Source organism: Brevibacillus nigriterrae, from assembly GCF_049846925.1.
In the GTDB taxonomy this organism is placed as follows: Bacteria; Bacillota; Bacilli; order Brevibacillales; family Brevibacillaceae; genus Brevibacillus_H.
On record NZ_JBNCMT010000029.1, the window covers coordinates 1 to 57,671 of the forward strand.

Annotated in this window: 60 protein-coding genes, 1 pseudogene and 1 riboswitch (1 of these 62 running past the window's edge); of the genes and pseudogenes, 42 read left to right on the forward strand and 19 right to left on the reverse strand. The window is 43.7% G+C overall.

The window, feature by feature from the left end; translation table 11 throughout:
- Positions 1-197 (forward strand): immunoglobulin-like domain-containing protein (locus ACPW7N_RS19395; protein ID WP_425652794.1); only part of this gene is annotated, 197 nt, incomplete at its 5' end.
- A 70-nt stretch (positions 198-267) separates the two neighbouring features.
- On the opposite strand, the gene thiW is transcribed toward ACPW7N_RS19395, so the two are convergent.
- From thiW to ACPW7N_RS19415, 4 genes are all read right to left on the reverse strand, one after another.
- Positions 268-792 (reverse strand): energy coupling factor transporter S component ThiW, encoded by a 525-nt coding sequence (gene thiW / locus ACPW7N_RS19400; protein ID WP_425652795.1) that lies wholly within the window; start codon positions 790-792, stop codon positions 268-270.
- Between the two features lie 125 nt (positions 793-917).
- Positions 918-1,026: riboswitch (TPP riboswitch) on the reverse strand.
- 64 nt (positions 1,027-1,090) lie between these two features.
- The gene (locus tag ACPW7N_RS19405; protein WP_425652796.1) at positions 1,091-1,780 is read right to left on the reverse strand and encodes a DUF3298 and DUF4163 domain-containing protein; all 690 of its coding nucleotides are present in this window, start codon (positions 1,778-1,780) and stop codon (positions 1,091-1,093) included.
- Positions 1,781-1,832: 52 nt separating this feature from the next.
- On the reverse strand, positions 1,833-2,369 hold the full coding sequence (locus tag ACPW7N_RS19410; protein WP_425652797.1) for an MFS transporter: 537 nt from the start codon (positions 2,367-2,369) through the stop codon (positions 1,833-1,835).
- A gap of 124 nt (positions 2,370-2,493) precedes the next feature.
- On the reverse strand, positions 2,494-3,000 hold the full coding sequence (locus ACPW7N_RS19415; protein WP_425652798.1) for an MFS transporter: 507 nt from the start codon (positions 2,998-3,000) through the stop codon (positions 2,494-2,496).
- Between the two features lie 106 nt (positions 3,001-3,106).
- Here ACPW7N_RS19415 and ACPW7N_RS19420 point away from each other — a divergent pair, with 106 nt between their 5' ends.
- The 3 genes from ACPW7N_RS19420 to ACPW7N_RS19430 all read left to right on the forward strand — a co-directional run bounded on the left by ACPW7N_RS19420 (position 3,107) and on the right by ACPW7N_RS19430 (position 6,474).
- Positions 3,107-4,927 (forward strand): SgrR family transcriptional regulator, encoded by a 1,821-nt coding sequence (locus ACPW7N_RS19420; protein ID WP_425652799.1) that lies wholly within the window; start codon positions 3,107-3,109, stop codon positions 4,925-4,927.
- Positions 4,928-4,932: 5 nt separating this feature from the next.
- A complete protein-coding gene (locus tag ACPW7N_RS19425; RefSeq protein ID WP_425652800.1) occupies positions 4,933-5,412 on the forward strand; it encodes a CBO0543 family protein in 480 nt (159 codons plus the stop codon).
- 384 nt (positions 5,413-5,796) lie between these two features.
- Positions 5,797-6,474: an SOS response-associated peptidase gene (locus ACPW7N_RS19430; RefSeq protein ID WP_425652801.1), complete on the forward strand. Its 678-nt coding sequence runs from the start codon at positions 5,797-5,799 to the stop codon at positions 6,472-6,474.
- 45 nt (positions 6,475-6,519) lie between these two features.
- Here the strand turns inward: ACPW7N_RS19430 and ACPW7N_RS19435 are convergent, their stop codons facing one another.
- The gene (locus ACPW7N_RS19435; protein WP_425652802.1) at positions 6,520-6,954 is read right to left on the reverse strand and encodes a DMT family transporter; all 435 of its coding nucleotides are present in this window, start codon (positions 6,952-6,954) and stop codon (positions 6,520-6,522) included.
- Positions 6,955-7,011: 57 nt separating this feature from the next.
- Positions 7,012-8,193 (reverse strand): hypothetical protein, encoded by a 1,182-nt coding sequence (locus tag ACPW7N_RS19440; protein WP_425652803.1) that lies wholly within the window; start codon positions 8,191-8,193, stop codon positions 7,012-7,014.
- Between the two features lie 165 nt (positions 8,194-8,358).
- Here ACPW7N_RS19440 and ACPW7N_RS19445 point away from each other — a divergent pair, with 165 nt between their 5' ends.
- The 17 genes from ACPW7N_RS19445 (at position 8,359) to ACPW7N_RS19525 (ending at position 24,138) form a co-directional block, all read left to right on the forward strand.
- On the forward strand, positions 8,359-8,601 hold the full coding sequence (locus tag ACPW7N_RS19445; protein ID WP_425652804.1) for a YozQ family protein: 243 nt from the start codon (positions 8,359-8,361) through the stop codon (positions 8,599-8,601).
- A gap of 89 nt (positions 8,602-8,690) precedes the next feature.
- A complete protein-coding gene (locus ACPW7N_RS19450; RefSeq protein WP_425652805.1) occupies positions 8,691-9,545 on the forward strand; it encodes a hypothetical protein in 855 nt (284 codons plus the stop codon).
- A 187-nt stretch (positions 9,546-9,732) separates the two neighbouring features.
- A complete protein-coding gene (locus tag ACPW7N_RS19455; RefSeq protein WP_425652806.1) occupies positions 9,733-10,125 on the forward strand; it encodes a CidA/LrgA family protein in 393 nt (130 codons plus the stop codon).
- Positions 10,100-10,786 carry an LrgB family protein gene (locus tag ACPW7N_RS19460; protein ID WP_425652808.1) on the forward strand — a complete coding sequence of 229 codons (687 nt, stop codon included), beginning with the start codon at positions 10,100-10,102 and terminating at the stop codon, positions 10,784-10,786. Before ACPW7N_RS19455 ends, ACPW7N_RS19460 begins: the two co-directional genes overlap by 26 nt.
- Before the next feature lie 298 nt (positions 10,787-11,084).
- On the forward strand, positions 11,085-12,173 hold the full coding sequence (locus ACPW7N_RS19465) for a hydrogenase small subunit (protein WP_425652810.1): 1,089 nt from the start codon (positions 11,085-11,087) through the stop codon (positions 12,171-12,173).
- 25 nt (positions 12,174-12,198) lie between these two features.
- Positions 12,199-13,905, forward strand: a complete 1,707-nt coding sequence (locus ACPW7N_RS19470; protein WP_425652812.1) for a nickel-dependent hydrogenase large subunit — start codon at positions 12,199-12,201, stop codon at positions 13,903-13,905.
- A gap of 11 nt (positions 13,906-13,916) precedes the next feature.
- Entirely contained in the window at positions 13,917-14,630 is a 714-nt protein-coding gene (cybH, locus tag ACPW7N_RS19475) for a Ni/Fe-hydrogenase, b-type cytochrome subunit (RefSeq protein ID WP_425652814.1), read from the forward strand.
- Entirely contained in the window at positions 14,627-15,118 is a 492-nt protein-coding gene (locus tag ACPW7N_RS19480; protein WP_425652816.1) for a HyaD/HybD family hydrogenase maturation endopeptidase, read from the forward strand. Before cybH ends, ACPW7N_RS19480 begins: the two co-directional genes overlap by 4 nt.
- Positions 15,115-15,540: a hypothetical protein gene (locus ACPW7N_RS19485; RefSeq protein ID WP_425652818.1), complete on the forward strand. Its 426-nt coding sequence runs from the start codon at positions 15,115-15,117 to the stop codon at positions 15,538-15,540. The genes ACPW7N_RS19480 and ACPW7N_RS19485 overlap by 4 nt, the downstream gene beginning before the upstream one ends.
- Positions 15,533-15,883 carry a hydrogenase maturation nickel metallochaperone HypA/HybF gene (locus ACPW7N_RS19490; protein WP_425652819.1) on the forward strand — a complete coding sequence of 117 codons (351 nt, stop codon included), beginning with the start codon at positions 15,533-15,535 and terminating at the stop codon, positions 15,881-15,883. The genes ACPW7N_RS19485 and ACPW7N_RS19490 overlap by 8 nt, the downstream gene beginning before the upstream one ends.
- A 6-nt stretch (positions 15,884-15,889) precedes the next feature.
- Positions 15,890-16,546 (forward strand): hydrogenase nickel incorporation protein HypB, encoded by a 657-nt coding sequence (gene hypB / locus ACPW7N_RS19495; protein WP_425652821.1) that lies wholly within the window; start codon positions 15,890-15,892, stop codon positions 16,544-16,546.
- Complete coding sequence (hypF, locus tag ACPW7N_RS19500; RefSeq protein ID WP_425652822.1) at positions 16,534-18,951, forward strand: carbamoyltransferase HypF; 2,418 nt, start codon at positions 16,534-16,536, stop codon at positions 18,949-18,951. The genes hypB and hypF overlap by 13 nt, the downstream gene beginning before the upstream one ends.
- 43 nt (positions 18,952-18,994) lie before the next feature.
- Positions 18,995-19,210, forward strand: coding sequence for a HypC/HybG/HupF family hydrogenase formation chaperone (locus tag ACPW7N_RS19505; RefSeq protein ID WP_425652823.1), 216 nt, complete (start codon positions 18,995-18,997; stop codon positions 19,208-19,210).
- On the forward strand, positions 19,203-20,324 hold the full coding sequence (gene hypD, locus ACPW7N_RS19510; RefSeq protein WP_425652824.1) for a hydrogenase formation protein HypD: 1,122 nt from the start codon (positions 19,203-19,205) through the stop codon (positions 20,322-20,324). The genes ACPW7N_RS19505 and hypD overlap by 8 nt, the downstream gene beginning before the upstream one ends.
- On the forward strand, positions 20,321-21,337 hold the full coding sequence (gene hypE, locus ACPW7N_RS19515; RefSeq protein ID WP_425652825.1) for a hydrogenase expression/formation protein HypE: 1,017 nt from the start codon (positions 20,321-20,323) through the stop codon (positions 21,335-21,337). Before hypD ends, hypE begins: the two co-directional genes overlap by 4 nt.
- A gap of 180 nt (positions 21,338-21,517) precedes the next feature.
- Positions 21,518-21,982, forward strand: a complete 465-nt coding sequence (locus ACPW7N_RS19520) for a hypothetical protein (RefSeq protein WP_425652826.1) — start codon at positions 21,518-21,520, stop codon at positions 21,980-21,982.
- Positions 21,983-22,089: 107 nt separating this feature from the next.
- Positions 22,090-24,138, forward strand: coding sequence for a methyl-accepting chemotaxis protein (locus ACPW7N_RS19525; RefSeq protein WP_425652827.1), 2,049 nt, complete (start codon positions 22,090-22,092; stop codon positions 24,136-24,138).
- Positions 24,139-24,256: 118 nt separating this feature from the next.
- Here the strand turns inward: ACPW7N_RS19525 and ACPW7N_RS19530 are convergent, their stop codons facing one another.
- The 5 genes from ACPW7N_RS19530 to ACPW7N_RS19550 are packed head-to-tail and all read right to left on the reverse strand — an operon-like array spanning position 24,257 to position 25,476.
- Complete coding sequence (locus tag ACPW7N_RS19530; RefSeq protein WP_425652828.1) at positions 24,257-24,550, reverse strand: hypothetical protein; 294 nt, start codon at positions 24,548-24,550, stop codon at positions 24,257-24,259.
- A gap of 23 nt (positions 24,551-24,573) precedes the next feature.
- The gene (locus ACPW7N_RS19535) at positions 24,574-24,702 is read right to left on the reverse strand and encodes a hypothetical protein (protein WP_425652829.1); all 129 of its coding nucleotides are present in this window, start codon (positions 24,700-24,702) and stop codon (positions 24,574-24,576) included.
- Between the two features lie 53 nt (positions 24,703-24,755).
- Positions 24,756-25,175, reverse strand: a complete 420-nt coding sequence (locus tag ACPW7N_RS19540) for a hypothetical protein (protein WP_425652830.1) — start codon at positions 25,173-25,175, stop codon at positions 24,756-24,758.
- 2 nt (positions 25,176-25,177) lie between these two features.
- Positions 25,178-25,333: a hypothetical protein gene (locus ACPW7N_RS19545; RefSeq protein ID WP_425652831.1), complete on the reverse strand. Its 156-nt coding sequence runs from the start codon at positions 25,331-25,333 to the stop codon at positions 25,178-25,180.
- Positions 25,334-25,338: 5 nt separating this feature from the next.
- Positions 25,339-25,476 (reverse strand): hypothetical protein, encoded by a 138-nt coding sequence (locus ACPW7N_RS19550; protein WP_425652833.1) that lies wholly within the window; start codon positions 25,474-25,476, stop codon positions 25,339-25,341.
- Positions 25,477-25,718: 242 nt separating this feature from the next.
- Here ACPW7N_RS19550 and ACPW7N_RS19555 point away from each other — a divergent pair, with 242 nt between their 5' ends.
- Positions 25,719-26,360 carry an S-layer homology domain-containing protein gene (locus ACPW7N_RS19555; protein ID WP_425652834.1) on the forward strand — a complete coding sequence of 214 codons (642 nt, stop codon included), beginning with the start codon at positions 25,719-25,721 and terminating at the stop codon, positions 26,358-26,360.
- Positions 26,361-26,432: 72 nt separating this feature from the next.
- On the opposite strand, the gene ACPW7N_RS19560 is transcribed toward ACPW7N_RS19555, so the two are convergent.
- Complete coding sequence (locus tag ACPW7N_RS19560; RefSeq protein WP_425652835.1) at positions 26,433-27,821, reverse strand: glycine--tRNA ligase; 1,389 nt, start codon at positions 27,819-27,821, stop codon at positions 26,433-26,435.
- A gap of 378 nt (positions 27,822-28,199) precedes the next feature.
- On the opposite strand from ACPW7N_RS19560, the gene ACPW7N_RS19565 reads away from it, so the two are divergent.
- The 4 genes from ACPW7N_RS19565 to ACPW7N_RS19580 all read left to right on the forward strand — a co-directional run bounded on the left by ACPW7N_RS19565 (position 28,200) and on the right by ACPW7N_RS19580 (position 29,860).
- Entirely contained in the window at positions 28,200-28,652 is a 453-nt protein-coding gene (locus ACPW7N_RS19565) for a GNAT family N-acetyltransferase (protein ID WP_425652836.1), read from the forward strand.
- Between the two features lie 18 nt (positions 28,653-28,670).
- Entirely contained in the window at positions 28,671-28,847 is a 177-nt protein-coding gene (locus ACPW7N_RS19570; RefSeq protein WP_425652837.1) for a hypothetical protein, read from the forward strand.
- 6 nt (positions 28,848-28,853) lie between these two features.
- Positions 28,854-29,363 carry a GNAT family N-acetyltransferase gene (locus ACPW7N_RS19575; RefSeq protein WP_425652838.1) on the forward strand — a complete coding sequence of 170 codons (510 nt, stop codon included), beginning with the start codon at positions 28,854-28,856 and terminating at the stop codon, positions 29,361-29,363.
- 122 nt (positions 29,364-29,485) lie between these two features.
- Positions 29,486-29,860, forward strand: coding sequence for a DUF2512 family protein (locus ACPW7N_RS19580; RefSeq protein WP_425652839.1), 375 nt, complete (start codon positions 29,486-29,488; stop codon positions 29,858-29,860).
- A gap of 60 nt (positions 29,861-29,920) precedes the next feature.
- Here ACPW7N_RS19580 and ACPW7N_RS19585 read toward each other — a convergent pair whose 3' ends face one another.
- Positions 29,921-30,274 (reverse strand): DUF3139 domain-containing protein, encoded by a 354-nt coding sequence (locus ACPW7N_RS19585; RefSeq protein ID WP_425652840.1) that lies wholly within the window; start codon positions 30,272-30,274, stop codon positions 29,921-29,923.
- Between the two features lie 34 nt (positions 30,275-30,308).
- Positions 30,309-30,857, reverse strand: a complete 549-nt coding sequence (locus ACPW7N_RS19590; protein WP_425652841.1) for a dihydrofolate reductase family protein — start codon at positions 30,855-30,857, stop codon at positions 30,309-30,311.
- A gap of 192 nt (positions 30,858-31,049) precedes the next feature.
- Here ACPW7N_RS19590 and ACPW7N_RS19595 point away from each other — a divergent pair, with 192 nt between their 5' ends.
- The 8 genes from ACPW7N_RS19595 (at position 31,050) to ACPW7N_RS19630 (ending at position 44,981) form a co-directional block, all read left to right on the forward strand.
- A complete protein-coding gene (locus ACPW7N_RS19595; protein ID WP_425652842.1) occupies positions 31,050-32,162 on the forward strand; it encodes a WG repeat-containing protein in 1,113 nt (370 codons plus the stop codon).
- Positions 32,163-32,183: 21 nt separating this feature from the next.
- Entirely contained in the window at positions 32,184-33,299 is a 1,116-nt protein-coding gene (locus tag ACPW7N_RS19600; protein ID WP_425652843.1) for an S-layer homology domain-containing protein, read from the forward strand.
- 106 nt (positions 33,300-33,405) lie between these two features.
- Entirely contained in the window at positions 33,406-34,176 is a 771-nt protein-coding gene (locus ACPW7N_RS19605; protein WP_425652844.1) for a spore coat protein, read from the forward strand.
- A 356-nt stretch (positions 34,177-34,532) separates the two neighbouring features.
- Positions 34,533-36,590, forward strand: a complete 2,058-nt coding sequence (locus tag ACPW7N_RS19610) for a putative bifunctional diguanylate cyclase/phosphodiesterase (RefSeq protein WP_425652845.1) — start codon at positions 34,533-34,535, stop codon at positions 36,588-36,590.
- A 38-nt stretch (positions 36,591-36,628) separates the two neighbouring features.
- Entirely contained in the window at positions 36,629-40,936 is a 4,308-nt protein-coding gene (locus ACPW7N_RS19615) for a S8 family peptidase (RefSeq protein ID WP_425652847.1), read from the forward strand.
- Positions 40,937-41,112: 176 nt separating this feature from the next.
- On the forward strand, positions 41,113-42,534 hold the full coding sequence (locus tag ACPW7N_RS19620) for an FAD-linked oxidase C-terminal domain-containing protein (protein WP_425652848.1): 1,422 nt from the start codon (positions 41,113-41,115) through the stop codon (positions 42,532-42,534).
- The gene (locus ACPW7N_RS19625) at positions 42,521-43,831 is read left to right on the forward strand and encodes a (Fe-S)-binding protein (protein ID WP_425652850.1); all 1,311 of its coding nucleotides are present in this window, start codon (positions 42,521-42,523) and stop codon (positions 43,829-43,831) included. The genes ACPW7N_RS19620 and ACPW7N_RS19625 overlap by 14 nt, the downstream gene beginning before the upstream one ends.
- A gap of 136 nt (positions 43,832-43,967) precedes the next feature.
- A complete protein-coding gene (locus ACPW7N_RS19630; protein ID WP_425652852.1) occupies positions 43,968-44,981 on the forward strand; it encodes an SMI1/KNR4 family protein in 1,014 nt (337 codons plus the stop codon).
- 54 nt (positions 44,982-45,035) lie between these two features.
- Here ACPW7N_RS19630 and ACPW7N_RS19635 read toward each other — a convergent pair whose 3' ends face one another.
- Positions 45,036-45,482: a hypothetical protein gene (locus tag ACPW7N_RS19635; RefSeq protein WP_425652853.1), complete on the reverse strand. Its 447-nt coding sequence runs from the start codon at positions 45,480-45,482 to the stop codon at positions 45,036-45,038.
- A 342-nt stretch (positions 45,483-45,824) separates the two neighbouring features.
- On the opposite strand from ACPW7N_RS19635, the gene hcp reads away from it, so the two are divergent.
- A complete protein-coding gene (gene hcp, locus ACPW7N_RS19640; RefSeq protein WP_425652855.1) occupies positions 45,825-47,123 on the forward strand; it encodes a hydroxylamine reductase in 1,299 nt (432 codons plus the stop codon).
- Between the two features lie 192 nt (positions 47,124-47,315).
- Positions 47,316-48,668, forward strand: a complete 1,353-nt coding sequence (locus tag ACPW7N_RS19645) for an aspartate kinase (protein ID WP_425652856.1) — start codon at positions 47,316-47,318, stop codon at positions 48,666-48,668.
- 75 nt (positions 48,669-48,743) lie between these two features.
- On the opposite strand, the gene ACPW7N_RS19650 is transcribed toward ACPW7N_RS19645, so the two are convergent.
- A complete protein-coding gene (locus ACPW7N_RS19650; protein ID WP_425652858.1) occupies positions 48,744-50,369 on the reverse strand; it encodes a DUF4179 domain-containing protein in 1,626 nt (541 codons plus the stop codon).
- Complete coding sequence (locus ACPW7N_RS19655) at positions 50,366-50,923, reverse strand: RNA polymerase sigma factor (RefSeq protein ID WP_425652859.1); 558 nt, start codon at positions 50,921-50,923, stop codon at positions 50,366-50,368. The genes ACPW7N_RS19650 and ACPW7N_RS19655 overlap by 4 nt, the downstream gene beginning before the upstream one ends.
- Before the next feature lie 172 nt (positions 50,924-51,095).
- On the opposite strand from ACPW7N_RS19655, the gene ACPW7N_RS19660 reads away from it, so the two are divergent.
- The 5 genes and pseudogenes from ACPW7N_RS19660 to ACPW7N_RS19680 all read left to right on the forward strand — a co-directional run bounded on the left by ACPW7N_RS19660 (position 51,096) and on the right by ACPW7N_RS19680 (position 56,389).
- Positions 51,096-52,235, forward strand: coding sequence for a glycerate kinase (locus ACPW7N_RS19660; protein WP_425652861.1), 1,140 nt, complete (start codon positions 51,096-51,098; stop codon positions 52,233-52,235).
- A gap of 37 nt (positions 52,236-52,272) precedes the next feature.
- Positions 52,273-53,250 carry a 2-hydroxyacid dehydrogenase gene (locus ACPW7N_RS19665; protein ID WP_425652862.1) on the forward strand — a complete coding sequence of 326 codons (978 nt, stop codon included), beginning with the start codon at positions 52,273-52,275 and terminating at the stop codon, positions 53,248-53,250.
- Between the two features lie 70 nt (positions 53,251-53,320).
- Positions 53,321-54,037, forward strand: a complete 717-nt coding sequence (gene ric, locus ACPW7N_RS19670; protein WP_425652863.1) for an iron-sulfur cluster repair di-iron protein — start codon at positions 53,321-53,323, stop codon at positions 54,035-54,037.
- A gap of 224 nt (positions 54,038-54,261) precedes the next feature.
- Complete coding sequence (locus tag ACPW7N_RS19675) at positions 54,262-55,428, forward strand: TIGR04053 family radical SAM/SPASM domain-containing protein (RefSeq protein ID WP_425652864.1); 1,167 nt, start codon at positions 54,262-54,264, stop codon at positions 55,426-55,428.
- Between the two features lie 434 nt (positions 55,429-55,862).
- Positions 55,863-56,389, forward strand: a pseudogene (locus ACPW7N_RS19680) (GNAT family N-acetyltransferase).
- Between the two features lie 38 nt (positions 56,390-56,427).
- Here ACPW7N_RS19680 and ACPW7N_RS19685 read toward each other — a convergent pair.
- Entirely contained in the window at positions 56,428-56,826 is a 399-nt protein-coding gene (locus tag ACPW7N_RS19685) for a hypothetical protein (protein ID WP_425652865.1), read from the reverse strand.
- A gap of 84 nt (positions 56,827-56,910) precedes the next feature.
- Entirely contained in the window at positions 56,911-57,450 is a 540-nt protein-coding gene (locus ACPW7N_RS19690) for a hypothetical protein (RefSeq protein ID WP_425652866.1), read from the reverse strand.
- Positions 57,451-57,634: 184 nt separating this feature from the next.
- On the opposite strand from ACPW7N_RS19690, the gene ACPW7N_RS19695 reads away from it, so the two are divergent.
- On the forward strand, positions 57,635-57,671 hold the beginning of the coding sequence (locus tag ACPW7N_RS19695; protein ID WP_425652867.1) for a RidA family protein. 377 nt of this gene lie beyond the right edge of the window; 37 of the gene's 414 nt are visible here — the first part of the coding sequence; it begins with the start codon at positions 57,635-57,637; the stop codon falls past the right edge of the window.

Consider the following 57,671-nt stretch of genomic DNA (forward strand, 5'->3'; position numbering starts at 1 on the left):
TAACCTTGCCGACGACAGGAATCAATGGAACAACGGTAGGCTGGGGATCCGACAATGCAGCAGTAGGAACGGATGGAACAGTCACACGTCCAGCGAATGGATCAGGTGACGCAACGGTAACCTTGACAGCAACCATTAGTAAAAATGGAACCCAAGAAACCAAAACATTCACAGTAACAGTAAAAGAGCAACCTTAAAAAACGAGATTACCCTCTAGAATTTCATCTAGAGGGTAATCTCTATTTTGATCAATCACTTAATCTTCCTCTAATGCTTGTCATCACCCGAAATATATGGGTTTGTTTCTAATGAAGGCAGGCTCATTCTTTTCCCAACCACCCCAACAACAACCAAACCAATCACAGCCCCAATCACACTACTAACCACAAAAGCAGGCATAAAAGCAAAAGCCCCAACCGCCTTACCCATTACCAGACTGGCATAAGGTACAGCAACCAAAGAAGCAATGACTCCCGTCCCAATAACTTCACCTGTCACTGCACTCCACTTAGTTCTGAACCGTTGATAAAGCAATCCAGCGAGCAATGCCCCAATCATCCCACCAGGAAAAGCAAGCAGTGTACCGACCCCCAATAGATTACGCAGTAACGCAATCGCAAAGGCAACCACCACTGCAGGGATTGGTCCCAGTAACACAGCCGCAATGACGTTGATCGCATGCTGGATCGGAAAAGCCTTTGCCAGACCAGTAGGAATATACAGAAGGTGTGAGCTAATTGTGCCAATTGCTACAAGTACAGCCATTTTGGTTAAATCTTTCGTTGATTTCATAAAGTGACACCCCATTTGATTTAGTGGAAATATTCCATCTGCATATCACAAAAAAGCCGCCCCCCAATGATGGGAAGCGGCGACCATTTCTCTGCGAGATCGAACCTTCACGAAAACTTGTTAAGGTAGCAATCCGTCCGCTTCCCTACGCTGGCATGATCCAGATCAGGTGGTAAGGGTCCAGAACTTGAGTTGTTCTGTCTCAGCCCCAAAGGGGCACCCCTAGCGATAATGTGTTATTCACATGGAAATTCTTGCTCATTATAAATCATATATGTCCAATTTGTGAAGGGTTTTTTTAGGGAAGCGAAACCCGCAGCACATCCTGCAACCCTGCGTAAGGCAGGGCAACCACCAAGGGGCCGTAAGCATGAGGCGTATACTCGCCTTCCTGTACATAGATGACGAGCGCATCTTTGGTTAGATAGAATTCCTGATTCGGTGAAACCCCCTCAAAAGGCTTGAGCAGGTTGATCCCCATTTTGTTGATTTCTTGTCGGGTAAGCTGGTTCACTTTTTCAATATAAGGTGTATTGGGTTTGAACAAATCGGCAAACTTCAATTCTTTCCCCGTTTTTTTGTCCAGCGTGATCGAAGCGATATAGTTTGCTGGATGTGCCGCATGAGGTACATTGATGGATTGGTTCAAACGGATGCTTACTAGTGAGTTGTTATAGGGAATCTCATACCTGGTCCAGTAATAACGTTGTTTCTCACCCGCGAATACATCCCGTTTCGTCAACTCATATACTCTTACTTTTATCTGGTCGTTCAACTGCTTTTGTAGTACTGGATTCGCCATGCCACGAATTTGCGGATAGATAAAATCGATATAAGTTGTATGATCTTTTTGCTCAACAATGGAAACCGTTGTTGGCCCTCTGGAATCCGGCATGCTCATCGTATCAATCGTGGGGACCTGTCCGTGTACGTGGGCAAAGGCAAAGAGGCTAATAACCATAACACCAACCAGTCTCAGCAATTTCATGAGAAAGCTCCACTCCTTTTAGAAAAGTGTATTCCTTTTCCCATAGAATCACCTATTGAAGCGGAACCATGCGTTTTATCCAGATAAATTGTGCAAGGCAACCAGTGAGCAGCAGTACAGATGCAAGGATAAACAAACTCATTCCCCCATGCTGCATCAGGATGAAGCTGCCCAATACAGGACCAACTGTTCTGGAAATGTCCCAGTGTATTCCGTACAAAGAGAAATAGAGGCCTCTTTTATCGGGGGGTGCTATCGTGGAGACGAGTTGCAGGAGGCGGGTAAGTCCAACACTTTCTCCAACCACTAAAAACAACTGTGCCACGAGCAAAAACCAAAATAGATGAGAAAGGCCATAGATTAGCCCAGTAACAACAAAACAAGCGTAAGAAAGCAGGATTGTGTGATGAGTGGGCAGCCGCTCAGTTATTTTGACTAGCCAGAATTGCAAGCAAATCGCAAGTACAGCTTTTACCGAAGTCATGGAGGCGACGATAGACAAATAATCAGAAAAGCTGCTTTTCAGATGGAGGGGAAAATTAGTCTCCACTTGTGCATAAAAGAAGCTGATTGGCAATGAAAACAGCATGAGCCCGAGAACATTCCGGTGTTCTAAAATGAATGATTTTGCCCGTTTTTTTGAAGGGGATTGTAATTGCAAAGAATCCTGTGGATACGTTACAGGCAGTGAGGCAGATCCCCCTCCTGTCAACTTACATCGCTGGATTCGACTTGTAGGCTAGCATCCCGAAGAATGGCCCTACGGAAACACTGATGTACCCAATGGAAGACAGTAAGGCAAACACTTCGGCCCGTTGCTGTTCGGGGACAGCATCTGCGATTTGGGCTCGTTGGGCAGGGATAAACAGTGATCTTCCTACTCCATTTAGTGCGTACAAGCAGGCAAATATCCAGGCGGACTCAGCCCAGATGAATCCAGCCATCGCTAGTGACTGCAATACCAGGGCAATCAGGATGATCGGCTTTCGACCGAATCGATCAGCTAGATTACCTCCCAATACCGTTACACAGATATCTGCCAATGGTTGCAAGCCAACGATCATCATGGGGATAACAATGGAGCCGCCAAGCTTGTCTTGCAGATAAAAAATAAGAAAAGGGGTCAACATAGAGCCCGTAAAACCGGTTAGAAATTCTCCCAGTGCACGGATCCAGACTAACTTTGGATAACGCATGGTTCCTGACAACAAGTTTTTCATCTCCTACACACTCTTTATCGTTTGCGTTACACTGTAAACTAGAATGCGAGATGGAAAAAGGGTAGGAAATTTCCCCTCTTTTTTCATGTTTTTGGAGAGATTGCATATGGTATTGATTGATCATTATGTTCGTCTGGCTCAACACCTTTTTAATGAGGAAACAGCAGCACCCATTCGTATTTCATTGGAGGAAGTATCGCAAATCCTTCACTGTACGCCCCGCAATGCCAAGCTTATATTGAAGAAACTCGTAGACGAGAATCTGATTGTCTGGAGTTCGGGCAAGGGCAGAGGGAATCGTTCTACGGTTGTTTTACTGATACAACCACAGGAGCTCGTACTGGGAAAAGCCAAAGAATTGGTTTTTCACGGAGAGATTTCCGAAGCGAGAGGGCTGATTGATCACTATTTGCATGCCTTCCCGCAATTGCAGGAGCAATTTCTTGTATGGATACGGAATCATTTTGGTTTTCATATAGAGCAGAGGGAATTAGAGGCAATCGATACGTTGCGAATTCCCCTTGATCATCCACTGCCGAAATTGGACCCCGCGAATATCTCGTTGCGTTCCGAAAATCATCTCATCAAACAGATCTGTGATACGCTTGTCCGACTGAATGTGGAGAAAGATTTGATTGAGCCTCATCTGGCATTTGCCTGGGAAAGTAACCAGGAGCATACCGTGTGGACATTTCTATTGCGAAAAGGGGTCTATTTTCATCACGGGCAAAAGCTGACTGCACATGATGTCAAATACACGTTTGACCGGATTGCAGATAAAAAAGTGAAATCTCCCTATCGGTGGATGGTACGGGACATTAAAGAAGTCCGAGTGTTGGATGAACGGGTGGTTGAAGTTACATTACATCGTCCGAATCATTTGTTTTTGCATTTTGTAGGGAATGAGCGACTCTCTATTTTGCCAAACGGGTTGATGGAGCATAAAAAAGCCTCGGAGAATCACCTGCTAATCGGTACGGGCCCATTTAAGCTGGTTCGCAATGATCAGTCGATGGTCGTCCTGGAGGCCTTTGAAACTTATTTTCGAGAAAGAGCTTATCTAGATCGGATCGAATTCTGGATTATGCCATCAACCAGTCAACATTTTGACCTCCACTATCAGACAAATCCCGATTACCAGGATAAAACCCAAGCAGGCGATAAGCGTAAGTGGCAGCTTACCAAAAGGCTGGACAAGAGCGTCCAGTATCTCAGTTTGAACGTGGTAAAAGAAGGGCCACTTCGGGATAGTCAGTTCAGAAATGCCCTTTCAATGATCATTGATCGCTCCTTGCTGATACAGGAGGTAGGTGGCATTCGCAAAAAAATGGCTACTGGATTGATTACTCAGGATGAAGAAGTAAGTCATTCTGATCACTCATCAGATGAAATTCAGCATTTGCTTAGCCAAAGCGGTCACGGAGAAATTTTGCATTTATACACATTTGATGACGAAGATCATGTGGAAGATGCTAACTGGATTCAAAAGCAGTGCGAGAAGTTTGGTATCATGCTTGAGCTGCACTTTTGCGAACCGGATGTGTTACTCCAGGCTGAAACCATCGAAAAAGCAGATATCATTCATGACAGCGCAACGGTGGATGACTGGTGGGAGTTTTCATTTCTGGACTTGCTCCTGAGTAAAAACAGCTTCGTCCATAACCATCTGGATGATGAGGGTATCGAGTATATTCAAGAGCAGACATATCTGCGGGTGTTTCCATGTGAGGATAAAGAAGAAAGGCACAAACAACTGAGGCTACTTGAGCAATACGTATTGGAGAAGAAGCAGTTGATCCCTCTTTATCAAAACGAGATACGTATACTCTCACACGCTGATTTTCAGGAGATTTCATTAACTGCACTAGGGTGGGTTGATTTTCGATATATGTGGAAAGCATATATGCTGACGAACCTTCAAGGGTGATACTAGTGTCTTTTGAGCTCAAAATACTGATAGCTACCTGGGTGGTTATGGTCATCCTGCTGATTTTGTTTGTCCCACGCAAGAAGCTGTTGGAAGCCCAACTCAGCTTTTTATTTATGCAGGTACTGACCTGGCCGTTTGGTGCGATTGTCGTTGAAAATCGATTGATCGAGTATCCGGAACGGCTGATGGAATACGCTTATCGAATCAGTTTTACGTTTGAATTCTTTCTCTTTCCTTCCATCAGTGCTTTATTCAATATCCACTTTCCCAAGGAAAAAAGTTGGATGGTCAAACTTCTTTACATAGTGTCATTTCCTACTGTAATGACGATTATCGAGGTGATCCTTGAAAAGTATACTGACCTGGTGAAATACAGACACTGGACATGGTACTGGAGTTGGATTACGATCACAATCACTTTGCTGATTTCCTACTGGTACTTTTGCTGGTTTTTTAAAAAAATAAAACAAAAATACCAGTGACTTCAATCAATAAAGAAACCACCCGCTCAGCTAATTTCGTTGAGTCAGGTGGTTTCGCAGTTTGTTGGCAGTAATGGAATGGGTTGATTATTCATGTGTCAAAGTCGGTTTCTCAACCTTTGGAATACTTCTGCCCAGGAATTTAAGCACACGTTTCGCAAAGAGAGCATTTTTATGTTGTTGAGTTGGTTGATGCTTCATATTTGCTCACCTCAGTGTATTTGAGTTTTATTTGGAGTTAAATTATAATTATTACAATATAGTTTATATTATAAACACTATTCGCACGTTGTCAATGAATAATTTTGCTATAATTATTTGATTCAACATAAAAATAGATAATCGTTATTTATGATTTTTCCATAGAACAGTGGAGGGAAAAGAATGTGTGGACGATTCTCATTATTTGCCGAACCTGCAGAATTAATCAAACGATTTGGTATTCATACATTTACATTTGATTTTCTGCCAAGTTACAATATCGCACCTGGTCAAAATATCCCGGCCATTCTTTCTGATCAGGGGGAGCGCAGAATGGGGCAATTGCATTGGGGATTAATTCCTTCTTGGGCGAAGGATGAATCGATTGGTTACAAGTTGATTAATGCCAAAGCCGAAACCATCCAGGAGAAGCCGTCATTTCGCACATTATTTGTACGCAAACGATGTTTGATTCCCGTTGATGGATTTTATGAATGGAAAAAAACTTCGGATGGAAAGCAGCCCATGAGAATTGTCATGAAAAATCGTGAACCCTTTGGTTTGGCTGGATTGTTCGATACGTGGGTCAAACCGAACGGACAGAAGGTGCATAGTTGTACGATTATTACAACGGAACCAAATGGAATTATGGATGACATCCATGAACGCATGCCGGTTATTATCGGGAAGGAGCATGAAGAGCTGTGGCTGAACCGGGACTTTAGCGATACACAGGTTCTCCAATCGCTGCTGCAGCCGTACGACGAACAGCAGATGGAGGCCTACCCCGTTTCTACTATCGTGGGCAATGTAAGAAATAATCATTCTGAATGCATAGCAGATATAACAAAGACACTTTAACTGCTTAATCGATAAAGCGGTTAAAGTGTCTTTTGATTTAATTCATTATGAAGATTTGACTAACCAGAATACTCCTGCAAGAATGACGAGCAAGCTTCCGATTTTATGCAGATTCAGTGGTTGTTTTGGTGTGCCTAAAGCCCCGAAATGATCAATAAAGGAGGAAGCAAATATTTGACCAAGGATGAGAAGAACAAAGACAAGCAGCGTACCGATATTCCCGACTGATGCGGAGATGCTATACATGATGCCCACGCCCATCGCCCCTGCAATCGCCAACCAGGGAATTATGTTTATAGGAAGTGACCCACCTGCACGCAGGAGAAAAAATGAGGCAAAGATGACTTGAAAAATGGATACACCAATGATCATGACGTATTGTCCAGTTGTTTTTCCAATAAACGAATTAATCGCTCCCTGTACAGACAAAAACAACCCCGCCCCAAATGCCAGCAGTAAACTAACCACATAGCTGTTCATCTTCTCTTCACCCCAATTATCCGCCTATCATTCTACTCTCGCGTGAAAATTTAGTAGCTATTCATTGGTGATCGTGTCATTGGAGCTGGTGTAATGTTCTTCGTTATCTTTCGGAGTTGTATGGAACCAATGCTGTGTCTCGAATGAAACAGTAGGTTTGGACGAAGAAAAGACAGATGAGAAGAGCAATGGGAATTGATTAGGCAAGGACTTGAATTCATTTTTTTGTTTTACGGTTAACGTATACGATCCCAGTTGCCCTTTCTTCTCACTCGCATCCAATAGTGCTGAGAATCCTGTTGCAGGCCATTCAAATGATTTCATTCCTTTGTTACCATCAAGCAAAAGACTAGTTGCAAGTGGAGATGCTGATACCAATTCATCTGCCGCATCCTTCAATTGAATTCCTGTTTTATAGCTATCTATTTGATAGACGCTACTGTTATATATTCGGCTGCTGAAGGTGAAATCAGAATGGATGGTATATTGTGTTTTACTTTCTAAAGCCGGGCTACTTTCTTTATTAATCAACCAATACCCTTCTACTGTACCGATAATAGGTGCAATACTTCCTGATTCTAAATGGAACGACTTCACTACACCGACTCGATCAAATGCAGGTTTGTCATAGGCCAGTTGTCGCCTTTCTTCATACTTGGTGAGATACCAGCTTATTTCTTTCTCGATCTGATCGTCCAACTCTTTTCGCAAGACATTGTTTTCATTTTGCAATTTACGAGTGAGATTTTCCGCTGTTACGGTCCTTGCAGTAATAATTTTGGTTCCGTAAGTTGTCTGTACGGTACCATTCACGTTAGCCAATGATAAGAAGGCGGGAAGTACGATTATATTTTTATTGCTGTTTCCACCCTGATCCTTGGAAGTCATAGAGGTTAAGTCGAGGCGAAATCTGCCCTCGGTTGGGGTGTAGAGTTTTTGCAACAGCGGTAGTTGTTCTTTCATTGCCAGTCCGTAGATAACCAGGTGGTTACCAGGAGTTCCAAGAAACTTTTTATAGTGTTCCAGATTCATTTCGGTCAGTTTCTTTGCTTCGAGTTGTTCAACATTCCATTGAATTGTTTGAGCTTGTGCCTGTACGGAAGGTTCAGTAGATGATGTAGGTATTGTAGATGCTGGGGAAATCAAGGCAGGTGTGTTCTCGGTGGCATGGCTTACTGGAAGAAATAATGTACTAGCGATAACTGATGTAGCAAGAAGTGCATAAAATGATTTTTTCATAACAATCCACCTTTTCCAATAATTAGGTAGAGTATACCTCTCAGCGTCGAATTACGTCAAATCATGGATAAATTCATTCTGGGGATCGCACACTAATTAAATGAAAGAGATTTTTTGGTAAGAGGTTAAGCCAAAGAGGTTAGTTTTTTAAGGAGGAATAGGCAAGTGGACAATCAGTTATCCAATCAATCGTTACAGGAAAGTGCGAAAAAACTTGCTGATAAAACATACGAACCTGCTGATTATCAATCGAACGACGAGGTTTCAAAAGGATTGGCTACTACGCATGAGCAGGTAAGTGACGATTACATGGAAGGTACCAATGACGGCAAGATCGATGAATATGCCGGGACGAAAAACGTAGCTATCCCCAGAACTGGGTACGATAAGATGTTTTCGGAAGAATAAGGTCATTTTTAGAATGAGATAAAATTCTTCTAAAATCATGCATACCAGAAAAAAAAAGGAAGACAATATACTCAGGAGGCGATAAGAAAATGTACAATACACAAAACCAATTAACTAGCGCAAATTTTTATGCATCCCATCCGGTATTTCAACCTGGCTTTGCAGGAACAAATCCTCAGGCAGTAAGACAAGACATTGCCCGTGAAGGAGGGTTTGCACCTGTGAATGTAGGCCAGTTCAGTCAACCAAGTCAGATTGGTACTCCATTTAGTAATGTACAAGCCGTATTCCAACCCGGCTTTGCAGGTACAAATCCACAGGAAGTGAGACAAGATATTGCTGCACCTTTGAATGTAGGCCAGTTCAGTCAACCAAGTCAGGTTGGTGCTCCTTTTGGTAATGTACAAGCTGTATTTCAACCAGGCTTTGCAGGCACAAATTCACAGGAAGTAAGACAAGATATTGCTCGTGAAATTGGTTATGTACCTACATACCCTGTTGCGTTTCAAAATGCAAATGTTGGTGTAGGTCAAATTCCTGTGCAAGTTCCTGGTGCTCTTGGCGGCGGTGTACAAGCGATCTTCCAACCAGGCTTTGCAGGAACGAATGCACAGGAAGTAAGACAAGACTATGCACGATCTGCTAATCAGTATCAAGCGATTCCGTTCCAACAACAACAGCAGTTGAATCAACAAGTGTATAATGCAGGAATGACTACTGTTCCGACATACCAAACAGCAACAATTCCACAATTTGCAAGCGGCGTACAAGCGATTTTCCAACCAGGCTTTGCTGGCACCAATGTACAAGAAGTGCGTGCACTAAATTCTGGCTACCCATCTCCACAACAGGCGATTGGTATTGGATATTCCACAATTCCAGCTTATCAAGCGTCAACAGTGAATCAATTTGGCGTATTGCCAACTGGTGTGTTTGGACGCTAGTCCGTGTAAGTATACAGAATACTCGTAAGCAGGAAAAAGGTCGGTACTACCGGCCTTTTTTCTATTAATATAGAAGCTGTGCAAAGGATATTTTTATATTTAATAAAAAAATGTACTATTCTTTCTAAAAGTTCTATAATAAAACCCATCTACTATTCTAATAACTTATTCAACAAGAGGGAAAATAATGAAAAGTGGACTGATTTTTATTGCGCAACTTGGACTTTTATGGATATTAAATGCTCTGGGATATTGGCTTGTCGGTGCACTACATCTTCCGCTGCCTGGAAATGTAGCTGGAATGCTCATTCTGTTTTTTTTACTCGTAACAGGTGTCGTCCAATTGAAGTGGATACAGCAAGCGGCCTCCTTCCTCATTAAGCACTTGGCATTTTTCTTTATTCCCATCGCAGTAGGACTCATGGATTTTGGTCCCTTATTTGCTGCACATGGGCTTGTCCTGATCCTGGCCCTGGTGGCTAGCGGTTTGGCAGGGATCTTTATAACAGGGCACACTGCTCAACTCCTTCGTAAAAAGAAAGGAGAGCCAAACAGTGAACGCAGCCTTAACCATTTTTAGTATTGTCATTACGATTGGTGCATACTGTGGCAGCAGATTGCTAAATAATCGATACGCTTCGCCACTAACGAATATTGTCTTCCTGAGTACAGCCGTTATCATTGGAATACTGTTACTAAGTGGAATCGATACGACGGAATATCGTCCGGCCAAGGAGATCATGACCTACCTGTTGGGGCCAGCTACGGTAGCATTGGCTGTACCGCTGTACAACAATCGGGTCATCTTGATGAAAAATCTCATTCCTGCTGGTGTCGGCCTTATTAGCGGTTCACTGGCTTCCATATTTGTAGCCCTGTTCTTTGCACAACTATTTCGCTTGTCAGAATCCATACAAGCTTCCTTGGCTGTGAAGAATGCAACCGCTCCAATCGCCATTGAAATTACAAAGATTATTGGGGGAGACCCTGCGCTTACTGCTGTGTTTGTTGTGGCAACTGGTTTTGTCGGATCCATGCTTGGACCTTTGCTGATGGATAAAACAGGGATCAATCATCCGTTGGCGAGAGGGTTATCGCTTGGTACGATCTCTCATGGTCAAGGAACAGCGCAAGCGGTTATGGAGGGAGAATTGCAAGGAGCTATCGCAGGAGTAGCCATGGGGGTAAGTGCGATCTTCACTTCCTTTTTAATCCCCAATGTTATCACGCTAATAATGTAGGTAAGCGCTGTGATTTCAGTCACAATTAAAAATGATAAATGGGAATCATTGTGAAATGGGGCTTTCGGGCTCCATTTTTTTATTTATATCGAACTGTGAAATATTCTTGAAATTCACAAAGTTGTCAATGGTAAAAAAATACAGATGTTGTCATACCAAGCTTTACACCCTTTTCACTATTTGAAATGTATTAAGCAACTTTTGGAAGAAAACTCCTGAAATTATCGATTATTAGAAAAATCAATCCTATAATTACTAGATATATATGTGATCATCTGATGATGTTGGGAGTGGGCATATGTTTCATTTGTTGGAAAAACGTAAGAGCAACAAGACGATTTACGAAGAAATGAAAGAATCAGGAATCAGTCGTCGTGAGTTCCTGAAAGTCTGTGCAACAGTGGGGGCTGTCATCGGACTTGACTTCGCACAATCTGAGAAAGTAGTACACGCACTGGAAACCAAAGAGCGCTTGCCGTTTATCTGGCTGCATTATCAGGATTGCACAGGCTGTTCGGAATCATTTATTCGTTCTAGTCACCCAACTGCCGCGGATCTGGTATTGGACTACATTTCGCTTAACTATCATGAGAACTTGACTGCTGCAGCAGGCGAAGCAACAGAGCACGCCAAGAAAGAAACAATGGAGAAGTACAAAGGCAAGTACATCCTTGCTGTCGAGGGAAGTATTCCGCGAGATGAATTCTTCATTGCAGGTGGCACGAGCGCACTTTCACAGGTTCGTGAAGCAGCCGAACATGCAGCGGCTATCGTTGCCATTGGAAGTTGTGCCACTCACGGCGGAATCGCAGCGGCGAATCCGAATCCTACGGGGGCCATGAGTCTGAAAGAAGCTTTGCCGGGTAAAACGATCGTACAAGTTCCAGGATGTCCGCCAATCGCAGAGGTAATGGCTGGTGTGCTTGTTCATTTCATTACGTTCGGTACGCTTCCTGAGCTGGACCACCGTGGAAGACCAAAAGCATTTTACAGTCAACGAATTCACGATACCTGTAACAGACGAGCATACTTCGACGCTGGATTGTTCGTAGAGTCATTCGACGATGAAGGTGCTAAAAACGGATATTGTTTATATAAAGTGGGTTGCAAAGGTCCTACTACCTATAATTCTTGCGCACAATTGCGTTGGAATGGTGGCGTCAGCTTCCCGATTCAATCTGGTAACCCATGTATCGGTTGTTCAGAAGAAAACTTCTGGGATCAGGGTCCTTTCTATACCAAGGCAGTTGCCCAAATTCCTGGGTTCCACGAGCCAATGAATCCAGATAAAGTGGGAGCAATTGCTGTTGGTGCAACGGCTGTAGGTGTAGCTGCTCATGCTGCGATTACGTATGCCACCAAGAAGAAGGATTCGAACGAAGAATAATTGAGAGAGTAAGGGAGAGCCTAGTATGTCAAAACGTATCGTTGTTGATCCAATTACGCGAATTGAGGGACACTTGCGGATTGAAGCCGAAATGGATCAGGGTAAAATTGTAGACGCTTTCAGTTCCGGTACCATGGTTCGTGGAATCGAGACCATTTTGAAAAATCGTGACCCACGTGATGCCTGGGCATTAACTCAACGTATTTGCGGTGTTTGTACAACCGTTCACGCATTAGCTGCACTGCGTTCCGTAGAAGATGCATTGAAAATTGAGATTCCTCAAAATGCGAACCTGATTCGTAATATTATGAACTCTGTAATTTTTGTACATGACCATATCGTTCACTTTTATCATTTGCATGCACTGGACTGGATTGACGTCGTTTCTGCGTTAAAAGCAGATCCAAATGTGGCAAGCGCTACTGCGCAAAAAATGTCAGCGTGGCCAAAATCTTCACCTGGATATTTCAAAGAACTTCAAGAGAGAGTCAAAAAAATCGTGGAAAGCGGTCAATTGACGATCTTCTCCAACGGATATTGGGGTCATCCGCTTTACAAACTTCCACCAGAAGTGAACCTCATCATGCTTTCTCACTATTTGGAAGCACTGGATGAGCAAAGAGAACTGGTTAAGATTCACACAATTCTCGGCGGTAAAAACCCGCATCCACACTATGTGGTGGGCGGTATGGCAACACCAATTGACCCGAACAGTGAGACTGCGGTCAATGCAGCTCAACTGGCAATGATTTCTGATCTGATCAACAGTGCGATTACATTCGTTGATCAAGTGTATATGCCTGACCTTTATGCGATGGCGCACTACTACAAAGACTGGTTGCACGGCGGCGGTATCAAGAACTACCTCAGCTATGGCGACTTCCCGGTAGGTTCCTATTTTGATCGTAAAAACTTCTGGATGCCTGCAGGTGTAATCGTTGACGGTAACCTCAAAGACATTAAACAACCAGATCCATGGAACGAAGATGAGATCAAGGAAGTAATCGACCGTGCCTGGTACAAGTATCAAAAAGAGGGCGGCTTGCATCCTTGGCAAGGTGAAACAGACTTCAACTTCACCGGTCAGCTGCCATTTGAATTCCTTGACACAGACAACAAATACAGTTGGATTAAAACTCCTCAGTGGCAAGGCAAGTCAATGGAGGTAGGTCCTCTCTCTCGTATGATTCTGGGCTATGCCGTGAATCACAACGATATCAAACCTGCTGTCGAGCAAGAGCTGGGACGTGCTGGATTGCCGTTTGAAGCACTTCATTCTGCATTAGGCCGTACGTTTGCTCGTGGTATTGAAGCAAAAATTTTGGCGTACAAAACACGTCAAATGATGGATGAATTGCTTGCTAACATCAAAGCAGGTGATACAACTACATTCAATTCTGCGAAATGGGACCCAGCCACTTGGCCAAAAGAAGCCAAAGGTGTAGGTATCGTAGAAGCACCTCGTGGAGCATTGGGCCACTGGAGCATTATCAAAGACGGCAAAATCAACAACTGGCAAGCGATCGTACCAACTACCTGGAATGCGGCACCACGTGATGCAGGTGGACAACTCGGAGCATACGAAGCGGCACTGAAAGGTGTACCAATCCATGATCCGAAGCAACCAATTGAGATCCTGCGTATTATTCACTCCTTTGACCCTTGCTTGGCTTGCGCTGTACATTTGACTGATCTAGAGAAGAACGAGACGCTTCAAATTACGATTGAGTAGGGGGGAGAGGGATGAAACACCCATCGCCGATTAAACCAATTTATGTTTGGCAGCTTCCTGTTCGATTCTTCCATATGATCAACGCACTTGCCATTCTGGTGTTAATGATTACTGGTGTATACATCGGAAATCCGTTTGTTTCCCCACAAGCCTTCTCGGCAACACCGGCATTCTTGATGGGGTATGTGCGTGAAATTCATTTCATTGCTGGATACATCTTTGCTGCCAATTTGATGCTTCGCTTGTATTGGGCGTTTGCAGGGAACAAGAACTCACGGATTAACGTCCTGAAGAAAAGTTTCTGGACCGGAAAATTTCAGATGCTCAAGTACTACTTGTTCATCGACCGCAAGCATCCACACTACTTGGGACATAACCCGATGGCAGAGTTCGGGTATCTTACTTGCATTGGACTAGGGGGAATTATCCTCTGCCTGACTGGATTTTTCATGCTGTTCGAGATCCGTCCTCATTCAACGGCATTCGCCATGTTCAGTTGGATGATGGTTTTCTCGGAGAACAGCATCTGGATGCACTACATTCACCACTGGTTAGCGTGGGGAATCATGGTATTCATCGTTATTCACGTCTACATGGCTGTTCGTGTAGATGCATTGGATAAAGACGGCGCACTTACTTCTATCTTCACCGGTTACAAATTTACACATGATGAAGATGAAGAGCATGCAGCCAAGGCTAAAGGTAAAGGAGAAATTGCTTCATGATGTCAGCTCAACCTAAGACAAATAACATCATCGTACTTGGCATCGGCAATATCCTTTTTCAAGACGAAGGGGTCGGCGTACACGCAATTGAAGCCTTCCGACACAAACAAGCGAACTATCCGGAAGTAAACATTGAAGATGGGGGGACAGAAGGAATGAAACTTCTGCCCCTGATCGAAGAGACAACTCACCTGATTATCGTTGATGCGGTTGCTGCACAAGGAGAAGCGGGAGAATTGATTTGCCTGGAAAAAGAGGAGATTCCTTATTTTCCAGGTGCTCGTCTCTCCCAACACCAGCAGAGTTTCCAGGAGCTGTTGTTCCTCGCTGACTTTCGAGGACATTTGCCTGAGAATATCTATTTCATTGGCATTGTTCCCGGAGCAATCGAGTGGGGAACGGCAATGACACCGGAAGCGTTGGGTGCCATTCCGCAAGTTGTTGAAAAAATTGAAGATCGCCTGAAAAAGTGGGGAGCAGCCGTATGACAGACCGTCGCGCATTTATGAAAATGTCGCTTAAGTCCCTTGTTGACACGGTTAAAGAAGTAGCCCATCCGTTTCTCGAAGATAAGTCAGAGAAATGGGAGTCCATCCAACAGCAGTTGGAAGGCAAGATGTGGGCCGAAGTATCCGCTTTGGGGGAAGAAGAGAAGCTGGCGCAGCGTTTGGTGGGCCGGCATCTTCTGTTTTTGTCGAGAGATGAGAAGGGACAGGTCGAAGCGATTGTCGGCAAGTGCCCTTCTTGCCATTCGTCTCTTTCCCTGCGCAAAATGGACCTGACGCTACTTTGTTTGCCGTGTAATAAATCGGAGAGGCTGCCAACCGGAGCAGAAAAAGTTTTTGACCGCCTTCCGTTCCAGCAAATTGGTGAGAAGTGGACGGTAGAAGTGAGGAAAGCCGATGCATGAGATGTCTTTAATGGAAAGCACGTTGCAAATGGTCCACCAACTAGCAAGCGAGCAGCACATCAAGCAAGTAACGGAGGTTTGTCTGCGTGTCGGAGAGTTATCCGGTGCGATGCCTGACGCCCTTCAGTTCGCTTTTGAAGCGTTGCAGAAGGTAGATTCCTATTCGCTGTTTCGTGATGCCAAATTGACGATTGAATGGGAAGAAGCAGTAGCTGAATGCCACGTGTGCAGCAGCAGCTATCATCCTGATCGGCGCATTCTGTTGTGTCCGACTTGTCAAATGCCGTCTGGCAAACTGATTCAGGGTGAGACACTGCAGGTATTATACTTTGAAGGAGAGTAGACAGCGATGAGAATCGACGTGAAAAACAGTGTTCTGGCAGAAAATCAGCAAGCTGCAGAAAGTTTGCGAGATACGTTCACAGAGCACAAGATACTGGTTCTAAACCTGATGAGCTCCCCGGGAGCAGGCAAAACAAGCTTGTTGGTGAAAACAATCGAGCACCTGTCTCAAGAATTCAGGATTGGAGTTATAGAAGGAGATCTTGCGACTTCAATGGATGCTGAGCGCATTCGTGAGGTTGGAGCGACAGCAGTTCAACTAAATACAGGTGGTGGCTGTCACCTGGATGCCAAAATGGTCGAAAAGGCAATTCCTCATTTTGAATTAGATAAATTGGATATCCTGATCATTGAGAATGTTGGGAATCTAGTTTGTCCTTCCGGTTATGATTTAGGACAAAATCACAAAATTGCGGTACTCTCTGTTCCAGAAGGAAACGATAAAATTCCGAAGTATCCAACGATGTTTAGAAGAACAGAAATGGTTGTGTTAAATAAAATTGATTTATTGCCGTTCCTCGATTTTGATGTTGAGCAAGCCAAAGCGGATTTGGCACTCATCAATCCGGAATCCAGCGTCCTTCCTCTGTCTGTTCGAAGTGGTGAAGGATTTGATGCTTGGATAGACTGGATCAAAGAGAAGCGTGCACTATGTCTCAAGTAGAAGATCAAACAATTGCTCACGTAACGAGTCAGATTCAGGCATTGCAACTTAGCATCCAAGGACGTGTGCAGGGGATTGGATTTCGGCCAGAACTGTTTCGCAGGGCTGCCGATCTTTCCTTGTTTGGCTGGGTACAGAATGATCCAAGCGGTGTACTTGTTCATATTGAAGGCAATCCCGATCAGGTGAAAGAATTCGCGAGAGGGCTGCTAGAGAACCCACCACCGCTTGCTACGTATATAAGCTTTGAAGAAATAGAAGCTGCACCAGAGGGTTGGGACACCTTTTTTATCAAAGAGAGCAAACAGGAAGGGGCAGGACTGACAGACATCTCCCCTGATCTGGCTCTTTGTCCCGCATGCCAAAGCGATATGATAAGCCCAGATAACCGTCGATATAATTATCCTTTTACCACATGTACGTATTGTGGGCCACGGTATACCTTTATTGAACAGATGCCATACGATCGACCGTTTACCACAATGGCTCATTTTCCCTTGTGTCCTGACTGCAAGACAGAGTACAAGGATCCGTTTGACCGCAGGTTTCACGCTCAACCGATTGCTTGCCCTACTTGCGGCCCTGGTTTACGGATGTATCAGCGGTCAGCAGAGGGAAGTGAATCGCCTTGGCAACTGTTGGACGTCAATGTAAGTAAAGAGGCAAGAGCGGCACTGCGTGCAGGTGCTGTACTAGCGATCAAAGGATTAGGTGGGTATCATTTAGCCGTGGATGCCCATCACAGTGAAGCTGTTGAGTTGTTGCGCAAACGAAAAAGACGTCCTGATAAGCCACTTGCGCTCATGATGAAGGACCTATCTGAAGTAGAGACGCATTGTTATCTATCAGAGGATGAGAGAGAACTGCTTCTATCCCAGAAGGCTCCCATCGTTCTCCTGCAAAAAAGAGAGGAAACCCACAAGCTTGCTCATTCCATTGCTCCTGCCAGCACAAAGCTGGGAGTGATGCTGCCCTACACACCGCTGCATCATCTTCTGTTGAATGAAGACTTGCCTGTGCTGGTCATGACCAGTGCCAATCTGTCAGGGCAGCCTTTAATCGCTGATGAATCGGTCTGGTTTGCAGAGCCTGCGGCATATCAGTTGGTAGATTATTTGATTACAGATAACCGCCCGATTGCCAATCCGATCGATGATTCCGTTGTCCATTGGAATCAGGGAACAGGGCAACAAACGATCCTGCGCAGAGCAAGGGGATATATCCCTGAATCAGTCCCTGTTCACTTTGACACAGACGGTATTCTTGCGGTCGGAGCAGAACAGCATGCGGCATTTGCTTTAGGCAGGGGAAATCGCATGTATCACGGGCCATATACGGGAACCTTGTCCAATGTCGAAATACAAGAACGCTACCTCAACACGTTAGAGAGGTATAAACTGTGGTACGGCAAGGAGTTTACCCACATCGCCTGCGACATGCATCCCGAATACTGGAGTACGGGGTTAGCGAAACAAATCGCAGAGTCATTTGAAATTCCAGTCATTCCAGTGCAGCATCATCATGCGCACATGGCTTCCGTCATGACGGAACACGGTCTGACAGATGACTGTTTGGCAATTGTACTGGACGGAACAGGCTATGGCTTGGACGGGACGATTTGGGGAATGGAGGTTCTACACGGCAGTTACACCTCCTTTACTCGGGTAGCTTCATTGCAGCCTATTCCACTGCCAGGTGGAGAGAAAGCAATTCGGGAGACCTGGCGGACAGCAGCCGCCATGTTGCTAGAGACGGGAGATGAAGCGGCAGCGTTAGATTATCTCGCATCTCTTGGAAAAGAGGAAGAGTCTGCTATTTTGTTTCATATGCAAAAGCGTGGAATCAATACACCCCGCGCCTCCAGTTGTGGGCGTCTGTTTGATGGAATCAGTGCTCTCTTGGGCATTTGCCAGTATCCTACCTTTGATGGACAGGCAGCCATTGAACTGACGGAGTGTGCTAACCAGAATCCGAGAGACGTAATCAATGGAATAGAGCAAGAGGCGTATCCACTTGAACTGCAGATGGAAGCAGATGTGCCAACCGATAAACACCCGTGGCTGAAAATGAACTGGAGATCCATGGTCACTCAGATTCAGAAAGAGCGATTGAACGGAGATTTGGTTCATTTGATTGCAGAGAAGTTCCATCGCACAATTGTTCATACCCTTGTGAAAATTGTCACAATGGCAACTTCGGAAATTGCACCTTCCGAATGGCGACAGACCAAATCTATCGTGCTTTCGGGAGGAAGTATGCAAAATCCGATTCTGTTAGAGGGGCTGACGAAAGAGCTAACCGAAGCAGGCTTTCAAGTGTATCAGGCAAGGACATTTCCAAGTGGAGATGGCGGTATTGCCATTGGTCAACTGGCTGTCGCTTCTGCAAAACGAAAGAAAGCCTAATTAAACAAAAATAGAGTAATTACACAAATAGGAGGAAGTAACCATGTGTCTTGCAGTACCATCGCTTGTTCTCTCTCGCAAAGAATACTCGGCTGAAGTAGAAATGATGGGGAACAAAATGACCGTCGGAATCATGCTTACACCAGAAGTAGAAGTAGGGCAATATGTCTTGATCCATGCTGGACAGGCAATCCGGATCATCGATTTGGAAGCGGCAGAAGAAAGTCTGGCAGAATGGGAGAAATTGCTGCATGGATAAATTTCTGAATCAACTTAAGAATCCACAACTGAGCCGTGGTTTGCTGGCAAAAGTAAAGGAAGTTGCAGCGAAATTTCGTGAAGAGCACAATCGCCCTCCTGTCATCATGGAAGTGTGCGGTTCCCATACCGTTTCACTCGCTAAAACGGGTGTGAAACAAGCATTGTTAGGCGAAGTTACCTTTATTCCTGGACCCGGTTGTCCTGTGTGTGTCACCGACCAAAGCGATATTGATTTAATGATCCGAATTGCTGATGAGCCAGAAACAATTGTCTGTACATTCGGCGATATGCTCCGTGTACCTGGCTCCAACGGTTCTTTGCTCTCTCGTCGTGCACTGGGTAAAGATATTCGGATGGTGTATAACCCGACAGAAGCAGTAGCGATTGCGAAGGAAAATCCGGAGAAAAAAGTAGTTCTGCTCGCCATAGGCTTTGAGACAACGATGCCATTGCATGCAGTAGCCCTGCAAATGGCCATTGAAGAGAACGTAACCAACCTGTCACTTTGGACATCGGCAAAGCTGGTACCGCCCATTATGATCGCATTGTTGACAAGTGGGGAAGCGACAATCGACGGTTTCCTGTTGCCAGGGCATGCGTCTATCGTGCTCGGGAAAGCAGCGTATCATGATATTCTGGATCCGTTCCAGGTGCCAGGTACAATCGTCGGCTTCGAATCCGTTCAATTACTCGCAGGTATCCACCGTCTGGTAAGCCGTTTGGCAGAAAAAGATTATCAGATTGATAATGAATACCCGATGGTTGTTCAAGATCAAGGGAATGAGCATGCAAATGCCATGCTGCAAAAATACTTCGTACCATGCGATACCGCTTGGCGTGGGATGGGTGTGATTGCAGACAGCGGACTCGCGATCCGAGAAGAATACGCAGCGTGGGATGCGAAGAAGGTCTTCCACTATCTTCCGCAGGAACCTGTCCGTAAAACAGCTTGCCGCTGCGGCGAGATTCTTCGTGGTGTTGCAGGACCAACAGACTGCAAACTGTTCGGCAAAGCGTGTACACCACAAAATCCGATTGGTCCATGCATGGTATCTGATGAAGGTGCCTGTGGAGCCCATTACCACTACATGAGAGAAGGTGTAACGTCATGAGTGAGACAATCTCGTTAGCACATGGCGAAGGTGGAGAGCAGACCCACCAGTTGATTACCAAACTGTTTACTCGCTATTTTTCGAACCAGTCTGAAGCACAATTTGACGGTGCTGTCCTGCGTTTTCCTGATTTGCATACGGGAGAGATCGTGATGACAACAGACAGCTTCGTTGTCCAACCGCTGTTTTTTCCGGGAGGGAATATTGGCAAGCTTGCCATAGCGGGTACGGTGAATGACCTTGTCGTTTCCGGTGCCATCCCAGCCTACTTGACGGCTGCGTTCATTTTGGAAGAAGGATTCCCAATTGACTCACTGGAGCAAATCGTAGCTACCATGGCAGAGGAAGCAAATAAAGCGGGAGTGCGCATTGTAGCAGGGGACACCAAGGTTGTAGAGAGAGGCAAAGCGGACGGTGTCTTCATTAATACTACTGGGATTGGCGTACGTCCCACAGAAGCATCGCAATTGTCTCCTGAACGGATTGAAGAAGGCGATGTAATTATTGTGACGGGTACGGTAGGAGACCACGGAACAGCCATCCTGATGGAGAGAGAAAGCTTTAATATCGACCACAAGACAGCCAGTGATTGTGCAAGCCTGAATCACATGCTTCTTGCAGCCCTTCGTGAGTCAAATGGCATACGCATGATGCGAGATGCGACACGAGGCGGATTAGCGACCGTTCTGGTGGAGTGGGCGGAAGATTTCGGACTGACCATTGAATTGGAAGAAGAAAAAGTTCCGATCTCTGGCCCTGTTGTAGGAATATCACAGATTCTTGGTTACGATCCGCTCTATTTGGCGAACGAAGGCAAAGCTGTATTGCTGGTGTCACAGCAAGAAGCAGAGCGAGTTCTGGAGGTTTTGCGAAGCTTCGAGGTAGGGCAGAACGCTGCCATCGTAGGACAGGTCCAGAAAAAAACAGGTGGACAGATGCTCCTGTGTACGCCACTAGGCATGCACCGCCGATTAAGTCGACTAACCGGAATACAATTACCGCGAATTTGTTAGATATAAAGAAATCCCTCACAGCATGTGGGGGATTTTTTTGTCGAATCATTACACTTTTTTGTTGGTTACTAATTGGATATTTAGGAGTTCGGAAGGAAACATTATCACTAGGCTCTAGGAATAAAGTTACACTGTTGGCAAAAACCCTATGAAAATCAAAAAAAAAGAATGTGGCGAGACATGGACAATCGTAGACCAATCGAAGCTCTTCTATGGTGCATTGCGTTCCCAGGATTTGGACAGTTTCTTAACGGCAAATATTTTAAAGGTGTTGTACTTCTTTTTTTGGAATTTGTTATCAATATGGGATCACATTTAAATCAAGTGATTCGGCTCAGTTTTCTGGGAGAGATTCAACAGGCGATTGAGATGGCAAACTTTCAATGGTTGATGTTTTATCCGTGTGTGTACATGTTCGGGATTTGGGATGCTTACAAAGATGCTGGAGGTGGTCGGACTCCCATTGCCTATTTACCGTTTGTCTTATCTGCCTATTTTGGAACAGTAGGAGTTATTTATTCTTCTCAACTGCAATTGTTCAATGTTCTACTGGGGCCGGTATGGTTGCCAATGCTTTTTGCCTTTTGCGGAATCGCTATTGGAATCCTTGTCCGATATGTGTTAATAAAAACAATAGTTCGATAATTACATTATTCATGATGGTAATGAAAATGCGTTTAGGAGGTTAGAAAATACGGGTATTGTTCCTGTGAGAGTTGGTATACAAAAACCTGATCACAGGAGTGAGTCCCATGAAATTCAAGTCTGTTAGAACTCGTACAATGGTGTTGATGCTTCCGATTTTAGTTGGAACACTGATGAGCCTGTTATTATTCTCTTATTTTTCTACGAATTCATTAATCAACTCTCAGTTGGATCAAATCATGAACAACAAACTGGATTCAATCAGCAACGATCTAAACACTAAGGTGACGGCTCACAGTAAAATTCCGGAAACACTTGCCAGAAGTGTGGAAGGAATCTCAAGCAATCTGACATTGGAACAGTACCGCACCATGCTTTCTCATAGTGTCACTTCCAATCCGGATACGTATGGTGTTGGCGTATTTTTTGATCCGTATAAGTATTCGGCAGAAAAGCAATTTTTCTCTACTTATGCATACCGGGATCAGGGGAAGGTCAGTACCACTGAGGATTATAATGATCCGTCTTATAACTATCCTAATCAGGATTGGTATAAAATTGCTGCGAATACACAAGCAAGTGTAGTTTACTCGGCCCCATACTATGACGAAGTTTCGGGGGTCTCTATGGTGACAGCATCAGCCCCAATCTATGATACAGAGCGTAAATTACTTGGGGTTGTTACCGGAGACATCGACTTGACATCCATCCAGAAACTGATTTCATCCATTAAAATAGGTGAAACAGGATATACCTTTCTGACCGATGCGAATGGAACCTATTTGTCATCACCAGTCGCAGACAACATTATGAAGAAAAAAATCACAGAAGACAGTAACCCAACATTGGCACAAATCGGGAATCAATTGCTTCAGAATGAGCAGGGTAAAACTGAATTCATTGGAGATAACGGGAAGAACATCGTTTTCTTTAAAAAATTAAAAGATACTAATTGGGTATTAGCGGTTGTTATTTCTGAGCAGGAATTGTTCGCTCCAATCAAATCGCTCATTACTTCGTTATTGGTGATCAGTGCGATAGGAATCATCGTAATCATTATTCTGATCCACGTATATAGCCGATATCTTACCCGTCAGATCCATAGTGTGAATGAAGTTTCTCAAGCAATGGCACAAGGCGATTTTTCTCGTTCATTGACTGTCCAGTCAGAGGATGAATTTGGGCAGATGTCACGAAACTTCAATGCCATGCGTGAAAATGTCCAGGCTTTATTGAGTAAAATTTCAGCCAGTTCCCATCATGTTGCTGCAACCGCAGAGGAACTGACTGCCAGCGCAGAACAAACCAGTAAAGCAACCGAACAGATAGCAGAAACAGTGCAAGAGGTTGCAGCAGGTACGGACAAACAGGTTCGTAGTGTAGAGGAAAGCTCCAGATCGATTCGTGAAATGTCTCATGGTATTGACCAGATTGCGCAAAACGCCCAGCATGTGGCAGATACAGCGCAACAAGCAATGGAAATGGCTCAGGATGGAGATCAATCCATTCGTACGGCGATCCAACAGATGCATTCGATTAGTGATCATATCAACGAATTGTCACACACGGTCAAAGGTCTCGGTGACAGATCACAAGAGATTGGTCAGATTGTAGCGGTAATCTCGGGAATATCGCAGCAAACTAATTTGCTCGCATTGAATGCCGCCATTGAGGCTGCTCGGGCGGGAGAACATGGACGGGGATTTGCCGTCGTTGCTGACGAAGTGCGCAAGCTTGCTGAACAATCTTCTCAATCAGCACAGCAGATATCCCAATTAATCGGTGCGATTCAGCTTGAAACATCCAAAGCCGTTTCTGCGATGGAGACGAGCACACAGGAAGTGACATCAGGAATTCATGTGGTAAACACTGCTGGAGTCTCATTTGAACAAATTCAGGCGTATGTAAATCAGGTTGCCCAGAGAATAACAGAGGTATCAGAATCTGCTCGTAAACTGTCTACGAATACACAAAAAGTCGTGCAGTCAACGAATCTAATAGCTGAGATGGCAGATACAACAGCATCAGGCACACAAAACGTATCGGCTGCATCAGAAGAACAGTTGGCCTCCATGCAAGAAATTGCTTCATCTGCACATTCCCTCTCGCAGATGGCAGAAGAACTGCACTCCCTAATCAGTACTTTTAAGGTGTAACAGGACTCAGCAAATAGACAAAGCCCGGTTCCAATGGAATCGGGCTTTTTTGATGATAAGAATTTTTAAGTTTGGGGACCCGCCAGACGCCAGCGATAGCTTGTGTCTGGTGGGTTATCTACCAGTTTTTAATGGAATCCAGCAGATCACTGATTGTCAAGCTGCTTGCTTCTTCCAGCAATTTATCCATTTTTGTCTTTTGCTTGAGAGAACCACTGAGTACGACTTCGATTTTCTGATCTTTATCAAGAGTGATCGAGTTGATTGACAAGGATTTTGTGATTAGAGCAGCAATTACAGCTATCTGTTCTGGTGAGAGATTCCCGAATAGCCCTTTTAGTGAATCATTTTTGGACTTTCCGTTGGCAGATTTTTTGTCGTTGCAGTTATGATTATTGCTATTCTTTGACATAGCAATTCACCTAATTCATGTTTTTAGTCCGGGATCAACTCAACTTCATTACCCCCGTTGCTGCCATTGCTCTCACCAAACAAGAAGGAAAAAAATAAGACGAAGGCGACAACCAAAAGTACATCATGTTGGATTTTTTCAATATCAGGCATAAAAAAAGCACCCTTTTTCCCCATACTATGCGAAGTAAGGAAATCTGGTGCTTTTATTGGATTCTGAGATTCTGATCAGTGTTGCTTTCAAGTTGTGCCTCTGAAAACAACGCACTTGCTGCAGGAGGCTGTTTTTGTGATTGCATTTGTGATTGCAATAATGTGAGGATTTGTTCGATGTCTTCTTTTGTAGCATTTTTTTTCTTTTCTTGCAAAAGAACAGTTAATTCTCCGTTTGTTTCCATGACCGTTTGGAGTGTCCCAGCTATTATCATGACAAGAACAATTAGAAGTCCACCCAAGAGTGCTTCCCATATCGTGTTTGGATGGAGCGGTAAAATTAATAAAGGTCCAAGCAACAAGGTTAAAGCGAGTTCTGGGACAGTCATCTGTGATATCGATCGATTCCCAAAGAGTCGAAGTAATATTACACATCCGATTGAAACGAATAGGATCTTCAAAAAGAATGGCATGGTTATTCCTCGCATTTCGGTGATGGATCTGTATTTGATTCCTCTCTGTTTATTATCTCTTCAATTTCTCCCTGATCTCCTTTGGCGTTGATTAATTCGACAATCTCCATCAATGATTCTACTTCGCTGTTTTTATTTTGATCTTTCATGTTTTCCATCGTTATCAGCCCTTTATGGCATGCAGCCATTCCTGATAGCATTCATCACACAGCAGTTCATCACGATCTTGCTGATTATGGAAAAATGTGATCATATGAACGTTTTCTGTCTCATGTTCACAGTGATAACAAGTGTAGGACAATGTGTATCTCCTCCTAGTGTTGAAGTGCTTTTAGCATGTCCGAAAGGAGGTATTAATAAAAAAATAGGTAAATAGTAATATTTTACAGATTATTGTTTCATGTTAATGTATCTTTTGTAATAATGTAAATAATTGCAATTGCAGGAGATCTGTTACCAAAACTGTTACATAATGAGTAACTACCTAGAATATGGTGGAGGTAACGCAAGTACGATTGCCAGTAGACAAAGGAGGAAGTTGTTGTGAAGAAATTTATTTCTACAATAGTGGTTGGGGCTCTCGTTTTGCTAACTAGTGTTGTTAGTGCCGATGTCAAATTCTCCGACATTCAAAAACATTGGGCAAAGGGAAGTATTGAATGGGCCGTTGCTCAAGACCTTGCAGTCGGTTATCCAGATGGAACCTTCAAACCAAATGGCACACTAACAGAAGCAGAATTTGTGGCCATGTTGATTCGTGTGTATGATAATGCAAATGATGAATATACACGTCTCAAGCAAGCTGATGATGCAAAAGCCGTCAAGTACGACTGGACTGATCATTACTATGTGGTAGCTACAGAGCACAATTTACCGGTTAATGGAGGCGAACACTTCGCACTTCGCGATAAACCAGTGACACGTGGTGTGGTTGCCAATATTATTACTTCAGCTCTGGGCAAAAATTTCTACGAAAATGAATCCATCGCTTATCTCTATGACAAAGGCCTGTCAAACGGCAAGAATGCCAAAACAATTGATGGCTTCAAACCTGCTGATTATTTAACTAGAGCAGAGGCGGTTCAGTTCCTCAATACTCTTGTCATCAAAAAATTGGACAAAGAAATGTTGAAACGCTCTGACGACCACGATAACTATCCATACGTGAAAAACTATTTGAAATAAGCACAAAAACGCTTCTTCCGGTGAAGGAAGAAGCGTTTTTTTATCAGCAACCGCTTAAGCGTAGTGGGTGCTTTAGAACTTCATTTTTTCGAGCAGGTATGCTTTCAGGTCAGCGATTGGCATGCGGACTTGTTGCATGGAATCACGTTCACGAACGGTTACTTGACCATCCGTTTGAGAGTCAAAGTCATACGTGATGCAGAATGGTGTACCGATTTCGTCCTGACGACGGTAGCGTTTACCGATGGAACCTGACTCATCGAAATCGCAAGCGAACTCAGCCGCAAGCTCTTCATGAACTTTGTAGGCATCTTCAGACAGCTTTTTAGATAAAGGAAGAATTGCTGCTTTAATTGGTGCCAGTGCCGGGTGGAAACGAAGCACAGTTCGTTTATCGCCTTCACCAAGATCTTCTTCATCATAAGCATTAATCAAGAAAGCAAGTGTTACACGATCAGCACCAAGAGAAGGCTCGATGCAATACGGAATATATTTTTCATTTGTTTCCGGATCGAGATAGTGGAAATCTTCGCCGGAATGCTCCATGTGACGGGACAGGTCGAAATCCGTACGATCGGCAATACCCCAAAGCTCGCCCCAACCAAACGGGAATCTGTATTCAATATCGCTCGTTGCGTTACTGTAGTGGGACAACTCGTCTTCTGTATGATCACGCATACGAACGCTCTCTTCTTTCATACCCAATTTCAATAACCAGTTCCAGCAAGCATCACGCCAGTATTCGAACCATTGCATGTCTTCGCCCGGTTTGCAGAAGAATTCAAGTTCCATTTGCTCGAATTCACGTGTACGGAACGTGAAGTTGCCAGGTGTAATTTCATTACGGAAGCTCTTACCGATCTGACCAATACCAAATGGAACTTTTTTGCGCATGGTGCGTTGTACATTCTTGAAGTTAACAAAAATACCTTGTGCTGTTTCAGGGCGCAAGAAGATTTCGTTTGCAGAGCTTTCGGTTACACCTTGGAAGGTTTTGAACATCAGGTTGAACTGGCGAATATCGGTGAACTCCTTGGAACCACAATCAGGGCATGCGATTTCGTGTTCCTGGATCAGACCTGCCATTTGATCAAAGGAGAGACCGTCAACGATGATCTCAATGCCTTTTTCTCCTAGTGCATTTTCAATAATTTTGTCGGCACGATGGCGAGCTTTACATTTTTTACAATCGATCATTGGGTCATTGAAGTTTCCTACGTGACCAGAAGCTACCCATGTCTTTGGATTCATCAGGATGGCTGAATCAAGACCTACGTTATAGCGTGATTCTTGGATAAATTTTTTCCACCAAGCTTTTTTGACGTTGTTTTTCAATTCAACACCAAGCGGGCCGTAATCCCACGTGTTCGCTAAACCGCCATAAATTTCGGAGCCTGGGAAAACGAAGCCTCGGTGTTTAGCTAAAGCTACAACTTGATCCATGGTAAACTTTTGACTCATGAAAGTTCCACTCCTTTTTATATTGGGTAAAAAAACGACGAAAGTCGCTTTTAGACAACAAAAAACTCTCATCCCAGCATTTGCATGCAAGGGACGAGAGCTATCTCCCGCGGTTCCACCCTAATTGGCACTCCATACTGAGTTGCCCACCTTCATCAACAACGGCTCCAGACCGCCCTTCATAAACTCTCCAGACCAGGCTTCCACCACCCCCGGCTCGCTTCTCTGGCAATCGTTTACTACTCCTGTCCTTCTCAGCCAGTATATACAACTAATGATATGAATAATAGCAAACCATCCCTGCAAAGTCAATTGAGACCAATTTATGAAGGAGATAAAGGATATACAGGGAAATGGATAAGCAGGAGGTGAAGCGGTGTGCACATCAGGAGAGCAGTACCCGAAGAATCAAATTTGTTAAGTGAGCTTGTATTTCGTTCGAAAGCCTACTGGGACTATGATGAGCAGTTTATGGAAGCTTGTCGTGAGGATTTATTGATTTCTCCAGCATTTATTGCCAAAGAGCTCGTTTTTGTCGGTGAAGAAAATGGGGTTATCGTTGGCATGTACGGCCTTGATTTAAGGGAGAGTCCCTTGTTGAGAGATTTCTTTATTGAGCCACATTTTATCGGAAAGGGATATGGTAAACTGTTGTGGAATCACCTGCTCCAAACCGCTCGAATTCAAAAAATTACATCATTTACGCTCCATAGTGATCCGTTTGCAGAGCCGTTCTATCTTCGCATGGGTGCCAAACGTATTGGAGAAATTGAATCCTCGGTTATAGCAGGGAGATTTCTTCCATTTCTGAAGGTTGATGTGCCTATGTAAACAAAGGGGGATTAAATAATGCAAGAGATGGCCTTTCCAGGAATTTTTATGATTCTTATTATGCTGCTTGTTTATGGATTACTTCTCTTTGGAATTATCTACACGTTGTTTTTTATGAGGAAGAAATTGATGTTGGACGAACAACGGAATCGTCAAATGGAGCAACTCATTCGTTTACTCGAAAAAAAGGAGTAGAGCGTCATGGATCGGCAAGTACTAATTCAATCAGAAAGACTGACTCTTCGAAGAACAGCACCGGATGATCTTCAGTTTGTCCTGGATACTGAACAGCATCAGGAGAACAACCGATTTATCAGTATGTGGTCACGGGAGCTGCATCAGGATGCCATGCATAGTGAGGATAAACTTCATCTGATCGTGGAGTCTGAAGAGGAACGGGTCGGGTATGTGATTCTGGCTGGGTTGACTAATCCGAATGATTCTATTGAATTGGTTCGAATCACGATTTCTTCGAAAGGCAAGGGCCATGGCAAAGAAACGCTGCAGCTGTTGCAGAGGTGGACATTTGAGCAGCATGGTGGACACCGTCTCTGGCTGGATGTCAAAGATTTCAATACACGGGCACAACATGTCTACGAACAGATGGGATTCGTAGCAGAAGGAAAACTGCGTGAATGTGTAAAAGTGGGAGATACATACGATTCGTTGATTATCATGTCAATCTTGCGAAGTGAGTACTGTTCCGAATAAAGAAAATCGCAAATTCAAAACCTATAAAAGTAAATCGTACACTGCAAAACCAGATCCAATGTGAATTCAAATGGAATTCACATTTTTATTTTTTTCCAACCATGCAAAAGGAGGGGATGCTCATGCCGCTCTACGCACGAATGGGAATTAATTTTGTCTATAAGCTGATCGTATTTCCTTCCATCCTCTACCTTGCCAACCTGATGTTCTCTCAATGGATTTCCTTTCAGTCGTCCCTTCCTGTGATCAGTTTATCAGGTTTGTTCCTTTTGATTGGAATCGTTGCGGACGAAACCATTCTTCCTCGATTTGGTATTCTCTCATCGACTTTTCAAGGCTTTTTATTTATGACAACAGTGATATGGGTCTCGAAGTGGATTTTCTCATCTGTATCCGTGACTTTTTCAGGGGCACTAATTACAGGACTCATGTTAGGCGTTGTTGAGCTCCTGATGCACAAATGGATATTGAAGCAAAGAAAAAAAGCGGCGACCTAAGACCTGAAAATAAAGTCTTAGAATCGCTGCTGCTTTATTCTGCTCTTGATTCCCTTTAGTTTAATAAGCAGAGGGAGAATGATGTTTTAAATCAGCTTCAGTAAGTCCTTTTTTCTTTCCCACATCCGAAATTCTATATTCAAATTGTAGTACATCATTGTGTGCAAAATAGATATATTCAACGAATGGTTCATCTTCAAAAACCACATTAGTATAAAAGGGTGGCAGTTTAATTCCCCATACTCCCTCAACTGATTTTATTTCCTCTGTTTTATACCCTTTTACCTCAACAAGATAGTCTGTCACTCTGTTTTCATAAAGCATTTTATTGATTTGAACATATAAAAAGGGGGTAATAAATAGACCAATTAAAATAGTCCAAATGCTTATTTTCATCACTTTTTTAAATCTCATAAATGAATCCCCCTTTAACCTCTAGTTTAACATATTATCCCAACTGATAGATTAGTTGCACAACGCCAGAGGAGAACGTTCTTGTATTAACCAATTTTAAATTCAACCTCTGTTTTATATCAATAAACAACGGTTTTCCTTCTCCCAAAATAACAGGGTGAACAGATAATCTAAATTCATCAACAAGGCCTAAATTGATAAAAGTTGTAATAAGACTTGCTCCACCATATAGCCAGATGTCTTTACCAGGTTTATTCTTTAATTTATTTACTTCTTCAAGAATATTATCGTTTATGAATATTGCTTTATTATCAGTCCCTTTTTGTGTCCTGGAAAACACATATTTTTCTTTACTATGGACTAATCCCCAAATTTCATTTTCAGTATCAGTATGTTCAATTTCTGGAGTAAATTGTCCCCATAAATCATAGCTTTTTCTTCCGTATAAAATTGTATCAATTTGATTTAAGAAATTAATAAACCCCATCTCAGAGTCCATAATGCACCAATCAACTTCCCCATTTTTCCCTTCAATAAAACCATCTAAAGTAACTGCTAAATCTAAAATTATTCTTCGTTTCATGAATTGTTACTCCTTTCGTTGATCTATCTCCCATTATTGACCTTAAATATGTCACCTTGTGTCATATTTATCTCAGAAAGGTATCTTCGGGAGCGAGCATGAGCAGGGGCACAAGAGCATAAAGTGAAGGTGGGGTAAACAGTTTCGTTGAGTAAAATACGAAGAAAAGCAGGAAGAAAGGTGGTGGTGAGGGTGTCTTTGTATGAGCGGTACCCCCATTTGTCACCCAATCCAAGTAACCAGGCGCAAGGATTGAAGTACATCCAGATTGACCCGCCAATCATCTATCTCCACGCAGGGAAGTCCCTTCGACTACGAGTGAAAGCCGTGTACTCCGACGGAATCGAAAAAGACGTAACCTCGATGGTGAACTGGGGAATTCCAACGACAGAAGTGGGGAGCATCTCCGGGAATGGGACAGTACATGTCTTTGGTATCGGAAGCATGATGGTGACGGCGGAGTATGAAGGTCAGCGAGCCGAATCAGTCATCGTCTCTGTTATGGATGATGAAAAAACGAAGCAGGGCCAAAGCCGTTTTCGTAAAGGGGTGGCGGCTGCTCTTGCTCTATGTTTTCTTGTAATTACCGGGGGAATTACGCTTTTTAGCGGTTTTTTTGGTGATTCTGCCAAAAGTGAGTCAAAGGCTCAGCAAGGATCACCGGGGATGTCTGTAATTTTGGAGGAAGAAATCCCGGTAACAGCGGAGGAACCTGCTGAACAGGCCACACCAACATCAGTACCAGCAACACCAGCGCAGACGACACCAGCACAGACGACACCAGCACAGACCACACAAGCACCAACCACGCAGCCTGCCGATGTTTCGGTGCCCACAAATTCGATTATCGCGGAAACCGCCATCAATGCTCATCCTAAACCTGACACCAGCGCTGTCGCCAAACCAGCGACAACGACCGAAGCGAAGCCGGTAACCAAATCTGTTACAAAGTCAGCAGCGAAAACTACAACGAAACCTGTCGCTACACTGACCAGTCAGCCCTCCAGCAACCAGCCAATCTCATACACACCCGTAGAAAAGAACGGAAAATGGGGATACATGAAGCAAACCGGCGCATTTGATAAATCGCTTGTGATTTCCCATCAATTCGATCACGCAACAAGGTTTGCTGAGGGATTGGCTTTGGTGAAAAAGGATGGAAAGTTTGGCTATATCAATACAGAAGGAGCGGTAGTCATTCCGATCCAGTATGAGTACGCCACTCCCTTCCAAAACGGAGTGGCAACAGTAAAATATCAAAGTGAGATAAGGACAATCAACAAATCCGGCCAATTAGTGAAGTAATCGAAAGGTGAGGAAATTTCCATGCAAAAGCGCTTTTTCTGGCTTTTCCTGATTCTGATGATCATGATCAGTCAGAGTGGATTGATATTTGCTGAACAGAGTTCCTTTTCTGATCTGGAGCGACATTGGTCAAAAGAGTACGTAGAGAAATTAACGCAAAAGGGGATTATCCGATCAACAGCAAGTGAGTTTCAGCCAGAGGTGCTCATTACCCGTGGTGAGGCGTTGGCGTTATTGGGCCGAACGTTGGAAGTGTCATATGGGGAGCTTGCTACCCCAAAACGAGTCGTTCATGTGGACAATAAGTATCCACTAACTCGTGATATCGAGAGGCTTGTCGCAAATTTGGATACCTCTTTAAAAACACAGATGCGAACATCTATGAAGCATTCTCCAGGTGAACAGCTTCTTTATTATCTGTACTTGTCTACGCAGAACAAACCGATGAAAATGCAACAGAAATACGATACGAGTTGGTGGATTTCTGCAAAAATGCTGGAGCAGCCTCTGTCACGCGAGGAGGCAAGTATGATGTTGTTTCATCTGTTGTCTGAACGCATTGCTACTGCAGAGAGTATAGAGCCTGATGATGTGGAAGCATTTTTTGCAGGATACTACAATTGGAAGCGGCCCAGTTATTATATAGATGCCAAATCTCCGTTTCCCACTGCGATTCGCTCGTTTCAAATATTTGGCTCGGAACCACAATTCAAACCTGCAGTGAAAATGACACGTGGCCAGTTTGCTGTCGTCCTTACTCGATTGTTGGATATTTATCAAATTGAATTACAAAGACAGTACGATTTGGACCTGTCAAAGAGAGCGGGTGTAATCAATCTTTTTCTAACGGCGGCAACGCAAAGTTATCAGACAAAAAATGATACCACCGTATCACGCTATTTTGATCGTAAAGCAGTGCAGGCGGTACAGAAAATGTATCCGATACCACTACACAAGTACAACGGAGAGCTATCGATTCTCACAGAAGAATCACAGGGGAAAACGTTTCGGGTACTTGGTCAATACATGGATGAATTAATGGGGAAATACCAGATTGAATATGTGATTACACTTTCAGAATCAGTGAATAATTCCTATGGATTCATCATCTCTGATGTACGATATCAGTCAAAGTGACAAACTAGAAAATCTTATTGATCGCCTTTTAAACAGGTACAGTGTTGGGCATACTCCTTTGTGGTGAGATTTTTCACCAAAATCTTTTCATCGGAGGAGAGAAGGTATGACTGCTCATTTAGGCGCCCATGAGGTTATGGAAGTACATGAGGTTCTGACATCCGAGATCAACGACATCAATACAATGCAACTCTATCGCCAACATGTAAGAGACACCCAACTTGCTGGAATTATTGACAAGCAACTGCAATTTGCTGTGCAAGGCTACAATCAACTTGTCCAATCAGTTCAAAGCAAGGGTATGCAATCAGCAGTTCCTTATCGTGCTCCAAAAACAGCAACTCCTACATATGGATTACATCAACCGCCAAGCGTTTCTCCAGCAATGTCTGTCAATGCAATTGATGACCGTGATGTCGCAAGTGCAATTCTTGACCTTCACAAGTCAGGGGCAGGCAAAAAAATGATCGCATCACTCGAATGTGCTGATCCACAGCTTCGTCGTACCCTTCAGCAATCGGCTGTGAATTGCAGTGAACAAGCATATGAAGTCTGGCAGTACATGAATCAGCAAGGCTACTATCAGGTTCCCACCATGAAAGAAATGACTACCAATACAATGATCAACACGTATCAGCCAGTAGCCGGAACCTTCCCGACACACATGACTCCATATGGTACGTCTGAAATCTACAATAATTTCGTTTCTCAAACAAATCAGCCTGCATTTGGATCACATGTATCCCCGGCAGGAACAACTCCCACGGATTATTCATATGGCAATTACTCTTCCAATGTACCACCTACCTATCAGGCGGGTGGTGTGAGCCCGCAATTGACATCACAAGTGCCTACGAATATGAACAAACAGCGCTAAGATCAAGTTCGTTACAAAAGAAGCCAAGGCGAAGGAGCCTTGGCTTTTTATTTTGGAAATGCTTTTTTTTGACAAAAGCTGTTTCAGTACGTCGCTTGATTTCAAACTCATAATTGAATGTGAGATCATTATCAAGTTCATAAGTTGTAAAATTAGAAAATCATTTCTTTATTGTATTATACTTCCATCATCTAGTGAGTACGTGCAAGAGAAACCGAAGAAAGTGTCATTTCATGTACATCTATCTGTTTTTATAGTAAAATTATTTTTGTTCCCGAACTGGTATATTCTTACAAACACTTCTCGTAATGCCTTCATTCGTCATTCCAATCTGAATAATTAGCGAGGTCGTTGAAGTGAATAAAGACCAGTCTCTTCTCAAAAGCAGTTTTTTCCCGTTTATGAATACAGACCAATCCGCATCTTTTATGGTTGACCAAAATGCCGAGTTTACCGGGTGGAGCCACAAATTTTCCACGTTACTTGGCATTGATCTGGTTGGAGTAAATTTGTATGATCTCGTTGCTCCAAACCATAAAGAAGCGCTTCAAAAGATATTGCATCGAGTTGTAAATGGGGAACAGCAAAACATCGAGATTCAGCTAATAGATGAGAAAGGAATTCATATTCCTTTTTCTCTGGCTTTTGTGCCTTTATATCACAAGGAGAGAATCATTGGCATCAACGGTTTTGCGGAAGTCAAAGACATACATTCTCTTTTCTATTTTGGTAACGATACAGTGAACCGGTTAATCGCTGACCACTCCACAGACTTGATCGCTATAGTAAATTTGGACGGACAAATCCACTATGCATCGCCATCTCATCGAACGATTCTCGGTTACGTTCCCAACGATTATAAAGGTACTGACAGTTTAGAATACATACACCCGGAAGACAGGGAGAAGGTAATAGAATTTACGAAGCTGGTAATACAACAAAGAAAAGAAAGTATAACAGAGTTTCGCTTTCAACATTCAGCGGGGTATTGGACAGTCATTGAGAGCAAGGCGTTTCCCATTCTTCAGGAAGGTGGTCACGTACATGCAATTGTCTGGATCGGTAGGGAGATTACAGAACGCAAGCTGGACGAACAAAAAATAAATTATCTAGCTTACTACGATCCATTGACTGACTTGCCGAACCGCATGGCATTTCGAGAACGTTTGGAACAGGAGATTACCAAGTCGGGAAATGATGGGTTTGCCGTACTATTTCTCGACATGGACCGATTTAAGTTGGTAAATGATGCGCTGGGGCATCCCAAAGGTGAATTGCTGCTAAAAGATGTAGGGAAACGAATCTCCGAATCATTGAAGGAACGGGATTTGGTTGCCCGTATCTCATCAGACGAATTCACCATTATTCTTTCCGATACATCTGTGGAGGAAGCGAAGACAGTGGCTGATACAATTGTTGAATTGTTTCATTTGCCTTTTTATTTAGAAGGACATGAATTTTTCATTACGGCAAGTATCGGCATCAGCATTTATCCAACAGATGGTACAACAGTCGATGATATTGTCCGCAATTCCAATACAGCCATGTATCACGCAAAAACAAACGGGGGTAATGGGTATCAGTTTTATGCCCCAGCCATGAACATCCCATCGATTGAAAGACTGACACTGGAGAATCAGCTCCGAAAGGCACTTGAGAGAGAAGAACTTGAAGTTTATTACCAGCCTCAGGTAGACCTGGCAACGGGGCGCATGATGGGGCTAGAAGCATTAATTCGCTGGAATCACCCAGAGAGGGGAATGATTTCTCCCGCTGTTTTTATTCCATTGGCGGAAGAAACGGGATTAATCCTTTCATTAGGGGACTGGGTGCTACGCACAGCTTGCTCTCAATTAAAAGCTTGGCATGATGCAGATATGCCTCGGATGCCTGTTTCTGTGAATCTCTCGCCTCGTCAATTTCTCAAGAAAGATCTGGCAGAGTCAATTCATCGAGCATTGGATGAATCAGGCTTGGACCCGCAGTGGCTTGAGCTGGAGATAACAGAAAGCGTGCTGATGCAAAACTCTGAGACAAATATTGCCATGCTGAGACGTATTCGAGAGATGGGAATTCGAATTTCCATTGACGATTTTGGGACAGGCTACTCGTCTTTGGGCTATCTGAAGCGTTTTCCGATCGACAGTCTCAAAATTGACCAGTCCTTTATTCGGGATATGATCACGAATCGGGAAGATGCTGCTATCGCAACTGCAATCATCTCACTCGCTCATAATCTGAATTTGAAAGTGATAGCAGAAGGGATTGAAACAGAGGAGCAAGCACTATTCTTGCGTTCTCAGCGCTGTAATGCGATGCAAGGTTACCTATTCAGCCCACCTATTCCTGTAAAAGAATGCACTTCCATCCTAGAACAAGAGAAAGTTCTATTAGCCATTCAAAAAGAAGATTAAATCAAAGTAGAGAGAAATATAAAGGGAGTGTACAACACATGAAATGGATGCAAAAATCCATGATTATGGCTTTGTCTGTACCGCTGCTATTTACAGGCTTCATGCCCAAAGCATCGGCATGGGAAAGCAAAGCTGTTGAAAAGCTGAATCAACAGCAACAAAGTTATGTAACAGGTGAACTGATCATTAAATACAAGGACGACTCAATCGGAATTCGTAAGAGCAAGTACTCTCAACAGGTTCAGGTAAAAGAAAGAATGGCAGATATGGAGCTGGTGAAAGTACCAGCCGATACGCTCACAGAGGTCGCGAGTGAAATTGCTAAGGACCCGAATGTTGAGTATGTGGAGCCAAACTACATCTATCGTGTGGCTGCATCAGATGACCAACCGCCGGTTAACGATGAACGGTACAAGGAACAGTGGGGACTCCCGGCAGTAGAGGCACCTGCTGCTTGGAACAAACTTGGACTTTGGGAAGGACCGAAGCTTGACAAGGTGGTCGTTGCCGTTGTCGATACGGGTGTATCGGTTAATCATCCTGATCTAGGTGGACGAGTACTGAACAATGGTTACAATGCCATTGACGACAATCAAAATGTAAATGACGTCCACGGGCATGGTACGCATGTATCTGGAATTATTGCAGCACAGACGAACAATGAGATCGGTGTTGCAGGGGTAACAGGTACTGCTCCTATTTCCATTTTGCCAATCAAGGTTTTGGACGATAATGGTTTCGGTACTACTGTTTCGATCGCGAAAGGTATCGATAAAGCAGTTGAACTGGGCGCCGATGTAATCAACATGAGTCTTGGCGGTCAAGGATACAGCAAACTCATGCAGGAATCCATACAAAAAGCAGTGGATAAGGGTGTTGTTGTCGTAGTTGCTGCAGGTAATTCAAGTGATGATGCAGATGGCTATTTCCCGGCAGGTTATCCTGAACCAGTAACGGTAGCATCGAGTAACTCCAAGGGGAACACATCGGATTTTAGTAATTTTGGAAGTCCGATTGATTTGATCGCACCAGGCGAAGATGTGTTAAGTACAGTTACAGACGGTGAATACGAGTATTATAGTGGAACATCCATGGCTTCTCCTTTCGTCGCAGGGGCTGCAGCTCTCGTGAAGTTGACTCATCCTGACTGGGATGTGCAACAAATTCGCACGGCATTGGAGAACACAGCCAAAGACATCGACAAACCTGGGTTCGATGCGAGTACCGGGCATGGCTTATTGCAGGTGAATCAGGCATTAAGCTATGGTGAAAATGCACCTCTGCAAATTGTCAAACCTAGCCAGGGCACACAAGTATTCGGAAAGGTAGACTTCCAGATCAAGGTGAAGGCTGCGCAAGCAACACAGGTTCAGCTTCTTTCCAACAGCAATAAAGTTCTCGGAAGTTATCCGGTTGTGAACAATCAAGCTAATTTTGCGTGGGATTCTGCGCAGGTATCTGACGGAAATCAGCTTCTCTCCATTCGTACACTGGATGCGAGTGGTCAAGTGATTGGACAAGCGGAGACACTTCAACTGAGAGTTTATAATAAAGACACAGCAGGCATCAAAGTGCAAGTAACAAGCCCGGATGGCAAAATTGCACAAGGTGCTTTTGTCCAAGTACTTCGCTACGTGGATTACGGTAGCAAGTATGATGACGAAAACGGCAGCAAGGGCTACTACAGAACGGTTCTGCGCTCTTATACCAACGGTCAGGGTATCGGTATTATTCCTGCGGGTGTAATTCTTAAAAATGAAAAGTACCTTTTGGTAGTTGAATACTACGATTCTGATCTGGAAAAAGAATACGTTACGTACCAACCACTCCAGGGAAATACAGGGACGCTTGCCCTCGATTTTAGTCAAACCCAGGAAGTGTCCGTCCAGGTAACAAAGGATGAGATGGCTTATCAGACGGATCATGCAGATTTTTACTTCACACCGATGATCGATGGCGCAGAGGTGGATCGCCTGACGATTCGTACATCTGCGGATGAAAAAGGCAATGTGAAAGTAAATCTGCCGCCGGGAGACTACACAGCATTTGCGGTACGCAATGGGGAGCAAGGGCAAAATTATTTGCTGCAGCAATCAATCCATGTAGAAAAAGAGACAAAAGCAGTTGCATTCGATATCTCCAAGACGAAAAAACTGACCTTTGCACTGCCAAAATGGGCAAGCTCTGCCGAGTTCTACGCAGAGACAGGCTCTTACTATACGTACGGCATGCATGTTGGTAATGGGAAATCCATTCTGATGTCACCTCAAGTACTTGAGTACTACTGGATCGATCTCAAACAAGAAAAAGATGACATGATCTGGTTCTATTCTCTGAGAACGGATGAAGAACTCGACGTAACGAAAGATCAGAAGCTCGTCATTCCATCGAACCCTGAGATCAAGCTGGTTGAAGATGAAGATGATGAGGATTATGAAGACGATGAGGGGACAGAAGACGATTCGAAGGATGAAGAAAGAATCTACCATCCAGGAGATTTCTTGCGTTTACCGTTCATTGTTTCATTTGGAAATAACTTCGAACTAAGATATGTTGAAAATATTCCTGCTGATGTTTTTAAAGAGTTGCAGCAAAATGCGATATTGGTGAAAGAACAGAAGGACGAAAAGACACGATTCATCGCAAAAGACCACGCTGTAATTGCTCCGAGCGAGGATGATGAGGAAGAATTCGAAGAGGCAGAACCGACCATCATCATGACAAACGAGCAAGGCCAGGAAGTGTGGCAGGAAGCGGGTTTCCGCTATTTTGAGATTCCGTCCAACTACAATATCACTGCAGGAAAATACAAGATCGACGTTGACTTCACAAAAGTACCGTTGCAAATGAAAGAGCCACGCAAGACAGTCAAAGAGCTAAAGCTTGAGCTGGAAGGAAGCACAGCGCAAACACAGGTTGCTCTCGTCTCTCCTGACCGCCAGCCTGTCCAAATGGCTGATGTATATGTATTAGACAGTGAACAAAAAGTTGTAAGTAGCGATTATTATTACCATTGGGATGACGAGACAGATTACGAAGAGGCTTCATTCAATCTGGACGACTTGAAGGTCGGTGAGAAGTACACATTCCATGTGAATGGAACTCTCAAAGACAATACACCGTTTATGGTGGAGAGAAGTATTACAGTTCCTTCCAATCGTTTTACACTGGATTTATCTCAAAAGAGTACCAAGCCATCAAAAGTAAAACTCCCTACCGATGATGATCTGTATTTAACAGTGGCGAAAGGTGAGTATCATTTACCGGTCTACGATTACGAAAATGGCATTGCGCCAGAAGCTTGGATCGATCCAGGAACCTATCAACTTACTGCGATCAAGAAGTTGGGAGAACAACAGTTTATCTATCGCACAGATATGGTGATAGATAAGCCGAAAGTGGAGATCGAAGTGAAGCCTGATTTCTCCGCAATGGATAAAGTAACGATCGCAAGCAAAGGAAAAGAGAATATCCAGTGGATGCTCGGAGTCTTGTCTGAGGAAGAGGAAGACGAAGATGATTACGAAGAATACTCCTACGTAGTATTTGAATTAACTTCGAGTGACACCCTGTACTTGCCGAAAGAAAACTTCCAATTCCGTTTGGCCAAAATGCAAAGTGAAGACGGAATGACGACAGGTCTGTTCTATGATGCCAAGCCACGCAAGGTGAAAGACGGATACGAGTTTAAAGTTGACAGCAAGCTGACTGCTGGACTTAAGCTGGAAGAGAAAAATGCTTTGCCGGGCAAACCAATCCATGCTGAGGTACTTGTCCAAGACAGCTACAAAAATCGCCTGAATGAAGTGGTAATCATGGCAGATAACCCTGCAAAGGATATCCAAGTGCCATTGAAGCTGACAGTGGACAAACAAGGTAAATCTGTTATCTATGCATTTGATGCAAGCAAGCGGGAATATGAACCGATTTCATCCCAGGATATTATGCCTGTGCTCACACTGGAGCAAGACGGTAAGATCCTGGCAGAAAGCAAAGAGAGCGATAACTGGTATGAGGGATCCATTCAGCTTCCGGCAGATGCAGCAAAAGGTACCTATACACTCAAGTGGCAAGTTGATTTACCAGGTGAACTGTCAGCAGAGACTGAAGTAATTGTTCCTGAGATGAAACGATACACATTCAAGGAACTACTGGCGGATGACAGCAAACTGTTTAAAGAACTGACTGAAACGGTTCCAATGGATCAAATCCTCGTCTTCTTTAACGATGAATACATCGATACACTCGAAGAGCTGATCGAAGAAGATGAATTGGACGAGTTGTTAAAAGAAGATGAAGCGAACGACCATGAAAATATTATTGCGGTTGTCCCCGTTCGTGAATAAATCAAGTGAATAAGTATTTGAAAGCTGTCAGAACTGCTTCTGGCAGCTTTTTTTCTCAGAAGAAAAAATTCCGCATTGACCTAGGGACGAGTTTCTTACATAATTTAAACATAGACATCTGATGACCAGATATTTCGAAGACTAAGTGTGCGCTCAATTTGAAGGGAGAGACTAAGATGGCTTTAGACCCAAAAATTCGTCAAGAATTAGCGTCAATCGTAGGTGATTCTTACTGTTTGGATACACCAGAAGCACTTGTTGCTTATTCATATGATGCTACCCCAATGAAACAATCCTTGCCTGACATTGTGGTGATCCCTGCTAACACAGAAGAGATCAGCCGTGTAATGAAAGTAGCCACTCGCTACAAAATTCCGGTAATCACTCGTGGAGCTGCTTCCAACCTCTGTGGTGGTACTGTGCCTGATAAAGGCGGAATCGTACTGTCCATGCATCGCTTTAACAAGATTTTGGAAATCGATGAGGCGAACCTCACTGTTACTGTGCAAACAGGAGTAAAAACCAAAGCGATCCACGATGCGGTTGAAGCGATTGGCCTGTTCTATCCACCAGATCCATCCAGCATGGTTGTCTCTACAATCGGGGGAAATATCGCACTTGGTTCCGGTGGTCTGCGTGGACTGAAATACGGCACAACCAAAGACTACGTCATTGGACTGGAAGCGGTTCTGCCGAATGGGGATATCATTCGCACTGGCGGCAAGCTGATGAAAGACGTAGCAGGCTATGACGTAACAAAACTTCTTGTTGGTTCAGAAGGTACGCTTGCCATCATTACTGAAGCTATTCTGAAGCTCATTCCGAAACCTGCGAGCAATCGTGTCATGTTAGCGATGTTCGACGAATTGACTCATTCCGCGAAAACGGTTTCTGACATTATCGAAGCGAAAATCATTCCAGCAACATTGGAGTTCATGGACCGTGGAACCATCCGTGTGGTTGAGGATTTCAAAAAAATTGGCCTGCCTGATGTAGGTGCTATCCTTGTGATCGGGCAAGATGGAGATAAAGAAACAGTAGATCGCGACATGGAAAAAATGGCGGAAATCTGTAAGAAAAACTTTGCCATTGAAGTGAAAGTGGCAAACTCTGAAAAAGAGGCAGCAGAAGTAATGATTGCTAGACGCAGTGCATTGGCAGCGCTTTCTCGTTTGCGTCCTACAACCATCCTGGAAGACGCCACTGTGCCTCGTGCATCTGTTGCCCCAATGGTTGAAGCAATTCAGGAGATTGCAAAGAAATACAATGTTGAGATTTGCACATTTGGCCATGCTGGGGACGGTAATTTACATCCAACTTGTATGACAGACTCCCGCATTCACGAAGAAGTAGAGCGTGTAGAGCAAGCGTTTGAAGAAGTGTTTGCTGCAGCCATCAGCCTTGGCGGTACGATCACTGGAGAGCATGGAATCGGTACAGTGAAAGCACCTTACCTGGAGTGGAAGCTTGGCGAAGCAGGCATTCAATTGATGAAAAATATCAAGGCAGCATTCGATCCTGATAACCTCTTAAACCCTGACAAAATGTTCGCTAGACAATCACGTAAAAGAGTGGTGATAGACAATGCTGCAAAATAAACTCAAGATGACCCTCGATTACGAGGAATTGTCTAACTGCATGCGATGCGGTTTCTGTCAACCTGCATGTCCTACGTTCCGTGAAACGGGCTTCGAGGGTGCTTCTCCACGTGGCCGTATTGCGTTGATGAAAGCAACAGTGGACGGAATCTATGAGCCGGATCAAGACTTTATTGATCAAATGAACCTTTGCTTAGGCTGCCGTGCTTGTGAGCCAGCATGTCCTGCCGGGGTGCATTATGGTCAGTTAATCGAGCAAGCACGCGAAGCAATCGAAGACCATGCCAAAGAAACCAACAAGTATCCTGCATGGATCAGGTTCATTCGTACAACAGCATTCAAACACGTTTTTCCACACCAAAAACGTCTTTATAAACTGGGAAAACTGCTGCGTTTCTATCAAAAGTCGGGTATTGGAAAGATTGTTCGTGGGACGGGTATCATGAAAATCTTGCCGAAACACATGGCCGAGATGGAAGAAATCTTGCCAGAAGCTACAAATGTTGGCCTTGTTGAATTACTTGGCACGCATGTTCCTGCCAAGGGAAAAACAAAGGTAAAAGTAGGTATGTTCCACGGGTGTATCATGGACGTCTTGTTCCATGGCACGAATGTAAACACCGTTGAATTGTTGACTCATGCTGGTTGCGAAGTGTTAATTCCAGCAGACCAGAACTGCTGTGGTGCGTTGCATGCTCATAGTGGTGAGCGTGCGATTGCCCGTGAACTGGCGAAGAAAAATATTAAAGTGTTCAAAGATGCAGATGTAGACCTGATCATTTCCAACGGTGGTGGTTGCGGTGCCATGCTGCAAGAGTATGATCACCTGCTGAAAGATGATCCAGAGTGGAAGGAAGATTCCAAATGGTTCGCGAAGCGGGTTCGTGATATCAGCGACGTGCTCGTTGAACTCAGTGAAAATCTGGAGTGGAAGCCACTGAACAAGCGCATCACTTATCAGGATTCCTGCCACTTGCGCAATGGTATGAAAGTAATCACTCCGCCTCGTCAGTTACTTCAATCGATTCCTGATGCCAAATTCGTGGAATTGTTCGAAGCAGACAGATGCTGTGGTTCTGCGGGTATTTACAACGTAGTACAGCCAGAAATGTCTGGTCAGATCCTGGAAGAGAAGATGGAGCATGTGGAACAGACGCAAGCAGACATCCTCGTTACGGCAAACCCTGGTTGTCTCTTGCAGATGAAGCTGGGTATCCATCGTGCGGGTCTGGAAGGCAAGATGGAAGCTGTGCATATCGTTGACCTGTTGGCACAGCAGTTAGTGAAGAAGCAGTAAGATAGATCGGAGAATATAGTAACACTCAAATGAAAGCCATCCTTGTTCATCATGAATGAAGGTGGCCTTTTTTTTATTTTCTGATCTGTTATACTTGCCATAATAGTAAAAGTCTCCCAGTAAAGAGGGGTAGAAAATGAACCGATTTGATCAGATTAGACAGAAATTGGACTATCTCAAAGAACTTGACGCTAGGTATAAAGTGTTTTATTCAAAGCGGCATAGATATCAGTTCAATCCGGTACTTACGAAAGAAGAAATACAATTATTTGAAAATAAATATGCAATCAGCTTGCCCGAAGATTATAGAGACTTCCTCATGAATGTTGGAAACGGCGGGGCAGGTCCTTCTTACGGACTGATCCCACTTGTTGAGTATAACGATGTTACCGATGAACCGATTAGCCATGAATCTTTAGCTAAACCATTTCCATATACTTCTGATTGGAAGAATCACGACGATGAAGAAGATCTTCGAGAAAACGATCGGCAAGGGACGATTACGCTTTGTGACCATGGCTGTGGAGTATATCATATCCTGGTCATATCTGGTCCTGAAAAAGGGAAGGTATGGTATGATGCACGTTGCGATGGGTATGGGATGGGAAGAGTGGCGAACAGTTTTCTTTCTTGGTACGAAGACTGGTTAGATCGTGCCATCAAAGAGATAGAAGAGCATCGGAAAGTAAGAGATATATTCGAATGCACAATCGATCACGTATCTGGATCTGGTTATGGCCGTGAAGTCAAAATAAAAGTAAACGAGGTCAGAACCGATATCTTCTTCCACTACATAGAACATTCAGAGTTCCTTCAGCCAGAGTCAAACGAAAAGTCTAGAATACTTCAAGAAGGTGATCGTACGAGCATTTGTCTTTACATAGAGGAGCCAGAAGAACTCAATGTTGTAAAGCAAAACAAGAATAAGTATGAATACCTTCATCATGAAGTAAAATCAGTTATTTTAGTCAGTGGTGAAATAACAAAAATCTTTAATGATTCATCACTTTCTTGCTTTATTTACCAATTAGGGAAGGAAGTTTTGATTTTAACCTCTAATGCTAGCACCTATTCTGTTGGACAATTAGTAGAGATTAAAGCACGACTTCAAGGAGAAATCTTTAAGATTGAGAAAAAGCATCTCTATTAACAACAAAACTCAATTGAAAAACGCCTTCGTTCATCTTGGAACGAAGGCGTTTTATTATCTTTTTTTTCGAGTAATCTTGAGTCCAATTCCCAAGAGTAGCGATGGGAGAAAACAAACGATGAAGTTAAAAATGAGCTGTACTGAATGGCTGTTGATTGAAAGCATCTCGCCCAACGGTCGAATGGACAAGTAGTACAGAGAGAAAAAGACCCAATCGGATTGCCCTTCACCGGATAAGAAGGACATAGAAGACCACATGATCAATCCAGGTACTGCAACTGTGGCGACAGAAAGCCAGTCATGACTAGGTGAGGCCAATCGGTTGAGCTTTGTGCCTGCCTTTATATAATAGACAACAACAAGTAGAAGAACAGCAAATAAGTAGGCATACATGCCGATTGACAATGGGTGCTCGTATGGGGAAAAGGCTTGTAGCATCAGAAAAGAAGCAATACAAGCTAGAACATGGTACATAAAGGCCTTCATTGAGTTTTGAAACATAGAAATCCCCCCCTTTTTTTCTGCCTTATAAGTGAGACGTTTTATTCCGTCTGATCGTTTCTTTCTTAATTCTTCCAGAGGAATGTTCGGGTTTTCATCATGTAGTTAATACTATGCAAAGATGAATTTCCGAACATTTAGATAAGGATGATAAGTGAAAAATCTTGATAATACTGAAATCGCTTACACTTTCTTAAGTGGAATGATTTGTGAATAATGTCACAGATTTATGAACAATCAATCTGCTGTGAGTCCCGTCACAAGGGAGAGTTGTCTCATCGTTTATGATCTGTGTATCACAAGATGAACTGCTAAGAAAATTAACAATGGAGGGAAATAGATATGTTCTGTTATCAATGTGAACAAACGCCTACTGGCGGCTGTACGGTGATGGGGGTCTGTGGTAAGAACGAGGACCTCGCAAGTATTCAAGATACAATTATTTTTGGACTAAAAGGAATCGCTGCCTATGCTACTCATGCACGTCAGTTGGGATACATCGATCCAGAGGTAGACGGTATCACTCAGGAAGCTCTCTACTTCACGTTGACAAACCATAACTTCAATCTTCAAGAACATCTCGAGATGGCGATGAAAGTGGGAAAAGCAGCAATCAAAGTGATGGAGCTTCTCGATAAAGCTCATACGGATCGCTTTGGTGTACCTCAGCCGGTGAAAGTGTCCCAAAACAAAATTGAAGGAAAATGTATCGTAGTAACGGGCCACAACCTTTTTGCACTAGAAGAGCTGTTGAAACAAACAGAAGGAAAAGGCATCAACATCTACACACACTCCGAAATGCTGCCAGCTCATGGATATCCAGAATTGAAAAAATATCCGCACTTGAAAGGCAATATCGGTAAAGCGTGGTTCGACCAACGCCGTCTGTTCGAAGAGTTCCCTGGTGGTATCCTTGCCACTACCAACTGTGTTATGCCAATCAAAGGCACGTATGCAGATCGCTTCTTCTCTTATGAAATTACTGGTCTTGAGGGCGTAACCAAAATTGAAAATGACGACTTTACGCCATTGATTGAAAAAACACTTTCCTTGCCAGAAGCCAATATGGAGTCTGATCAAACCTTGTCTACTGGCTTCCACCACAATACAGTGCTCGGTATCGCACCTGAAATCGTTGATGCAGTGAAAGCAGGCAAAATCAAGCGCTTCTTCGTCATCGCAGGCTGTGACGCACCTGGTAAAGGTGGAGAGTACTATCGTGAGCTGGCAACTTCCTTGCCACCAGAAGCAGTTATTTTGACAACATCCTGTGGTAAGTTCCGTTTCAACGATGTGGATTACGGTACAGTACCAGGAACCAACATCCCTCGCTACATCGATTTGGGACAATGCAACAACTCCGTTTCTACCATCAAGATTGCAGCAGCATTGGCAGAAGCGTTTGAATGCAGTGTTAACGAACTTCCTGTAAGCATCGTATTGTCCTGGTTCGAACAAAAAGCTGTTGCTATCCTGCTCGGATTGTTCAGCCTTGGTATTCAGGATATCCGCATCGGTCCAAAACTTCCTGAGTTCATTCAGCCTGGTGTGTTGTCTGTACTGCAAGACTTGTTCAGCGTGAAGCCGATTGGCAATGCACAAGAAGATATGAACGTAATGTTGGGAACTGTAAGAAACTAATATCAGATAAAAGCAGGCAATCACATGGTGGTAATCTACCGTGTGATTGCTTTTTTTATAGACAAGCCCAAACAAGTCTAAGCTAGTACATAATTTTTCTCTTTTCAATCGGTCTAATACAAGATAAAGTATAGTCATGCACATCTACAGAAAACAAATGTCCGTCGTGAGTGGATAGGGGGATAATACAAAGTGAACGTTTGTAAATTTGGCGGGACTTCCATGGCTTCAGCAGCACAGTTTGAAAAAGTGTATGAAATTATCAAAGCGGATCAAAACCGAAAAATTGTTGTCGTTTCGGCTCCAGGTAAACGAAGCAAGGAAGATACCAAAGTTACAGATCTGCTGATCGCCTGTGCCACCAAGTATTTGGTGGATCAAGAGGCAGAGCAGGAATTGCAACGGATTATCGGCCGCTATCAGGAAATCGCTGACGATCTGAGGCTGCCATTTGAAATAATGGAGCGCATCACCAACGATTTACGTGCTATTTTAAATATGGATGTATCCAATCCGGAAGCATTCCTTGACGCCATGAAAGCAGCAGGAGAAGACAACTCAGCAAAACTGTTGGCTTGCTATCTGCAAAGCAAGGGATTGGATGCTGAATATGTAAATCCTCGTGATGCGGGACTTCTGGTAAGTGACGAATTCGGAAATGCGCAAGTCCTTGAGGAATCCTATGCAAGACTTGCTGAACTCAAGCAACGTTCTGGAATCGTAGTGTTCCCCGGTTTTTTTGGCTATTCTTCAAAGGGTGCACTCGTTACTTTTTCTCGTGGAGGTTCCGATATTACCGGCTCTATTTTGGCAGCAGCCGTCAAAGCGGACTTGTATGAGAACTTCACAGACGTAGATTCGGTCTTTGTGGTGAATCCTACCCTGATTGCTAACCCACGCAAAATCAATGAAATTACGTACCGTGAGATGCGAGAATTATCATATGCCGGTTTTTCTGTATTCCACGAGGAAGCACTGCTCCCTGCGTTTCGAGCGGGAATTCCCGTTTGCATCAAAAATACCAACAACCCAAGCGCACCGGGAACAATGATTGTCTCCGAACGTCATCCGCAGAACAATCCGATTGCGGGTATTGCCAGTGATGCCGGTTTTTGCAGCATCTATGTCAGCAAGTATTTAATGAACCGTGAAATTGGCTTTGGCCGCCGACTTCTTCAGATTATTGAGGACGAAGGATTGTCCTACGAGCATACACCGTCAGGAATCGATAACATTTCGGTCATCCTGCGAGAAAACCAACTGGATGCAGAAAAAGAAGCTCGTGTCCTCAGTCGGATGAAAGAAGAGCTGCAGGTTGATGATGTCTCGATCCAGCACGATTTGGCACTGGTCATGATCGTTGGGGAGGGGATGAGAAGATCCATTGGTATCTCGTCCCGTGCGACGACTGCTCTGGCACAAGCGAGTGTCAACCTGGAGATGATCAACCAAGGCTCATCTGAGGTAAGCATGATGTTCGGTGTGAAAGCAGAGGATGCCGATAGTGCCGTAATTGCGTTATACCATGAGTTTTTCCTGATTTGATCAGATAGAATGGTAAAATGCCCGGAAGAGAGATCTTCCGGGCTTTAATGTGAAGCATGCCATGAGTACATCGTCTTATTTAGACGCTGGCGGATTGATTACCGTGTTCGGAGGAATGGGGACCTTCCAGTTTTCATTCGTGTACCGTTTCTGAATCGTCTGCATGGAAAGAGTTAGCTCACCAGGATGATCAGGTAAGCCTTTAACAATCAGAGGCTCGACCAACTTTGTTTGAGATTCATTTCCTTCTGTAAATACGTTCTCGAAGTCAATTTCAGTCTCGTAGCGCTTCCCATTCTCATCAGTAAGATTCCAGTTCGGGAATTCCGACTCCAAAAGCTGTCCTTCTATTAGAATGATCGTCAGTTTTTCATTTGAAACGGGATCAGTACGCGTACTTACATTCTTAATTGTATAAGTGCCGCCGTCTTCCTCATTCTTGAGAGTGACTGGGCGCTTATTTATTTCATTTGGAGAGAACTGAATTGCGAAGTTGGATGCTTCTGTAACCTGGACAGCATCGAGAACAAAGAACAGTTCTTCCGGTTGAGACGAAGTTGAATAGGCACCATGCCAACTAGCGGTCCCGATTTCACTTGGGGGACCTTGTCTGAAGTAGATCGTCCGTGTACCTTTAAACGGCTCTGATCCAGCAACAGTTTCTCCCTGTTTGTTGACAATTCGATAATCAAAGGAATATCCTCCAATGCTTACCTCATCAGCCTTTCCCGTAACTTTTGCAGCCATTTTTCTGACTCGCTCTTTTTCAGCAGGTGTTTCTCGGGTAAGAATATCTAGACGGGTAGCACTTGGCGTATACGTTACATTTTCAAGAGTAAAAGCAATTCCCGATGGAGAAGTATAGACAGCCTGAATTGGTTGACGGTTGGTTGCAGCGATGCTTTTCGATATATCCACCTGCGCATCCAGCTTCCAGGTGCCTTTAACCGGGTTCCTCTCGTTAAGCTCTGTAATATTGAGATGAACGACCAGGTTGTTCGGTGGATTGGTTAGGGCAAATGTTAAATCTGCATAGTCTGCTCCGCGAGAAAAATTATGGCTTTCTGTAATTATATTCCCAGCCTGATCGGTTACATATATCTTGTTCGCAGGGGAACGTGGGATGGCCAAATCTTCCATATTCTTCCCATCTTTGTCCTTCAATAAATAAGTAACAACCAAACGATTGGGATCGGCTATGATTTCCCTGACATGAAGGGAAATGCCTTTGTCACTGACGACTTTATTGACCTCATTTGAATAGCCTTGTTCTGCCGCTGTTTTCAATCCAAGCTCGCCACCAACCCTCGTGATGAAAGACGAGAGGAAAGCTGCAAAGGTAGGAGAGATAAAGGCAGATGTTGTAAAGACCAGTAACAGGGCTGCAGCGGCGGAAACAAAAAGATTTCGCATCGTTTTTTGCTTTTTGTGTTGAGCAGCTGGTGGCATCTGGCTAAACGATCCTTGAACTGGATACGGGGTAAGCTGGTCCAGAATATTTTCGGTAAAACCGACAGGAAGAGCTGATTGATTGAAATAAAGTGTTTCAGTCAGTGTTTTGTTTTCTTCAAGGATCATTGAGATTAAGTGTTGGCACGAAGGGCAACTGTTTACATGTGATTCAAAGGCATTTCGTTCGTCAGGGGTAAGTTCGTTATGAACGTATTGTTCTGCTTGTTTTTCAACTGAAACACAATTCATCGCAATTCGCCGCCTTTCTTCGTTGTTTGAAAGTGTTCTCGAAGCATTTGTTTCGCACGATGCAAACGGACTTGCACAGTATTTACGGAGAGTTTACATATCTCACTTATTTCTTTATAGGTAAGATCATCAATGTAGCGTAGGAGCAAAACCAGTCGATAATTCTCAGGAAGAGAGTTTACCAGAACGGATAATTCCGTTTTTGACTCATTTGTTAAGTAGATTGTCTCCGGACTTTTGGTTTCAGCTATCGTATTTTCTTCAAGCTCGATATGAAGATTCACCGTTTTCGATTTTCTTCGTTTCAAATCGAGACAGTGATTAATGGCGATGCGATACAACCAGGAAGAGAATTTCCGGCTCTGATCATAGCTGTGCAAGTAATGGTACGCTTTGATGAAGCATTCTTGTGCTACGTCCTGTGCATCTTGCGGTGGCTCTCCCATGCGAACAAGCAAATAATAAATCTTGTCTTTGTATTTATTGATGAGGTGAGCGTAAGCCTGCTTGTTGCCTTGCAAGACCTGATTCACCCACATTAGATCGTCACTCATCGAATTCCTCCTCATTCGTTTTGAAGATATCTTCACCGTTACATACTCCATATTCTTGGTAAATCTTACAACAATCAGGAAAAATTTTTCAATCTAGCCTCTTACTGCTGTTTGGATCATCTTCTGCTATTATTTTTTATATAATGAAACGCATCATGAAGGAGTTTTTGGTATGTATATTGTCGTTGCTCCGGATTCTTTCAAGGGAAGCGTAACTTCCATTGAGGTTGGGACAAAAATAAAAGAGGCATTCCTTCAAGTGTTTCCCTCCGCTCAAATCGATGTAATCCCAATGGCGGACGGTGGCGAAGGGACGCTGGATGCCCTGCTGTTTGGTACGGATGGGCACAAGGTTGAATTGAATGCAACAGGGCCACTTCTTGATTTGGTGCCGACCAACTATGGTGTTTTGGGACATGATCAGATTGTCGTGATCGAAATTGCCGCAGTGGCAGGTTTGCCGATGGTGCCGAAATCAGAGCGAAATCCGATGAATACTTCTACAAAGGGGATCGGAGAAGTTATTTTGCATGCCCTTGATCAGGGGCATCGTCAGTTTATTATCGGTCTTGGCGGAAGTGCGACAAATGATGGCGGGCTGGGGATGCTACAGGCATTGGGTGTAACCTTTCTCGATCATGAGGGACAAGTTGTACCACCAATAGGTGCATCGGTAGGAAAAGTGAAGAAAGTAGATTACTCGACAATGGATGTCCGCTTGCGAGACTGTCGAATTCAGGTTGCTACCGATGTGACGAATCCACTGTGCGGGAAGCAAGGCGCGTCGTATGTATTCGCTCCGCAAAAAGGGGCTACTCCAGAGCAAGTTGTGCAGATGGATGAAGCCTTGCAAAGCTATAGTGAACTGATCCATGCTCATTTGCAGCAGAAATGTAGTGAGCATCCCGGAGCAGGTGCAGCAGGCGGGTTAGGATTTGCTTTCCTGACATTGGGAGCAGAGCTTTTACCGGGAGCACAGATCGTAGCAGAGGCAGTTGAACTGGAAGAGAAGCTCAAACAGTGTGACTGGGTACTGACAGGAGAGGGACAAAGCGATTATCAGACGGCTTTTGGCAAGGTTCCTTTCTATATCGGCAAGCTGGCAAAGCAACACGGCAAGCACACAATTCTTTTATCGGGTTCTTTAGGGAAGGGAGCCGAGCAGCTTCACGAGGTCTTTGTCAGCATTCACTCAATTGCTCCGGGTCCTGTCAGCCTGGATGAATCGATGGCAAACGGTGCGACCTACATTTTTGACGCTGCTCACAATATAGCCCGGCTAATTAACGCAACCATTACGGGAAACCAATAGAATTTACATACGTACCGAGAGAAAGAGGAGAGAGACGATGAAACCACGGATTTTCGTAACAAGAAGGATTCCTGAACAAGCACTTTGTTTGTTGCGTGAGCAGTGTGAAGTATCTTTATGGGACGAAGAAGATGTTCCCGTTCCACGAGATGTGCTTGAGCGAGAGATAGAGAATGCTGACGGTCTTTACACCTTGCTTACCGAAAAAATCGATGCCCCTTTATTGGAGCGTGCCAAGAAGCTCAAGGCAATCAGTAATATGGCAGTGGGATACAATAATATTGACGTGCAATCAGCGACGGAGCGGGGAATTATCGTCACAAACACACCGGATGTTCTCACGGAGACGACGGCTGATCTGACATTTGCTTTGTTAATGGCGACTGCAAGGCGACTAATGGAAGCATCGTATGTACTGCGGGCGGGTGAATGGAAGACATGGTCGCCGATGATGCTGGCAGGGCAGGATGTGTATGGAGCTACAATGGGAATTATCGGCTTGGGGAGAATTGGGGAAGCCATCGCGAAACGAGCAAAGGGCTTCGATATGAAAGTGCTGTATCACAACCGGTCACAAAAACCGGAAGCAGAAGAGCGTTTGGGAATCATTTATTCCGATATGGATGAGCTTTTGCGTACCTCTGATTATGTTGTGATCATGGCACCCTATACACCAGAGACCCATCACCTGATTGGGGAGCGGGAACTTGATCTGATGAAAAAAACGGGTATCCTGATCAATACGGCTCGTGGCGGGATCGTTGACGAACAGGCGCTGTATGATGCACTGGTAACCAAGCGTATCTGGGCGGCAGGACTGGATGTCTTTGAAGTGGAACCAGTATCACTCGATCATCCTTTGCTTACATTGCCCAATGTGGTGACGCTTCCGCATATCGGCAGTGCCAGTATCGCAACAAGGGTAGGCATGGCAACACTTGCTGCCGATAACCTCCTGCGAGCAGTCTTGGGCCAGACACCGAAGCATGTCGTAAATCCAAAAGTTCTTTCGTAAAGTATAATCTACATCACACTTTTCGCGTTCTCTCCACGTTATAATGCAAGTATCAAAGGAGGTAGTGAAAATGTCTGTAACTTTTACTGGTTCTGATAAAATTGGTGAAGTCGTTGCGAGATTCCCGGGAGCAAGCAACATCTTCAAAGAATATAGCATCGATTTCTGCTGCGGCGGTAACCGTTCTCTTTCTCTGGCACTCAAACAGCAAAACATCAACGAGGAAGAACTGCTTGCGAAATTGAACCAAGCGTATGATAAAGTGGTTGACATGTTTAGCAGCAGCCGTGACTGGCGTGAAGCTTCTTCCGCTGAGTTGATCGACCATATCGTGAACACGCACCATGCTTATCTCAATCAAGAATTACCACTTCTAAGCGAGTTCGTAACGAAAATTCTTCGTGTACATGGTCCGGCTCACGAGGAATTGGCGCAGCTTCACCGCTTGTTCCACAACTTGAAAATGGAACTTGATCAACACTTGATCAAAGAAGAGACGATTTTGTTCCCACTTATCCGCGAGTATGAACAAAACCCTTCTGAAGAAGTTCGTGCCAAAGCTGCAGCACAATTGGACGAGATCGAGAGCGAGCATACAGGCGCTGGTGACATCTTGAGAGAGATGCGTGCGATTACAAACGACTATCAACTTCCAGAAGGTGCTTGCCGTACGTATACACTTACTTTCCAAAAGCTTGTTGAATTGGAGTCCGATTTGTTCCAGCATATCCATTTGGAGAACAACATTCTGTTCCTTCGTGTGGCTGCTCCTGCGTGCGGCTGCTAAGGTAAGGTCAAAATCCCAGCCTCTTTTAGCGAGTCAAACTCGTTGGAAGGGGCTTTTTACATTGTTTTTTACTTTAAGGAATTCCAGCTTTTCTTATTTATCATTAATTTGTAGATTTACTGTAACAATCATTCCTCAACCAAGAAACAATTCTATTTATAATCTAATAATCTCATACTTAACATTTGCTTGAGATATAAATAATGAAAAGTTTGGTGATGGAAATGCAGAGTAGTCGACATCCAATAGGAAATGTATCTGGAAGTGTAATCGATTATAATGAAAATCCGTTTATCGTTATTTGGGAGGTGACAAGAGCCTGTCAACTGAAGTGCCTTCACTGCCGGGCGGATGCTCAGCTTACGCCAGATCCTAATGAATTAAGTCATGAAGAAGGCATTAAACTAATTGATCAAATTTATGAAATGAATAATCCAATGTTTGTTTTTACTGGCGGAGACTGCATGATGAGGGAAGACCTTTTTGATTTAGCTGATTATGCTGTTAAGAAAGGTATGCGTGTATCCATGACACCAAGTGCAACTCCAGAGGTCACAAAGGAGCGAATGGAGCGGGCAAAAGCTGTAGGTCTATCCCGTTGGGGGTTTAGTCTCGACGGACCCAATCCAGAAATCCACGATTATTTTAGAGGTACTCCAGGACTTTTTGACTTAACGCTTGAAAAAATTCGCTACTTGAATGAACTGGAGATGCCGCTACAGATTAACACAGTGATCTCACGTTTTAATTATGATCAACTTGAACAAATGGCCGAGTTAGTAAAAGACTTGAATGCGGTCATGTGGTATATATTTCTCCTCGTTCCGACGGGAAGAGGTCAAGCCAAGGATTGTCTTACCCCTGCTGAACATGAAAAGCTGTTTATCTGGCTATATGAATTAAGCAAGACTGCACCATACGATATTAAAACAACCGCAGCACAGCATTATCGACGAGTCGTACTACAGCAAAAGGTACGAGAACACAAGGTTGATCAAGGCGAAATATACTATGAAGATACATTGACGAGGGATAAGGCATCTCTCATTGACGGCCTGAAACGAGCACCAAAAGGAGTAAATGACGGAAACGGGTTTATCTTTATTTCACATACTGGCGATGTTTTTCCAAGCGGACTTTTGCCTATCAAATTAGGGAACGTCCGGGAAACCCCATTGCAAGAAATTTACCGAGAGTCACCCATTCTAAAAGAAATACGCAACCCTGACTTATATAAAGGAAAATGCGGTGTATGCGAGTTTCGATATGTTTGTGGAGGGTCTCGTTCCAGAACCTTCGCCATGACAGGAGACTATTTGCAAAGTGAGCCATTCTGTGTTTATATACCAGAAGCTCTACGGAAACAGGACAATCGTAAGTTGATATTGTAAGAAAGTGTTCCAGAGGACAACCAGACACGCAGTTCCTGTACGTGTCTGGTTGTCCTTCCTATTTTCATGTTCCCCAGATATCTCGAAAACCTGCTTCATATGTCGTTGGAAATGAAATATGTTCAGCCGTAATTATTTATACATTCGGTATTTCGTGGAGTTTAAGTTGAAAATAAAAAACAGCTCCAAGCCGATAGAATAGTCATCGCTACTCAGCAACATCCGGTTCAGGAATCTATAGATCAGTTGACCAGACGATGCTCTTTCACATATTGCTCGGCCTCTTCCTGGTTGCTAACTCCCTCAAAGGGAAAGCTCCCCTTGTAGTTTACTTCCTTTAAAAAGGTATTATGAACTATACTATATTTATACAATATTTCAAAAAAGCGTAAAACAAAAGAATATGACACATTTACATATGAATGGGGTATAGCATGATCGTTAACAAACAAGAATTTTGTGTAAATAGGCTGAATTATACTGTGCGATCTGCTGTCGAAAGCGATGCGAAAGAGCTGTCTGACCTACGATTGCAAATTGATGGAGAGACTGAAAATCTGGACAGAGAAAAGGGTGAGGGGTTCATTGATGCCCTCGGTTTTGAACAACTGATCAAAGCAGATACCCAAAATAGCAGGACCTTGTTTTTAGTAGCGGTCGTTCAAGATCGAATTGTGGGGTTTTCCAGATGTGAAGGACTCATAAAGTAGAATTCGGAGTTTGTGTATTAAAAGATTTTTGGGGATACGGGATTGGGAAAAATCTCTTAAAAGAATCAATTGTTTGGGCTGATACCAATGGGATTAAAAAAATCACGTTGAATGTGTTAGAGACGAATGAAAATGCCGTCAGTCTTTATAAAAAGCTGGGCTTCGAATTAGAAGGTATCTTGAAAAATGACAAAATTCTATCAGACGGTAATTACTACAATACAATTGTAATGGGAAGATGGAATCCATAAAAAAATCCCTCCTGCCTGATGCAGAAGGGGGCGATTCACTATTTTGTTACCCTTTTTTGATCGACCATTTCTTGTATGGCTTTTCGCTCGTCGTCTGGAACCATTTTCACGGTTATTGTTTGCGGGTCAACTGCTGCACCCTCTTTTACTTCGGCTTGTGCTGCCGCAATCGTTGGTCCTGCTGCGATATCGGCTTCTCTTTCATAAAACTCAATCGTATATTTCTTTGCTTTTTTTTCCTGTTTTTCAATCACTTCTTTTGAAACCAGTTTGACTTGCTCTTCGGAAATCCCCACTGAAGTTTGTACCATGACAATGTATGAGGCTGGTGTCTTTTTTGACTTGATTACCTTATAAGTAGGAATTGTCACTTCATTACCAGCACCACATGCTGCCACGAAGAGCATCAAAACCAATAGTGTTACAATCCAACGCATGTTTTTCACATTTTCACCTCTGTTCCAAGTCTATCTAATCGAAAATTATATCATTTTGGGACGGGGGAAACAAAATGTTGCTCTTTAATTTTCCTTCGGTGGACCCGACGACAATAAAATAAGATTATAGACACCACGGATTTTTGGGTCGGTGTTAGTAATCATTATCGAGTAATCATCAAATTTATACACCATTTGGTTTAATGCGTTACTGTTTAAGTACGGCTTGTTTCCGAAGATTTCAAAAATCTGTTCTTTTGTTAAAGGTTCAAATTGAACGGATATGGTTAAAAGAAGTTGCTTCCCTTTATGTTTCTGAAGGTAATATCGATATCCGTTGCGATCGAAATAACTAGTATTCCAAGTTGCTGAGGTAATCTCCTCGTCTTTTATACCATATTTATTTTGCACATCTTCCTTTGTCATGTTTAGAGGAATATCACTGCCCAAAGTACCTTCATGGATATGTTCAGAAATATAGCTAAGGTATTGTAGAGCGTTCTTTTGAGACTCTAGGGGTTTGTATTTGCCAACAGCATTCATAGTAGCTCCATTATCTATTTGTGCTAGTGCTGGAAGTAGTAAATACATTAAAAACCCAATTCCTAGTAAAATTTTATTCATACAAAAACCCCTTACCATTGGTTATATGAATTCATGGATTATTTTACCACAGTACTATGAGTAGTCTAGCTCAAACACGCTGAATGATTGAACCCTTCGTTCGCTAGCCATCGTGAAACCATCGATGAACATGCAAAAGAAGGATAATTAGGTATTTCGACTTTTTGAAAGGAATGATTCGAAAATGAACAAGAAAATATCATTAATCCGTTCTACCAATT

Bases quoted from the DNA above. Each gene is read 5' to 3' on its own strand.
- thiW (WP_425652795.1), bottom strand. From the start codon at position 792: ATGAAATCAACGAAAGATTTAACCAAAATGGCTGTACTTGTAGCAATT.
- ACPW7N_RS19405 (WP_425652796.1), bottom strand. From the start codon at position 1,780: ATGAAATTGCTGAGACTGGTTGGTGTTATGGTTATTAGCCTCTTTGCC.
- ACPW7N_RS19410 (WP_425652797.1), bottom strand. From the start codon at position 2,369: ATGCTGTTTTCATTGCCAATCAGCTTCTTTTATGCACAAGTGGAGACT.
- ACPW7N_RS19415 (WP_425652798.1), bottom strand. From the start codon at position 3,000: ATGAAAAACTTGTTGTCAGGAACCATGCGTTATCCAAAGTTAGTCTGG.
- ACPW7N_RS19420 (WP_425652799.1), top strand. From the start codon at position 3,107: ATGGTATTGATTGATCATTATGTTCGTCTGGCTCAACACCTTTTTAAT.
- ACPW7N_RS19430 (WP_425652801.1), top strand. From the start codon at position 5,797: ATGTGTGGACGATTCTCATTATTTGCCGAACCTGCAGAATTAATCAAA.
- ACPW7N_RS19435 (WP_425652802.1), bottom strand. From the start codon at position 6,954: ATGAACAGCTATGTGGTTAGTTTACTGCTGGCATTTGGGGCGGGGTTG.
- ACPW7N_RS19440 (WP_425652803.1), bottom strand. From the start codon at position 8,193: ATGAAAAAATCATTTTATGCACTTCTTGCTACATCAGTTATCGCTAGT.
- ACPW7N_RS19450 (WP_425652805.1), top strand. From the start codon at position 8,691: ATGTACAATACACAAAACCAATTAACTAGCGCAAATTTTTATGCATCC.
- ACPW7N_RS19455 (WP_425652806.1), top strand. From the start codon at position 9,733: ATGAAAAGTGGACTGATTTTTATTGCGCAACTTGGACTTTTATGGATA.
- ACPW7N_RS19465 (WP_425652810.1), top strand. From the start codon at position 11,085: ATGTTTCATTTGTTGGAAAAACGTAAGAGCAACAAGACGATTTACGAA.
- ACPW7N_RS19470 (WP_425652812.1), top strand. From the start codon at position 12,199: ATGTCAAAACGTATCGTTGTTGATCCAATTACGCGAATTGAGGGACAC.
- cybH (WP_425652814.1), top strand. From the start codon at position 13,917: ATGAAACACCCATCGCCGATTAAACCAATTTATGTTTGGCAGCTTCCT.
- ACPW7N_RS19480 (WP_425652816.1), top strand. From the start codon at position 14,627: ATGATGTCAGCTCAACCTAAGACAAATAACATCATCGTACTTGGCATC.
- ACPW7N_RS19485 (WP_425652818.1), top strand. From the start codon at position 15,115: ATGACAGACCGTCGCGCATTTATGAAAATGTCGCTTAAGTCCCTTGTT.
- ACPW7N_RS19490 (WP_425652819.1), top strand. From the start codon at position 15,533: ATGCATGAGATGTCTTTAATGGAAAGCACGTTGCAAATGGTCCACCAA.
- hypB (WP_425652821.1), top strand. From the start codon at position 15,890: ATGAGAATCGACGTGAAAAACAGTGTTCTGGCAGAAAATCAGCAAGCT.
- hypF (WP_425652822.1), top strand. From the start codon at position 16,534: ATGTCTCAAGTAGAAGATCAAACAATTGCTCACGTAACGAGTCAGATT.
- ACPW7N_RS19505 (WP_425652823.1), top strand. From the start codon at position 18,995: ATGTGTCTTGCAGTACCATCGCTTGTTCTCTCTCGCAAAGAATACTCG.
- hypD (WP_425652824.1), top strand. From the start codon at position 19,203: ATGGATAAATTTCTGAATCAACTTAAGAATCCACAACTGAGCCGTGGT.
- hypE (WP_425652825.1), top strand. From the start codon at position 20,321: ATGAGTGAGACAATCTCGTTAGCACATGGCGAAGGTGGAGAGCAGACC.
- ACPW7N_RS19520 (WP_425652826.1), top strand. From the start codon at position 21,518: ATGGACAATCGTAGACCAATCGAAGCTCTTCTATGGTGCATTGCGTTC.
- ACPW7N_RS19525 (WP_425652827.1), top strand. From the start codon at position 22,090: ATGAAATTCAAGTCTGTTAGAACTCGTACAATGGTGTTGATGCTTCCG.
- ACPW7N_RS19530 (WP_425652828.1), bottom strand. From the start codon at position 24,550: ATGTCAAAGAATAGCAATAATCATAACTGCAACGACAAAAAATCTGCC.
- ACPW7N_RS19535 (WP_425652829.1), bottom strand. From the start codon at position 24,702: ATGCCTGATATTGAAAAAATCCAACATGATGTACTTTTGGTTGTCGCC.
- ACPW7N_RS19540 (WP_425652830.1), bottom strand. From the start codon at position 25,175: ATGCCATTCTTTTTGAAGATCCTATTCGTTTCAATCGGATGTGTAATA.
- ACPW7N_RS19545 (WP_425652831.1), bottom strand. From the start codon at position 25,333: ATGGAAAACATGAAAGATCAAAATAAAAACAGCGAAGTAGAATCATTG.
- ACPW7N_RS19560 (WP_425652835.1), bottom strand. From the start codon at position 27,821: ATGAGTCAAAAGTTTACCATGGATCAAGTTGTAGCTTTAGCTAAACAC.
- ACPW7N_RS19570 (WP_425652837.1), top strand. From the start codon at position 28,671: ATGCAAGAGATGGCCTTTCCAGGAATTTTTATGATTCTTATTATGCTG.
- ACPW7N_RS19575 (WP_425652838.1), top strand. From the start codon at position 28,854: ATGGATCGGCAAGTACTAATTCAATCAGAAAGACTGACTCTTCGAAGA.
- ACPW7N_RS19580 (WP_425652839.1), top strand. From the start codon at position 29,486: ATGCCGCTCTACGCACGAATGGGAATTAATTTTGTCTATAAGCTGATC.
- ACPW7N_RS19585 (WP_425652840.1), bottom strand. From the start codon at position 30,274: ATGAGATTTAAAAAAGTGATGAAAATAAGCATTTGGACTATTTTAATT.
- ACPW7N_RS19590 (WP_425652841.1), bottom strand. From the start codon at position 30,857: ATGAAACGAAGAATAATTTTAGATTTAGCAGTTACTTTAGATGGTTTT.
- ACPW7N_RS19600 (WP_425652843.1), top strand. From the start codon at position 32,184: ATGCAAAAGCGCTTTTTCTGGCTTTTCCTGATTCTGATGATCATGATC.
- ACPW7N_RS19605 (WP_425652844.1), top strand. From the start codon at position 33,406: ATGACTGCTCATTTAGGCGCCCATGAGGTTATGGAAGTACATGAGGTT.
- ACPW7N_RS19615 (WP_425652847.1), top strand. From the start codon at position 36,629: ATGAAATGGATGCAAAAATCCATGATTATGGCTTTGTCTGTACCGCTG.
- ACPW7N_RS19620 (WP_425652848.1), top strand. From the start codon at position 41,113: ATGGCTTTAGACCCAAAAATTCGTCAAGAATTAGCGTCAATCGTAGGT.
- ACPW7N_RS19625 (WP_425652850.1), top strand. From the start codon at position 42,521: ATGCTGCAAAATAAACTCAAGATGACCCTCGATTACGAGGAATTGTCT.
- ACPW7N_RS19630 (WP_425652852.1), top strand. From the start codon at position 43,968: ATGAACCGATTTGATCAGATTAGACAGAAATTGGACTATCTCAAAGAA.
- ACPW7N_RS19635 (WP_425652853.1), bottom strand. From the start codon at position 45,482: ATGTTTCAAAACTCAATGAAGGCCTTTATGTACCATGTTCTAGCTTGT.
- hcp (WP_425652855.1), top strand. From the start codon at position 45,825: ATGTTCTGTTATCAATGTGAACAAACGCCTACTGGCGGCTGTACGGTG.
- ACPW7N_RS19650 (WP_425652858.1), bottom strand. From the start codon at position 50,369: ATGAATTGTGTTTCAGTTGAAAAACAAGCAGAACAATACGTTCATAAC.
- ACPW7N_RS19655 (WP_425652859.1), bottom strand. From the start codon at position 50,923: ATGAGTGACGATCTAATGTGGGTGAATCAGGTCTTGCAAGGCAACAAG.
- ACPW7N_RS19660 (WP_425652861.1), top strand. From the start codon at position 51,096: ATGTATATTGTCGTTGCTCCGGATTCTTTCAAGGGAAGCGTAACTTCC.
- ACPW7N_RS19665 (WP_425652862.1), top strand. From the start codon at position 52,273: ATGAAACCACGGATTTTCGTAACAAGAAGGATTCCTGAACAAGCACTT.
- ric (WP_425652863.1), top strand. From the start codon at position 53,321: ATGTCTGTAACTTTTACTGGTTCTGATAAAATTGGTGAAGTCGTTGCG.
- ACPW7N_RS19675 (WP_425652864.1), top strand. From the start codon at position 54,262: ATGCAGAGTAGTCGACATCCAATAGGAAATGTATCTGGAAGTGTAATC.
- ACPW7N_RS19685 (WP_425652865.1), bottom strand. From the start codon at position 56,826: ATGCGTTGGATTGTAACACTATTGGTTTTGATGCTCTTCGTGGCAGCA.
- ACPW7N_RS19690 (WP_425652866.1), bottom strand. From the start codon at position 57,450: ATGAATAAAATTTTACTAGGAATTGGGTTTTTAATGTATTTACTACTT.